This window comes from Halobacillus sp. K22, from assembly GCF_052246795.1.
Lineage (GTDB): Bacteria > Bacillota > Bacilli > Bacillales > Halobacillaceae > Halobacillus.
The window spans coordinates 57,672-105,527 of record NZ_JBQQCN010000015.1; the positions used below are offsets into that span (position 1 = coordinate 57,672).

Annotated in this window: 56 protein-coding genes, 1 pseudogene and 3 riboswitches (1 of these 60 cut by a window edge); of the genes and pseudogenes, 17 read left to right on the forward strand and 40 right to left on the reverse strand. The window is 40.4% G+C overall.

Going from position 1 to position 47,856, the window contains the following annotated elements; genetic code table 11:
• Together ACTWPM_RS12040 and ACTWPM_RS12045 are read right to left on the reverse strand one after the other, a co-directional pair.
• Positions 1 to 251: the start of a cation:proton antiporter gene (locus ACTWPM_RS12040; RefSeq protein ID WP_443133284.1), read on the reverse strand. The gene continues 928 nt to the left of window position 1, outside the view; the window shows 251 of its 1,179 coding nt (coding positions 1-251); it begins with the start codon at positions 249 to 251; the stop codon falls past the left edge of the window.
• Between the two features lie 6 nt (positions 252 to 257).
• Entirely contained in the window at positions 258 to 746 is a 489-nt protein-coding gene (locus ACTWPM_RS12045) for a cation:proton antiporter regulatory subunit (protein ID WP_443133285.1), read from the reverse strand.
• Positions 747 to 955: 209 nt separating this feature from the next.
• Here ACTWPM_RS12045 and deoD point away from each other — a divergent pair, with 209 nt between their 5' ends.
• Positions 956 to 1,666: a purine-nucleoside phosphorylase gene (gene deoD, locus ACTWPM_RS12050; RefSeq protein ID WP_443133286.1), complete on the forward strand. Its 711-nt coding sequence runs from the start codon at positions 956 to 958 to the stop codon at positions 1,664 to 1,666.
• A 31-nt stretch (positions 1,667 to 1,697) separates the two neighbouring features.
• On the opposite strand, the gene ACTWPM_RS12055 is transcribed toward deoD, so the two are convergent.
• Positions 1,698 to 1,919: a hypothetical protein gene (locus ACTWPM_RS12055; protein WP_443133287.1), complete on the reverse strand. Its 222-nt coding sequence runs from the start codon at positions 1,917 to 1,919 to the stop codon at positions 1,698 to 1,700.
• Between the two features lie 282 nt (positions 1,920 to 2,201).
• On the opposite strand from ACTWPM_RS12055, the gene ACTWPM_RS12060 reads away from it, so the two are divergent.
• Positions 2,202 to 2,684 carry a divergent PAP2 family protein gene (locus ACTWPM_RS12060; protein WP_443133288.1) on the forward strand — a complete coding sequence of 161 codons (483 nt, stop codon included), beginning with the start codon at positions 2,202 to 2,204 and terminating at the stop codon, positions 2,682 to 2,684.
• A gap of 122 nt (positions 2,685 to 2,806) precedes the next feature.
• Here the strand turns inward: ACTWPM_RS12060 and ACTWPM_RS12065 are convergent, their stop codons facing one another.
• From ACTWPM_RS12065 to ACTWPM_RS12075, 3 genes are all read right to left on the reverse strand, one after another.
• On the reverse strand, positions 2,807 to 3,448 hold the full coding sequence (locus ACTWPM_RS12065) for a 3D domain-containing protein (protein WP_443133289.1): 642 nt from the start codon (positions 3,446 to 3,448) through the stop codon (positions 2,807 to 2,809).
• 283 nt (positions 3,449 to 3,731) lie between these two features.
• Positions 3,732 to 4,049: a YuiB family protein gene (locus ACTWPM_RS12070; RefSeq protein WP_443133290.1), complete on the reverse strand. Its 318-nt coding sequence runs from the start codon at positions 4,047 to 4,049 to the stop codon at positions 3,732 to 3,734.
• Positions 4,050 to 4,195: 146 nt separating this feature from the next.
• Entirely contained in the window at positions 4,196 to 5,416 is a 1,221-nt protein-coding gene (locus ACTWPM_RS12075) for an NAD(P)/FAD-dependent oxidoreductase (RefSeq protein ID WP_443133291.1), read from the reverse strand.
• Between the two features lie 298 nt (positions 5,417 to 5,714).
• Here ACTWPM_RS12075 and ACTWPM_RS12080 point away from each other — a divergent pair, with 298 nt between their 5' ends.
• The gene (locus ACTWPM_RS12080; RefSeq protein WP_443133292.1) at positions 5,715 to 6,701 is read left to right on the forward strand and encodes an NAD(P)/FAD-dependent oxidoreductase; all 987 of its coding nucleotides are present in this window, start codon (positions 5,715 to 5,717) and stop codon (positions 6,699 to 6,701) included.
• Between the two features lie 36 nt (positions 6,702 to 6,737).
• On the opposite strand, the gene ACTWPM_RS12085 is transcribed toward ACTWPM_RS12080, so the two are convergent.
• Complete coding sequence (locus ACTWPM_RS12085) at positions 6,738 to 6,983, reverse strand: hypothetical protein (RefSeq protein WP_443133293.1); 246 nt, start codon at positions 6,981 to 6,983, stop codon at positions 6,738 to 6,740.
• Positions 6,984 to 7,255: 272 nt separating this feature from the next.
• Positions 7,256 to 7,618, reverse strand: a complete 363-nt coding sequence (locus ACTWPM_RS12090) for a HesB/IscA family protein (protein ID WP_443133294.1) — start codon at positions 7,616 to 7,618, stop codon at positions 7,256 to 7,258.
• 223 nt (positions 7,619 to 7,841) lie between these two features.
• Between ACTWPM_RS12090 and ACTWPM_RS12095 the strand changes: the two genes are divergently transcribed.
• Entirely contained in the window at positions 7,842 to 8,471 is a 630-nt protein-coding gene (locus tag ACTWPM_RS12095) for a hypothetical protein (protein ID WP_443133295.1), read from the forward strand.
• A gap of 869 nt (positions 8,472 to 9,340) precedes the next feature.
• Here ACTWPM_RS12095 and ACTWPM_RS12100 read toward each other — a convergent pair.
• Both ACTWPM_RS12100 and ACTWPM_RS12105 read right to left on the reverse strand, forming a co-directional pair.
• Positions 9,341 to 9,571, reverse strand: a complete 231-nt coding sequence (locus ACTWPM_RS12100) for a YuzB family protein (RefSeq protein ID WP_443133296.1) — start codon at positions 9,569 to 9,571, stop codon at positions 9,341 to 9,343.
• Between the two features lie 94 nt (positions 9,572 to 9,665).
• The gene (locus ACTWPM_RS12105; protein WP_443133297.1) at positions 9,666 to 9,989 is read right to left on the reverse strand and encodes a YuzD family protein; all 324 of its coding nucleotides are present in this window, start codon (positions 9,987 to 9,989) and stop codon (positions 9,666 to 9,668) included.
• A gap of 159 nt (positions 9,990 to 10,148) precedes the next feature.
• Here ACTWPM_RS12105 and ACTWPM_RS12110 point away from each other — a divergent pair, with 159 nt between their 5' ends.
• Positions 10,149 to 10,370, forward strand: a complete 222-nt coding sequence (locus tag ACTWPM_RS12110) for a NifU family protein (protein ID WP_014644140.1) — start codon at positions 10,149 to 10,151, stop codon at positions 10,368 to 10,370.
• A gap of 51 nt (positions 10,371 to 10,421) precedes the next feature.
• Here the strand turns inward: ACTWPM_RS12110 and ACTWPM_RS12115 are convergent, their stop codons facing one another.
• A complete protein-coding gene (locus ACTWPM_RS12115; RefSeq protein ID WP_443133298.1) occupies positions 10,422 to 11,387 on the reverse strand; it encodes a 2-hydroxyacid dehydrogenase in 966 nt (321 codons plus the stop codon).
• A gap of 181 nt (positions 11,388 to 11,568) precedes the next feature.
• Between ACTWPM_RS12115 and ACTWPM_RS12120 the strand changes: the two genes are divergently transcribed.
• Positions 11,569 to 12,084: a phosphatidylglycerophosphatase A family protein gene (locus ACTWPM_RS12120; RefSeq protein ID WP_443133299.1), complete on the forward strand. Its 516-nt coding sequence runs from the start codon at positions 11,569 to 11,571 to the stop codon at positions 12,082 to 12,084.
• A 123-nt stretch (positions 12,085 to 12,207) separates the two neighbouring features.
• A complete protein-coding gene (locus tag ACTWPM_RS12125) occupies positions 12,208 to 13,770 on the forward strand; it encodes a hypothetical protein (RefSeq protein ID WP_443133300.1) in 1,563 nt (520 codons plus the stop codon).
• A 29-nt stretch (positions 13,771 to 13,799) separates the two neighbouring features.
• On the opposite strand, the gene ACTWPM_RS12130 is transcribed toward ACTWPM_RS12125, so the two are convergent.
• On the reverse strand, positions 13,800 to 14,582 hold the full coding sequence (locus tag ACTWPM_RS12130; protein ID WP_443133301.1) for a TIGR01457 family HAD-type hydrolase: 783 nt from the start codon (positions 14,580 to 14,582) through the stop codon (positions 13,800 to 13,802).
• A 774-nt stretch (positions 14,583 to 15,356) separates the two neighbouring features.
• On the reverse strand, positions 15,357 to 15,800 hold the full coding sequence (gene hepT / locus ACTWPM_RS12135; RefSeq protein ID WP_443133302.1) for a type VII toxin-antitoxin system HepT family RNase toxin: 444 nt from the start codon (positions 15,798 to 15,800) through the stop codon (positions 15,357 to 15,359).
• A 146-nt stretch (positions 15,801 to 15,946) separates the two neighbouring features.
• Between hepT and glpX the strand changes: the two genes are divergently transcribed.
• Genes glpX through ACTWPM_RS12150 form a run of 3 tightly spaced genes read left to right on the forward strand, consistent with a single transcriptional unit; the run spans position 15,947 to position 17,543 of the window.
• Positions 15,947 to 16,921 carry a class II fructose-bisphosphatase gene (gene glpX / locus ACTWPM_RS12140; RefSeq protein WP_443133303.1) on the forward strand — a complete coding sequence of 325 codons (975 nt, stop codon included), beginning with the start codon at positions 15,947 to 15,949 and terminating at the stop codon, positions 16,919 to 16,921.
• Between the two features lie 13 nt (positions 16,922 to 16,934).
• Positions 16,935 to 17,201: a DUF3055 domain-containing protein gene (locus tag ACTWPM_RS12145; RefSeq protein ID WP_443133304.1), complete on the forward strand. Its 267-nt coding sequence runs from the start codon at positions 16,935 to 16,937 to the stop codon at positions 17,199 to 17,201.
• 48 nt (positions 17,202 to 17,249) lie between these two features.
• The gene (locus ACTWPM_RS12150) at positions 17,250 to 17,543 is read left to right on the forward strand and encodes a cytosolic protein (protein ID WP_443133305.1); all 294 of its coding nucleotides are present in this window, start codon (positions 17,250 to 17,252) and stop codon (positions 17,541 to 17,543) included.
• A gap of 53 nt (positions 17,544 to 17,596) precedes the next feature.
• Here ACTWPM_RS12150 and ACTWPM_RS12155 read toward each other — a convergent pair whose 3' ends face one another.
• On the reverse strand, positions 17,597 to 17,872 hold the full coding sequence (locus ACTWPM_RS12155) for a YutD family protein (protein ID WP_224894134.1): 276 nt from the start codon (positions 17,870 to 17,872) through the stop codon (positions 17,597 to 17,599).
• Positions 17,873 to 18,004: 132 nt separating this feature from the next.
• Here ACTWPM_RS12155 and ACTWPM_RS12160 point away from each other — a divergent pair, with 132 nt between their 5' ends.
• Positions 18,005 to 18,628 carry a YhcN/YlaJ family sporulation lipoprotein gene (locus tag ACTWPM_RS12160; RefSeq protein ID WP_443133306.1) on the forward strand — a complete coding sequence of 208 codons (624 nt, stop codon included), beginning with the start codon at positions 18,005 to 18,007 and terminating at the stop codon, positions 18,626 to 18,628.
• Between the two features lie 169 nt (positions 18,629 to 18,797).
• Positions 18,798 to 19,643 (forward strand): annotated as a pseudogene (locus tag ACTWPM_RS12165) (M23 family metallopeptidase); the annotation flags it as partial.
• A 46-nt stretch (positions 19,644 to 19,689) separates the two neighbouring features.
• Here ACTWPM_RS12165 and ACTWPM_RS12170 read toward each other — a convergent pair.
• From ACTWPM_RS12170 to ACTWPM_RS12245, 16 genes are all read right to left on the reverse strand, one after another.
• Positions 19,690 to 19,782, reverse strand: a complete 93-nt coding sequence (locus tag ACTWPM_RS12170; protein ID WP_443133307.1) for a MetS family NSS transporter small subunit — start codon at positions 19,780 to 19,782, stop codon at positions 19,690 to 19,692.
• Positions 19,782 to 21,311, reverse strand: a complete 1,530-nt coding sequence (locus tag ACTWPM_RS12175) for a sodium-dependent transporter (protein WP_443133308.1) — start codon at positions 21,309 to 21,311, stop codon at positions 19,782 to 19,784. The genes ACTWPM_RS12170 and ACTWPM_RS12175 overlap by 1 nt, the downstream gene beginning before the upstream one ends.
• A 223-nt stretch (positions 21,312 to 21,534) precedes the next feature.
• A complete protein-coding gene (locus ACTWPM_RS12180; protein WP_443133309.1) occupies positions 21,535 to 23,088 on the reverse strand; it encodes a Na+/H+ antiporter NhaC family protein in 1,554 nt (517 codons plus the stop codon).
• A 137-nt stretch (positions 23,089 to 23,225) separates the two neighbouring features.
• Positions 23,226 to 23,415: riboswitch (Lysine riboswitch) on the reverse strand.
• 54 nt (positions 23,416 to 23,469) lie between these two features.
• A complete protein-coding gene (yunB, locus tag ACTWPM_RS12185) occupies positions 23,470 to 24,246 on the reverse strand; it encodes a sporulation protein YunB (protein WP_443133310.1) in 777 nt (258 codons plus the stop codon).
• Between the two features lie 104 nt (positions 24,247 to 24,350).
• The gene (locus ACTWPM_RS12190; protein ID WP_443133311.1) at positions 24,351 to 25,742 is read right to left on the reverse strand and encodes a bifunctional metallophosphatase/5'-nucleotidase; all 1,392 of its coding nucleotides are present in this window, start codon (positions 25,740 to 25,742) and stop codon (positions 24,351 to 24,353) included.
• A gap of 11 nt (positions 25,743 to 25,753) precedes the next feature.
• Positions 25,754 to 26,566 carry a sulfite exporter TauE/SafE family protein gene (locus tag ACTWPM_RS12195; protein ID WP_443133312.1) on the reverse strand — a complete coding sequence of 271 codons (813 nt, stop codon included), beginning with the start codon at positions 26,564 to 26,566 and terminating at the stop codon, positions 25,754 to 25,756.
• A 180-nt stretch (positions 26,567 to 26,746) separates the two neighbouring features.
• Positions 26,747 to 28,144, reverse strand: coding sequence for a Fe-S cluster assembly protein SufB (gene sufB, locus ACTWPM_RS12200; RefSeq protein ID WP_443133313.1), 1,398 nt, complete (start codon positions 28,142 to 28,144; stop codon positions 26,747 to 26,749).
• 33 nt (positions 28,145 to 28,177) lie between these two features.
• On the reverse strand, positions 28,178 to 28,621 hold the full coding sequence (sufU, locus tag ACTWPM_RS12205) for a Fe-S cluster assembly sulfur transfer protein SufU (RefSeq protein WP_443133314.1): 444 nt from the start codon (positions 28,619 to 28,621) through the stop codon (positions 28,178 to 28,180).
• Entirely contained in the window at positions 28,611 to 29,831 is a 1,221-nt protein-coding gene (locus ACTWPM_RS12210) for a cysteine desulfurase (protein WP_443133315.1), read from the reverse strand. The genes sufU and ACTWPM_RS12210 overlap by 11 nt, the downstream gene beginning before the upstream one ends.
• Positions 29,831 to 31,138: a Fe-S cluster assembly protein SufD gene (gene sufD, locus ACTWPM_RS12215; RefSeq protein ID WP_443133316.1), complete on the reverse strand. Its 1,308-nt coding sequence runs from the start codon at positions 31,136 to 31,138 to the stop codon at positions 29,831 to 29,833. The genes ACTWPM_RS12210 and sufD overlap by 1 nt, the downstream gene beginning before the upstream one ends.
• Before the next feature lie 19 nt (positions 31,139 to 31,157).
• On the reverse strand, positions 31,158 to 31,943 hold the full coding sequence (gene sufC, locus ACTWPM_RS12220; RefSeq protein ID WP_089751755.1) for a Fe-S cluster assembly ATPase SufC: 786 nt from the start codon (positions 31,941 to 31,943) through the stop codon (positions 31,158 to 31,160).
• Between the two features lie 236 nt (positions 31,944 to 32,179).
• Positions 32,180 to 32,320 carry a hypothetical protein gene (locus ACTWPM_RS12225; RefSeq protein ID WP_173380435.1) on the reverse strand — a complete coding sequence of 47 codons (141 nt, stop codon included), beginning with the start codon at positions 32,318 to 32,320 and terminating at the stop codon, positions 32,180 to 32,182.
• Positions 32,321 to 32,547: 227 nt separating this feature from the next.
• Positions 32,548 to 32,913 (reverse strand): carboxymuconolactone decarboxylase family protein, encoded by a 366-nt coding sequence (locus ACTWPM_RS12230; protein WP_443133317.1) that lies wholly within the window; start codon positions 32,911 to 32,913, stop codon positions 32,548 to 32,550.
• Positions 32,914 to 32,982: 69 nt separating this feature from the next.
• Positions 32,983 to 33,855 carry a MetQ/NlpA family ABC transporter substrate-binding protein gene (locus ACTWPM_RS12235; RefSeq protein WP_443133318.1) on the reverse strand — a complete coding sequence of 291 codons (873 nt, stop codon included), beginning with the start codon at positions 33,853 to 33,855 and terminating at the stop codon, positions 32,983 to 32,985.
• Positions 33,856 to 33,889: 34 nt separating this feature from the next.
• On the reverse strand, positions 33,890 to 34,558 hold the full coding sequence (locus ACTWPM_RS12240; RefSeq protein ID WP_443133319.1) for a methionine ABC transporter permease: 669 nt from the start codon (positions 34,556 to 34,558) through the stop codon (positions 33,890 to 33,892).
• Entirely contained in the window at positions 34,551 to 35,576 is a 1,026-nt protein-coding gene (locus tag ACTWPM_RS12245; RefSeq protein WP_443133320.1) for a methionine ABC transporter ATP-binding protein, read from the reverse strand. Before ACTWPM_RS12245 ends, ACTWPM_RS12240 begins: the two co-directional genes overlap by 8 nt.
• A 72-nt stretch (positions 35,577 to 35,648) precedes the next feature.
• A riboswitch (SAM riboswitch) is annotated at positions 35,649 to 35,756 on the reverse strand.
• 148 nt (positions 35,757 to 35,904) lie between these two features.
• A riboswitch (SAM riboswitch) is annotated at positions 35,905 to 36,013 on the reverse strand.
• Positions 36,014 to 36,079: 66 nt separating this feature from the next.
• On the opposite strand from ACTWPM_RS12245, the gene ACTWPM_RS12250 reads away from it, so the two are divergent.
• Complete coding sequence (locus ACTWPM_RS12250; RefSeq protein ID WP_443133321.1) at positions 36,080 to 36,505, forward strand: TlpA family protein disulfide reductase; 426 nt, start codon at positions 36,080 to 36,082, stop codon at positions 36,503 to 36,505.
• Here the strand turns inward: ACTWPM_RS12250 and ACTWPM_RS12255 are convergent.
• The 9 genes from ACTWPM_RS12255 to ACTWPM_RS12295 form a co-directional block, all read right to left on the reverse strand.
• On the reverse strand, positions 36,498 to 36,824 hold the full coding sequence (locus ACTWPM_RS12255; protein WP_443133322.1) for a hypothetical protein: 327 nt from the start codon (positions 36,822 to 36,824) through the stop codon (positions 36,498 to 36,500). The two genes, ACTWPM_RS12250 and ACTWPM_RS12255, sit on opposite strands and share 8 nt — an antisense overlap.
• Before the next feature lie 99 nt (positions 36,825 to 36,923).
• Positions 36,924 to 37,238, reverse strand: coding sequence for a thioredoxin family protein (locus ACTWPM_RS12260; protein ID WP_443133323.1), 315 nt, complete (start codon positions 37,236 to 37,238; stop codon positions 36,924 to 36,926).
• 10 nt (positions 37,239 to 37,248) lie between these two features.
• Positions 37,249 to 37,596, reverse strand: a complete 348-nt coding sequence (locus tag ACTWPM_RS12265) for a toprim domain-containing protein (protein ID WP_443133324.1) — start codon at positions 37,594 to 37,596, stop codon at positions 37,249 to 37,251.
• A gap of 137 nt (positions 37,597 to 37,733) precedes the next feature.
• Positions 37,734 to 38,117 (reverse strand): glycine cleavage system protein GcvH, encoded by a 384-nt coding sequence (gcvH, locus tag ACTWPM_RS12270; protein WP_443133325.1) that lies wholly within the window; start codon positions 38,115 to 38,117, stop codon positions 37,734 to 37,736.
• An 81-nt stretch (positions 38,118 to 38,198) separates the two neighbouring features.
• Positions 38,199 to 38,558, reverse strand: a complete 360-nt coding sequence (locus ACTWPM_RS12275; protein ID WP_443133326.1) for an arsenate reductase family protein — start codon at positions 38,556 to 38,558, stop codon at positions 38,199 to 38,201.
• 147 nt (positions 38,559 to 38,705) lie between these two features.
• A complete protein-coding gene (locus ACTWPM_RS12280) occupies positions 38,706 to 40,487 on the reverse strand; it encodes an acyl-CoA dehydrogenase family protein (protein ID WP_443133327.1) in 1,782 nt (593 codons plus the stop codon).
• 15 nt (positions 40,488 to 40,502) lie between these two features.
• On the reverse strand, positions 40,503 to 41,678 hold the full coding sequence (locus ACTWPM_RS12285) for an acetyl-CoA C-acetyltransferase (RefSeq protein ID WP_443133328.1): 1,176 nt from the start codon (positions 41,676 to 41,678) through the stop codon (positions 40,503 to 40,505).
• Positions 41,679 to 41,698: 20 nt separating this feature from the next.
• On the reverse strand, positions 41,699 to 44,098 hold the full coding sequence (locus tag ACTWPM_RS12290; RefSeq protein ID WP_443133329.1) for a 3-hydroxyacyl-CoA dehydrogenase NAD-binding domain-containing protein: 2,400 nt from the start codon (positions 44,096 to 44,098) through the stop codon (positions 41,699 to 41,701).
• Positions 44,099 to 44,464: 366 nt separating this feature from the next.
• Positions 44,465 to 45,382, reverse strand: a complete 918-nt coding sequence (locus ACTWPM_RS12295) for a proline dehydrogenase family protein (RefSeq protein ID WP_443133330.1) — start codon at positions 45,380 to 45,382, stop codon at positions 44,465 to 44,467.
• A 231-nt stretch (positions 45,383 to 45,613) separates the two neighbouring features.
• On the opposite strand from ACTWPM_RS12295, the gene ACTWPM_RS12300 reads away from it, so the two are divergent.
• Both ACTWPM_RS12300 and ACTWPM_RS12305 read left to right on the forward strand, forming a co-directional pair.
• Positions 45,614 to 45,880, forward strand: coding sequence for a hypothetical protein (locus ACTWPM_RS12300; protein WP_443133331.1), 267 nt, complete (start codon positions 45,614 to 45,616; stop codon positions 45,878 to 45,880).
• 3 nt (positions 45,881 to 45,883) lie between these two features.
• Positions 45,884 to 46,231, forward strand: a complete 348-nt coding sequence (locus tag ACTWPM_RS12305) for a spore coat protein (RefSeq protein ID WP_443133332.1) — start codon at positions 45,884 to 45,886, stop codon at positions 46,229 to 46,231.
• Positions 46,232 to 46,429: 198 nt separating this feature from the next.
• Here ACTWPM_RS12305 and ACTWPM_RS12310 read toward each other — a convergent pair whose 3' ends face one another.
• Positions 46,430 to 46,636: a copper ion binding protein gene (locus ACTWPM_RS12310; RefSeq protein WP_443133333.1), complete on the reverse strand. Its 207-nt coding sequence runs from the start codon at positions 46,634 to 46,636 to the stop codon at positions 46,430 to 46,432.
• Positions 46,637 to 46,887: 251 nt separating this feature from the next.
• Between ACTWPM_RS12310 and ACTWPM_RS12315 the strand changes: the two genes are divergently transcribed.
• Together ACTWPM_RS12315 and crcB are read left to right on the forward strand one after the other, a co-directional pair.
• Complete coding sequence (locus ACTWPM_RS12315; RefSeq protein ID WP_443133334.1) at positions 46,888 to 47,265, forward strand: fluoride efflux transporter FluC; 378 nt, start codon at positions 46,888 to 46,890, stop codon at positions 47,263 to 47,265.
• Positions 47,262 to 47,612 (forward strand): fluoride efflux transporter CrcB, encoded by a 351-nt coding sequence (gene crcB / locus ACTWPM_RS12320; protein ID WP_443133335.1) that lies wholly within the window; start codon positions 47,262 to 47,264, stop codon positions 47,610 to 47,612. Before ACTWPM_RS12315 ends, crcB begins: the two co-directional genes overlap by 4 nt.
• The last annotated feature ends 244 nt before the right edge of the window (positions 47,613 to 47,856 follow it).

Below are 47,856 nucleotides of genomic sequence, written 5' to 3' on the forward strand. Positions count from 1 at the left end.
ACCTTTTTCGCAATACCGCCCAGACGATTCACATTAAACTCGAGTCCTAAAATGAAAAAAAGTAATACAATCCCGATTTCACTGGCAAAATGCAGCAATTCGCTGTCATGGAGGAAGTCAGCCAAAATAATTCCTAATAAAATGTATAAAATGACATTGGGTATTTTTATCTTCAAACTTAAAAACCCTAAGTAAAAGATGAAGAGTAAAATAAGCCCAGCCCCCAGTAAAGCCGGAAAATCAGTAGGCACCTAAAATCATTCCTCTCCTTTGCACAAATCTGACAACGTGTCGATTTGCTCCTGTTTACCAATCGTCATGATGACATCCCCTGGTACCAGTGTTGTATCAGCTTCTGGAATGGCGATGGTTTCATCTCCTTTGACAATGCCAATAATAGTAGCCCCTGTCTTATTTCTGATTTCTGATTCTTCTATCGTCTGATGAGCAATACTAGAACGCTTGGATAATTCAACCCAGTCAATAACAATCTGATTCTTGAAAATTTTCAATTTATCAGCATCTACCGGCTGGTAGGTTGCACCTAATAGTTGTGCTCCTAGTTCTCTTGTCTCATCAGATGTAAGATCCATTGCAAAATCTGCTTCTTCACTATCTGCATCTTCAAAGAAATAAAGTTCTCTTTTACCAGTGTGGTGGACAATTAATACAAGCATGCTGTCTTCACCTGTTTTTAAAGAGATTTTTTGTCCAATCCCAGGCAGCTGAGATATTGAAATGTTCATCTGACCAGCACTCCTTACTTTCTTCTTCCATTTAATTATAACAGAATGCTCCCGTTGGATAGGGGCTGATTCTCTTCAAAATGGAATTTCTTTTTGATTTGATTTTCCTTTTAATTTTTTCTTTCCTTTGAAAATTCACCGCATTTGTCATCTCAAATGGGGTATGGTAATTTAAAATAGGTAATACGATACCTGAGGAGGTTAAGATTATGACAACACATATTGGGGCTGAAAAAGGAGAAATAGCAGAAAAGATTCTTCTTCCTGGAGACCCATTACGAGCTAAATATATAGCAGAAAACTTTTTGGAAAATGCTGTTTGTTATAACGAAGTCCGCGGAATGTATGGATATACAGGGACCTATAAAGGAGAACGGATATCCGTACAAGGGACAGGCATGGGCGTTCCCTCTATTTCTATCTACGTAAATGAACTTATTGAAGGCTATGGTGTGAAACAATTAATACGTGTCGGGTCATGCGGAGCTTTACAGAGTGATGTGAAGGTCAGAGATGTTATCCTTGCTTCTACTTCGACCACGGATTCCCAAATGAACCGAATGGTCTTTGGCGGAATCGACTTCGCCCCTGCTGCAGATTTTAACTTATTAAAAAATGCTTATGACGCCGGAATTGATAAAGGACTAAAATTACGCGTTGGAAATGTATTTACGAGTGACAGTTTTTATCGTGACCACGCGATGGATTTATTCAAACAGCTGGCTGACTATAATGTATTAGCCGTTGAAATGGAAACCACAGCTCTTTATACATTAGCAGCCAAACATAATTGCCAAGCTTTATCCGTACTAACCGTGAGCGATCACATTCTTACAGGTGAAGAAACGACTTCCGAAGAACGCCAGACCACCTTCAACGAAATGATTGAGGTAGCTCTGGAGGCTGCCATTCAAGAGTAACCAAGGACACCCTCTGCTATAGAGGGTGTCTTTAATTTTGTTTAATGTCAATCAGGTCTTTTAGTTCCAGCTCATAAATGGTATCTCCTGCAATCACCAGGAAAAACTCGGGACGCATTTGTTCAAGCACCCCCCGAAAGGTGAGTTCCCTAGTGTAAACAATTACGCATTTACCTCGATTTATCCAGAGCTTCTTTTGTGGATCACTACTTAAAACAGACAGACGGGTGGAATCAGGTAATTGTAAGGCCATAGTAATTACTCCCTGCATGACAGCTTTCTTTATCTTATACAGTTTCTATTGTTACGTTTGGGCCAATACCTACGCAATTAGCGGTTAGTTCAAGTGTCTATTGTTAAGTATTCCTAAATCAGTTTAAAATTATAAGTAACCAGGCTCCTCCCTTATACACGCATGTTTTTTAGGACGGAGAAGCTTAAATTATGATATAATTACCATGTTCTAATTTAAACATAAGTTAGAAACGGCTATTATTTATACATACATCTCTTAATTTGTGGAAAGGATGTCAACATGTTGCTGGACCTACTGCATAATTTCCCTTTATGGGCATCAATTGCTTCGATTTTTTTTGCCCAACTAGTAAAAATTCCGATTCAATTTATTGCATCTAGAAATTTTAATCCCAGCCTGGCATTCAGCACCGGAGGAATGCCGAGCAGTCATTCGGCTGCCGTTACGGCGCTCGCTACTGGAGTCGGAATCCAGCAAGGGTTTAATTCATCGATTTTTGCCGTCGCTTGTGTGTTCACTATCATTGTTATGTTCGACTCCACAGGAGTTCGGAGACAAACGGGAGAACAGGCTATTATGCTGAACATATTAACGAATGACTTTAATCGGTTTGTAAATGAAGCAAGAGATTGGGGTAATAAAGAACAGTACCAGAAAAAAGAGGAGCTGAAAGAATTATTAGGCCATCAGCCCATTGAGGTTTTCTTTGGTGGACTAACAGGGATTTTATTAACCTTTTTACTGTACGCCTGGATTTACTAATCTACATTTTGGGCAAGTCTGATATAAATAGTCTCAAAAAAAGAAGGGTCCTCAGGAGGAACCCTTCTTTTTTTGCGGTATAGCAGGCTTGTAGAAAACTAACTGATTAATTTAAAACCAGACTACTGTTTTAAGATTTGTGATCGGAATACTTGTAATGACTCGTTTTCATTTAAAACTTTCAATCGTTTTTCTGAAAGGGTTCCATTACCTACTTCAATTACATAAACATCTATTGTTTTTTTACCCCATTGTTCATAAACCGCTTCTACAGTTGGAAAATATAGATCAAGTTCGTTCCCTTGAATAGCAGATCCTTTGTCAGCCACTACCCCATAACCGTAATCAGGAATGAAAAGCACGGTTCCTATAGGAAAGACATTCAGATCAGCAGCAATCGTTGAATATAAATCTCTTTTTACATTGACCCCTGAAAAAGTAATGCCATAACCAGGATGATCTGGGGTCTTCCCTGTCGACTCCGGACCCGCTGTGTATCCGGTAGCTGTGACCGTATGAGATTGGAATTGTGATAGGTCTAGTGTTTCGGAGAGCTTCCGTTCAGATTCTTCAGCAGCCCTTGAAAGAAGGACAGGCTGAGTAGCTGAAGCATCTAAAAAATGTTCAGAAGAATCCATTCTAAACTTAACAGAAAGCCACTCATCAAAATCTCCCATTGATAGATTGGACACATTGGCTACTGTGCTGTACACAGCCAAGGTAAACAATAGGATCAGCATCGTTTTTTTCAGGCGTTGGCTCATGAAAATCACCTCTAGGTGTAATCATGTCCAAGCACGTATATTTTATACAAGAGTGCTTTTAATGCGGGAGGTGAAATAGCAGACTCCTTTTCTCACCATAGGAAAGAGGATATACTCCTTCGCTATGACCGAAGCATACGAGGCCAAAGAAGCAGCTGCTTTGGCATAATTAGAATGGAAACTTTTACGGAGCAAATTATTTTAGCGCGAATATTAATATGTACATCTCTTACCAACGTCCTGCACAAAAACAGCCTCTTCTGTTAGGGAAGAGACTGTTTTATTAAAACATTTGATAACCATTTTTTCTTAACCAGCGAATGACAAGGCCTGCTACAATAGTGCCAGCTAAACCGCTCGCCAGAATTAATATATCGACTACTTGTAAATTCACCAACTTTTCAAACACAGTTGGGAAAGAGGTGGCTGGTTGTGAAATATACTCTGTCCATGGAAAGTCGTCCACGATAAACAAGACGATCACGGGATAAACGAATGACATGACCCACGAAGACCGTAAAAGCATGTTTAACAGGAAAGATATCCCAAAAAATAACACAAAAAACAATACCATAGAAACTAAAAACTGTATGATGTTCAATGAAGTTCCCCCTAAGCTTGCACTTGCCTAAATCTCTCCAAAACTCATTCTATAACTGATAATAGCAAAGCGCAAGCGCTCTATGTAAGCTAAGAAAAAAAGCAAAGGCACTGAGCTGCCTTTGCTTCTTACTTAAAAATTAAGGATTATTGGAAAAAGTTCAACTTACCTTTCTTCAAGACAAGACCAGGGCCGCCAAGTTTAAGAAGGTAGCGATTATCAATTACCTTCTTCATAGCAGAAGCAGACCAGCCGAAGAGTTTCTTGTCGTTAAACACAACACCAATAGCATCTTTATGACCTAGAGAAGCGACAGTACCTTTAAGGTCTGGAGTAAATGGCTCCAAATGCTTATCACCTTTTACAAGCTTCGTAAGGTTAGCCGCTGTCTGCTCAGCCATTTGAATGGCAATTTGGGCTGTAGGCGGGTAAGGACGTTCTGTTTCTTCGTTAATAAGCAACGCACAGTCACCTACAATAAATACATCGTCATATCCCGCAGGGCGCAAATCATCACTTACAGGAGTACGTCCCCTGTTAGACTCAAATCCAGCTTGTTCGACCAGGCTGTTACCACGTACGCCAGCTGCCCATACAACCGTGTTCGTAGGGATTTCTTCACGCTGTTCATCTTTTTCAAAAACCAGTTTATTCTCCGTAACTTCTTTAATCATGGCACCGATCTTGAATTCTACTCCGCGGCCCTCCAGGGAATTCATCGCATATTCAACCAGCTCAGGATCGAAACCTGGCAAGGCTGACGGCGCAGCTTCCACGTTAATAATACGAACCTTTTCACGAGGAATATCATATTCCCGGCATAGCTGTGGAATACGGTTGGCTAGCTCCCCAACAAATTCAATCCCTGTAAAGCCAGCTCCTCCAACAACAAGATTTAAACGCTCTTGTTTTTTATCAGCTTCATTATTATATTTAGCAAAGTTATACTCAATGTGCTGACGAATCAGGCGCGCACTGTTAATGCTTCCAATCGTGAAAGCGTGCTCTTTTAAGCCTGGGATTCCGAATGTAGCGGCTTCATAACCTAAACCAATCACTAGATAATCATACATTAAATCGCCATTTTCAAGCATTACACGTTTTTCTGATGGCTTAATTTCTGTTACCGTATCCTGTACAAAGTTAATCTTACTTGTGTTAATAACGTCTTTAATAGGAATACGTGTATGGTCATGGTGAAGTGTACCTGCAGCGTTTTCATGAAGCCATGTTGTTTGGTAATGATAGCTGTGCTTATTTACCAATGTAACATTTGCTTCATTTACACCTAAACTTTTTTGAAGTTTAACAGCTGTAATGATACCTCCATATCCTGCACCGAGGATGACTATGTTAGGATTTTTCATGAATAATCACTTCCATCTCGTAATATTTTATTTATCCGCTGAGTGTTCTTTGTGACTACTTTCACACATAATATTATAAAAAAACTGTCGTTATTCTTATATGTTTGTCACAAATTCGTTAAATAGTGTCTAGTCTCATATTAGACTTTTTTATTTTTATTTTCAACCCATAATCCCTTTATCAAAATAATGGAATTATTATGTCTTATTGTAAAGGGTTTCATAAGGCCGGTTTCCCATTCAAAAAAGTTTTGTGATAGAATGTACATTAGTGACATTTTTCAACAGGAGGTAAATTATGAGTGATAAGATATATGATATAACGGTCATTGGTGCTGGACCTGTAGGCTTATTCACCGCTTTTTACGGTGGTATGCGACAAGCTAGTGTTAAAATCATCGAGAGTCTTCCTCACCTCGGCGGCCAGCTCACTGCTTTATATCCTGAGAAATATATTTTCGATGTAGCGGGCTTTCCAAGAGTTCGGGCTCAGGAATTAGTAGATAATCTTGAAGAGCAGGCGATGGCGTTCGACCCGACGATTGCATTAGAACAATCGGTTGAACTAGTCGAACGTGTGGAAGATGATGTTCTGAAACTAACTACTAACAAGGAAGTACATTATACGAAAACCCTGATTATTACTGCAGGAAATGGGGCTTTCCAGCCGCGTAAACTTAAAATTGAAGGTACCGATAAATATGAAGATGCTAATTTGCATTATCATGTTAATGATATGAATAAATTTGCCGGTAAGAATGTTATGATCTGTGGAGGCGGTGACTCCGCTGTAGATTGGGCTCTTATGCTCGAACCCATTGCTAAGCAGGTGACACTGGTGCACAGAAGAGATAAATTCAGAGCTCACGAACATAGTGTAGCCCAATTAGAAAACTCTAATGTGAAACTAATGACTCCTTTCGCACCGGAAAAAATGATTGGGGAAGAAAGAATCGAACAAGTTGAATTACATGAAGTCAAAGGAGAGCGCGTAGAAACGATTGATGTTGACGATGTCATTGTCAACTACGGCTTCATATCCTCTCTGGGTCCAATTAAGGATTGGGAACTTGAAATTGATAAAAATAGTATTGTTGTGAATTCTAAAATGGAAACCAATATTAAAGGGATTTATGCAGCCGGTGATATTTGTACCTATCCAGGTAAAGTAAAATTAATTGCCTCCGGATTTGGAGAAGGACCTACAGCTGTCAATAATGCCAAAGCTTATATCGACCCAGGGGCACGCGTCCAGCCTAAACACTCTACAAGCATGTTTTCATAAGTAAAAAAAGGAGACCCTTTTCAGGATCTCCTTTTTTTATGATTCTTTTTGAACGGCTCTCTCTTCACGATTCTTGATTGCTATATCTTTGACGTGCTGAGATACCTGTATTCCTCCAATTACATAAATAAAGGTTAAGAGTAAGTTTTGAACATTCATATCTATAGTCCCGAGACGTACATACTGAAGCATGGTAACCCCAAGCGTTATAAAAAAGCCAACAATGATGGCACTAATCCTGTATTCATTCATCGACAAACAGTCTCGTAATGCCTGCTTCATTTGCAGATCTCCTCTCCAAGTAAAAGATTTACTTCATTTATATGGAGAGAGCAACAAACATTATTACATAAAAGAAACGTCCTTTAACGTGTTTTCCCCCGAAGTGATCACTTAGGAAAAGGCGTGGACTAAAATGGAATTGTACCGATGATAATGTTCGCGCATTCCTCCGCATTAAGCGAAATGACATACTCCTCTAAAGAGCATAAAAACAGCTTGCAGAGAAATTAGGGATTTTTCTGCAAGCTGTTTCTGTTCTTACTCTATATAACTTAACAGTTAGGATCAGGTGAGCCTGCGTTTGTCGCTGTCTTGAATGAAGACCCACAGCCACAGGATACAATGGCATTCGGATTATCAATTGTAAATCCTCCGCCCATCATGTTCTGTTTAAAATCGATAGTTGTTCCTTCTATAATAGCAGCATCTTGTCGGTTAATGACGACAGGGATCCCGTTTGATTCTTCTGTTAGATCTAGCTCTTCATTAATTTCATCCTCTAAGCCCATGGCATATGATAATCCACTACAGCCTCCACCTTTTACACCAAACCGGAGACGTACATCACTAGAACCTTCTTCTTTCAACATTTCTTTAATCTGGTGACTTGCCGCTTCTGTAATATTTAGAATCATCCTGAGCCACTCCTTTCTTTCTTACTGTAAGTATACTAACCACTGTCATAATTATCAAATGTATTACCTGTCAATCGTTCACTCTCCGAATAATGTTTGAACCTTGCTTACATGGAGAATAAGCATAGGAGACCATGCATTAGAAAGTAGGATTATATTGGTTTCCACCTTGATCACACATGTTCCATCTACAAGTTTACACCTTCTAGCCGGTGCTTTTATAATGTTTGCTTTTTTTGGAAAAAAAGAAGATACACTTAAGCAGCGTGCTTTAATTATGAGTCTGGGGTTTATAGTCCTAGTTCCGGATATACCTAAATTCTTTGGTACTACGGCTTTTCATTCACTGATCAGCCTGCCTTTTTTATCCTTATTTCTGGCTTTTCTTATTCAAAAATGCACTAAAACAAGTTACTGGTACGCGTTAGGAGCAACATTTACTACATTTATGGGTGGGGCACTGCTTATAGATTGGATCGGAAACGGTTCCCGCCTTTTTTCTCCCCTGTCTTATAAAAATTATTCATTCACATTGCTCAAACACGAGATGCTGTTGATTTTACTAATGGCCGCTGTTTTAGTCATCGTACTAAAAACAGGCAATAAATTAATTCTTACACTTGGGTTGTTGACTGCGCTGAGCTTCTTGTCCTTAAAAGCATATGGAAAATTAGAAGTACAAAGTTATTTGCGAAATCAGGTTCAAGCAGCTCCTATCGAATTAATCAACGTTAAACCACATGGGCTTTGGGGACACGAGTGGGAATTCGTAGTAATGGCTCATGACAATAAAATCCGCGGAACAGCGTCCTTGCTTGGAAGCGAAGTGAAAATTACGAGCCGAATGAAATGACCTAGCGCTTCCGGACAAAAAGGCTATGTTGTAACCAAAAAGTTCTGCTAAATATTGTCGTTAATTTTCATAAAAGACGTATTAAGCTATAGGGCCGGTTTGCGGAAGCCTCGAATTCGAGATACCTTGAGTCCGTTACGAGATGAGGAGCAGGATAGTGGGGAAATAACTCGCTTTCCTGTGGGGGAACCGGCAAGCTTCCTCGGGCTGCGCCCTGTGGGATCTCGCCTACTCCCTTGTCCCACGGGAGTCTCGCCATTTCCCCACCAACCCAGCCATATCTAATGAACGGACTCATTTATATGAGAATGGAGCTGACCGAGACAGCCATAAATACTTCTATAGCAAGTTTTAAATACCTGTACTTGCTAGAAATCCAGCCGTGCTTAAGGTTTATCTTTCCTTATAAAGCTAGGCCTAAAGCAGAGGATTGAATGATCTCAACTTTCGCAAGGTTCGAAGGGTTAAGCGTGCCTTCACTATCTGGTGATAGGCAAAAAATCACTCATTTTTTGATTAGCCGCCGTTGATTCCACGGTGAGCGGTCGGTGGTGACGCCTGCGGGAACAGCGCGAGCCGAAGATCCACTTGGTCAAGTGTTCTTCTTGACCAAGTTAGCTGAGGCCGTGTCCGCGGCAAGCATCCACCGACAAGCGATTCGTGAGAATCAACACCAATCGTTAACAGCTCTTTTAGATGGAAATGGGGTTAAAGCGAGTCGCTCCCCGCAGGACCAAACTCTCTCACTAGATATCTCGAAACTGAGTCTTTCAGTATCGGGATCTTTACTTTTAAATCAACACGGAAATTTAACAGAGCTAAACTTAAAGAAGGCATCTAAGCGATGCCTTCTTTTACGTAATTAAATCTTATAGGGTCTCTTCCAAGTGTTCATATATTTTATCCACAAGTTCTTTCGGTGTATCTGCAATGACCCTGTCTCCCTCAACAATTGCATAAAGGCTTTGAGAACAAAGTCCACAATTACTTAAACAGCCATATTCTATAATATCAAGATCTGGATCTTTCTCTAGAATCTCTCTTGCTTCCTGGGAACCACTGGCTAAATTATTAATACAAAATTCTATCAATGGATTCATCCACATTCACCTCTTTTTTTATACGGATGAAACCCTATACCGTTCACATTTTAACACAGGGCTTAAATAAACAACAGGCGTACTTCCTTTTACCTTAAGCTTCAATCCCTCTCGATTCCAGAGCCTGATAAATGGATTTTAATCTAGGGTTACCTTCTCCCACAATCTCATCTTCTACGAGCACAAGCGGGTAAAAAAGTTCCTCCTCACGTAACCGATCGACCAGCTGCTCATCCACGCCTGGCTGGTTTTCTTCATGGAGATCATAATAGTAATAAGAAACTTTATTTTCTCCATACTTCCTTGTTATAGCTGCTTGCAGCCATTCAAAGGTTTCTTTTGATCCAGGTGCATTCACACAGCTTGCACATTTCACTTCCGCTCCATAAACGGTCAGGTTAATTTTCTTTTCACTCATTACTCTCTCCACCTTCATCAAATTCATATATTTTCATTTTACAAAACTGAGAAAAAAAGATAAAATGAAAATGGTTCTCAATCCATAAACCATCAGACTACAATAGATTTTTTGTCGATTTCGTTTTATAATGGAATTATAGAAAGGGGAAGATTGAACATGAATGAACAAGTTCAAGAAGTACTGAATAAACTTCGCCCATTTTTACTCCGTGACGGTGGAGATGTGGAACTCGTAGATGTGGAAGATGGTATCGTGCGCCTGCGTCTTATGGGGGCTTGCGGTAACTGCCCTAGTTCTACAATCACACTAAAAGCCGGCATCGAACGTGCCCTGGCTCAGGAAGTACCTGGCATATATGAAGTAGAGCAAGTATTTTAATACATGGTTTTAAATAGCCGGCACCTTAACAGGTGCCGGCTTCTTTGTATTTTACTTAACGGGAGTTAATACGTTTTTACCATTAAAAAATCGGCATAGGTTATCTAAGCATAATTCCATCATGTTGATGCGAGTTTCTCTTGTAGCTGAACCTATATGAGGAAGACAAACAACTTGATTAAGTTGAAGAAGCGGATGGTCTGCTCCGATTGGTTCTTTTTCAAATACGTCCAGTCCAGCCCCCGCTATTTCCTTGTTGACCAGTGCTTCGTATAACGCCTCTTCATCAACTACTGCTCCTCTGGAAGCATTTATAAAGATGGCTTCCGAATTCATTCTTTGGAAAACAGCCTGATCAAACATATGATGCGTTTCAGGCGTAAACGGCACCATAGAAACGATAAAATCTGATTGCTCAATCAGTTCATGAAACTCTGCAAAGCTAGCATCTAATTCTTCTTCTGTTTTCTTCTTTCTGGAGCGGTTATGGTAAAGAATGTTCATATCAAACCCTTTCGCTCTCTTAGCTACTGCTTCTCCAATCCGTCCCATCCCTACAATGCCTATTGTCTTATGGTGAATGTCTGACCCAGCTAGAAGTAAAGGTGACCAAGGTCCCCATTCCCCTTTTTTAACAAATTCACTGGCTTCCACTATTCTTCTGGCTGAAGCCATTAGTAACCCAAAGGTAAGATCAGCTGTTGTATCCGTAAGTACATCTGGAGTGTTAGTAACAACTACCTGTTTTTCTTCTGCATAGGTAATATCAATATTGTCATAACCAACAGCCAGATTGGCTACAATATTCAGGTTATTGGTCTCCTCCAGCAGCTCTTGATTGATGTCATCTGTCAGCATCGTCAATAATCCGTCAGCTTGAGCACTCTTCTCTAACAAAACTTCACGCGGCACAGGTTCTTCTTCTTCCGGCCACATTTCAATGTTCAACTGGTTTCGGTATGGTGCAATAACAGACTCTGGTAATGCTCTCGTTATAAAAATGTATGGTTTTTGCAAGTCCTTCCCTCCATTTAATCTATTTTCAAGAACATTTTAACATATACTAATCCAACTCCACTCAAATGAAGAAGACGAATATCTGAAAGTTCTGATATAATTAGACATAAGCTATGGTGGTTTGTTAAGGAAGGCACGCGGGTATTGGTAGTGGGGAAAACCGGAGAAAGGGTGTGAGAAAGTGGCAAAAGATAAAAAAGTAACTGAACTTGAAACTACAGCTCGAGACTGGCTCGCTGAACGAGGTGTAACCATTGATGATATGGCTGAGCTTGTCCATTATTTACAATCTCAATATCACGATGAATTATCTATGGAAGAATGCAGGTTTAATGTGAATCGAGTTCTAAAAAAACGCGAGGTACAGAATGCGATCATCACCGGAATTCAAATGGATCGACTCGCTGAAAAGAAAATGCTCGAGGAACCTTTACAGTCCACTATAGAAATCGATGAAGGACTCTATGGAATAGACGAAATCATAGCCTTCTCTATCGTGAATGTCTATGGGTCAATCGGATTTACAAACTATGGATATATTGATAAACAAAAGCCTGGCATACTTAAGCAGTTAAATGATAAATCATCCGGAAAATGTCATACATTTTTAGATGACATTGTAGGTGCTATAGCAGCAGCAGCTTCCAGCCGCTTAGCACATAGCATGGCTGGCGACACTGATACAGAAGAAGATTAATACGATTTTAAGAATACCGCGATTTAAATCGCGGTATTCTTAATTTCCTGAAACCATATTCTCATGCCCAACGTAATACATATGAATAGATATTTATTACATATGGAAAGGTTGTGCATGAACTTGCTGAAGAAAAGCTTAGTGTGGGCAGCTCCTGTTATTATCTCAATCGCGGCAGTACTTCTATTATTCGCAGAAAATTATTCAGATGTTACAGAACCGCCTACAGAAGGTTGGAGTCAGGGAATTGAATTAGGTCTCACTCCTACTGTAACAGAGCCTAATGTGAAATTATTAGAAGAAGAAAAACTTGAAGTTTCTTATCTCACGGAAGAGGGTGTGAAAAAGGATACATTTGATCAGAACTTTGAACTTGTTTCAGAAGAAACCTTACCCATTCCAGTAGATAAGTTTACAAAGTTTTCGTGGAGCGGTGAGCACCTTATTTATTCGGATTATCAATCGATATTTTCAGGAGAAAGCGGAGAAAAGATATCGGATATTTCTGGGTTCTTCCCCTTGAAAAATCAAACTCTATACAGTAAAGACCAGGAGCTTTTCCAGTTAGATACCGATACTCTAGATTCAATTTCCCTAATGCAGCTCGAGAATAAAAATACTGAAATAGCTGTTACAGAAACTGATGAAGCCGCTTATATAATGACTAAGACTACTGATACGAATGGGAATCACTTAAAATTCTATGAACTAGATGATCAACAAGTTACTGAATTAGGAGTAGCTGATTTTCTCGTCCAAGGGACAGAAGAAATTAGTAACATTCAGTTCTCAGTCAAAGATCAGAATTATTCCCTTTTAGTCAGCACTCTTCAAAAGCAAAGTGCAGGGGGAGAGCGTACAAACTTCTATTACTTCTCCCAATCACCATTCGGAGAAAATCCACAACTTCAAAAAGTAAACTTTCCTGACCCTCACTCAAGTTCGGAATTAAAAGAAGTTTCTGATATTGAAATGTCTATGGAAGATAAGTCCGTCAATCTCTTATTTAAAGGTTTTGGAGCTACAAAAACAACGTATGCTGATACTCCAGAGTTTAACATCTATAGAGCAGCCTTATCCTCCGAGGGAGAAAACCAAGTCACTCGATTAAGTAATACTCCAAACCCCTCAGCTGAACCTGTGTGGTTGGAAGGAGCAAACACAGCGCTATGGGTCGATCAGGGCAGTGACAATAAAAATAAGCTTATGCTCTCCTCAGCAAAACCTTCGATCGTTGAGCAGGCGGATCAGATGACCCAGGAAGCATTCATTCAAAGTTTAGGCAAAACCGTCGGAATGCTTGCCACAGGAATGTTCTCTATTGTTATAGCTGGTTTATGGTTTATCTGGCCCCTCTTTTTTATTGTCGTGATCATGTTTGCAAATAGCCGCGCCATGGATCATAACCGCTCTTGGATATTTTACGCAGGGACGATGATTTACTTAGCAGCCGCTCTCCTCTTTAAAGATAGTATGTTCACGAACCGCCTAATGGCAAAAGCACCAGAATATTTAAGCTTTCAGGGAAGTTCAATTATTTTCCTGCTTGGATTTGCCGTACTTACTTATTTAATCCTCTCCTATGGTGTTAAAGAAAGAGACTGGTCTGTTTTTATCCGATTGACTTACTTTATAGGGATTCACATTCTCCTGGTTACCGTATTTTTTGGCCCTTACCTATTGTAAAAGTTTATACTAAAAGAAGCAGTTGGGCTTTAGCCCTTCTGCTTCTTTTTCATCATCCACTCGATTAAATTTTTATACTTATAAGTTGGTTGTTTCTCATAACCCTTAACCTCTTGAAATGAGCTGACTCCTGTTTCTACCATTAGTGTATCCATACCAGCATTAATGCCAGCAGAAATGTCAGTATGGTAATTGTCACCGATCATAAGAACCTGATCCCGCTCGTATCCAAGACGAGCCAGGGCCTGATCCATGATGATCGATTCTGGTTTTCCAATAAATAATGGTTCGATTCTTGTGCTTACACTGATGACAGAGGTTAATGCTCCGTTCCCAGGTACCATTCCCTGCTCTGTAGGAATCGCCCTATCTGCATTTGTACTGATAAAAGCCGATCCATTTCTTACATGCAGACATGCTTTTGTCAGTTTTTCGTAATTTATATGATGATCGATTCCTATTACTACAAAATCGGGATTGTCATCCACCAGTTCATGCCCTTCCTTAATCATGGCGTCCCTCAATCCTTGTTCTCCAATGACATAAACTTTGGAAGGTCCTTGTTGCTGACTAATATAAATAGCTGTCGCCATACTGCTTGTCATGATTTGTTCATGACGAGCTGGAATTCCCAGGTCATTCAGTTTATCAGTAACTTGAATGGCTGTTTTTGAGGAGTTGTTCGTTAAAAACATAAATGGAAGATGACTTGTTTCCAGGTATTTGACAAACTCCGAAGCTCCTTCCACTGGTTTAGCACCTCGATACATCGTTCCATCCAGATCAATTAAGTAAGCTTTATAATGGCTCATTCAAACACCTTCTTCCTATAAAAATTAGTTACATATATGACTGTTATTCCTTTGTCTATTAACGCAGTGGCTCTAATTAATTGATTTGACAGTAACGCTCCCTATACTGGAAGACTCAGTTTCGAGATACTCGGGGCCCATTACGTTAAATGGAGAAGGGTTGGTGGGGAAATAACTCGCTTTCCTATGGGGGAACGGTGAGCTTCCTCGCTCGTTTCACTCCCTGCGGGATCTCACCTAGTTCCTTCTCCCATGGGAGTCTCGCCATTTCCCCACCAACCCAACATGATTGAGAAAAAACGGACCCTTCCAGAAAAGAAAAATTCTTCTGCTTCATCTGAATTAATTCCTTTTTGGACAGGCTATTGCGGGTAATTCCATCCTGAAAATGGGTAGAAAACCACATGATCTAATTCCACATCCAGCAGATGAGGTTTGAAGCCGTTTCGATCTCCTGATTTAGCAAGGTCCGAAGGGGGACGATGATGACTCCTGTGGGATAAACATGATCGGTGAGACCCCGGAAGTCGAAGACTGAGGAGGCTCAGCACATGCCCACGGAAAGCGAATCGTCCCCCGCAGGACCTTCACTCTAACACAATATCTCGAAACTGAGTCTTCAACTATCCGGCCTTTTAGTTTAATAAGCCTCTTATTCCATGTTATCTACACTTTTTAATAGAGCCTGTCCTTTGACTCAATCGGCTAACAGTCATTCAAATAAAAAAATCGCGTTAGACACGCGACTATTTTATCATGAGTATTAACTTATGACTATTTATTGTCGTTAGAAAATGCCGACACAGGCCCAAGTTCGTAATTTAAGTAATAGCGAACACGTTCCGGGAATTTTTGGATAGTCTTTAATTGGAAACTCCATGTTTCTCTAATGGTGTCATGTTCAACTGCCGTATAATGCTGGACAATCATTTTTCTTAAACTTATTAATTGCTTGTACCCTTCCTCTTCTTCTTCTGGCAGAACTTTTTCATCAGTTAGAATATCAATAATATCCTCATAACTCCCTGGGTCCCGCATTATAAAGCCGTCAATCATCATGTTTCCTACATCGATAATAGCTTCAATACTAATATGTGTGAGACGTTCAAGCGCAAGCTGGTCTTTAAATGACTGAAACGAAGACGTTGAATATTCATCTAAAATTTTTTCCATATAAGTTAAAATCTCTTCGATCTTCTCACGATTGACAAAATACATCCTAATACCTCCGCACAAAAACTTTTTTCACATAAATCTCTTAAATATGATAACATAATTCATGGTTTTAAATAAAAAAAGGCGATATTACTTATACTGCCTATTATTAGTGTACACTAATTTTAACATGAATCGGAGGAGCATATATGGATAGAGAATTAGCACTGGAATTGGTGAGAGTAACGGAAGCCGCAGCCATTGCTTCAGCTCAATGGATGGGCAGAGGCGATAAAATGAGCGCTGATGATGCAGCGACTACTGCCATGAGAACAATGTTTGATTCCGTGTCAATGGAAGGGGTCGTTGTTATTGGTGAAGGTGAACTAGACGAAGCCCCAATGCTTTATATCGGCGAAGAATTGGGTAATAAGACCGGGCCTTCCGTGGATATTGCTGTTGATCCTTTAGAGGGTACTAATATTGTCTCAAAAGGGCATAATAATGCTGTTGCTGTTATAGCTGCCGCAGAACGTGGGGCTTTGCTTCATGCGCCCGATATGTATATGGACAAGATTGCTGTAGGAAAGTACGCCAAAGGTCTCATCCATATTGATGATCCTATTGAACGCACGATTGATATTGTGGCCCGCGCGAATAATAAACGTGTTCGGGATTTAACGGTTATCATTCAAGAACGTGATCGCCATCAGGATATTATTGATCGTGTTATCAAAAAGGGAGCCCGCGTAAAATTGTTTGGTGACGGAGATGTAGGAGCTTCCATTGCTACCTGCCTTCCAGAAACAGGGGTAGATCTTTTCGTAGGAAGAGGCGGTGCCCCTGAAGGTGTCATTTCAGCTGCAGCAATTAAAAGTTTAGGCGGAGATATGCAGGCCAGACTTGCTCCGCAAGATGAAGAAGAAATGGAACGTTGTCGCCAAATGGGACTAGAAGACCCATTACAACATTTGACTCTAGATCATCTGGTAAAAAGTGATGATGCTATCTTTGCTGCAACCGGTGTGACCGAAGGAGAACTGTTGGATGGAGTAAAATTCTTAGGTGGGGATCTGGCCCAAACAGATTCAATTGTCATGCGGGCTAAAACTAGAACCGTACGATTTATCAAAGCTCACCATCATTTGGATTACAAGCCCCATTTAGTAATGAATGAAGAATAGGAGTTGAGAATTCATGGCTGAAAGACCTCTCCTTGAGGACTTTACTCAGGAGACGAGCACCCGTTTCGTATGCTTTACAGCCGGGAGCCATCGTTTCGAGCTTGCTTTAATGAAAGCTGATCACTTTAATAACCAGACGATGGTTATTAATCTTCACAAAAACCGCCAGGCCTTGTTGGATCATGAAACCATTAGCAAAGATGGTCATCTGGAGCACTTGTTCCAATTAAGTGCTATTGAAGCCGAAGAGTTGAGAAACTATCTGCCCGATCTCCTCTGAATAAAGAAACCTCCCCTGGAAAAACTAAAAGCCAAGGGAGGTTTTTTTATGAGCAGAAAAGATAAAAAGCTTTATTCTGATTTCGCTAATGTAGAGGCGCAGCGTAATTATTTGACGCCTGAGCAGCTACCTGAGGGACCTTATGGTTCACCAAGAAACAAAGATAAACCCGTTTCCAATGAGAAGAGTGCTCCCTGGACAGAAAAACAGCGTTATTACAGCGCGTTCAACTACGAATATAAGGCCCTGCACCAGGATCTTCAGCGGCAAGAGGATGGTGCGCACCCTATTCACGACGAAAAAGACAGGGACATTAAGCCTTCGGAGGAAGAATCCGAATAAATTAATTTTCCTAACTATCAAAAACCGGCGGCTTTCCATAATGCCCGTCGGTTTTATTGATGTACACGTTTCAATACAAAATAGGCACAGCCAAAGTTGCAATATTCGTACAAATAGTCCTCAAGCGTACTGATCTTTGTATCGAATGTGGCTTTTGGGTTTTGATCATCAAAAAAACCTTTAAGACGAAGTTGACCGTATCCCCAATCTCCGACTATAAAATCATATTTACTTAATATATCGCTAAATCTTCCTTCCACATCTTCTTGTTGAAAGGCATCTCGATGGTTCTCTACGATTTCAAAGTTTTTACCTGAAATTTCTACCACGTCTATCACCTCTATCCTGACATAAGTGTATCATATTTCTCGAATAACGCGGAAACACAACTTTACAAAATAAGTATGATTCATTAAAAAAAGTTCAACCTAAGTGAAACCGACTAATAAGGAGGAAAAGAAGTGAAAAAACTAACCATTTTATCAGTTTTATTGGCTTGTCTATTTATGATAACCGGCTGTAACGAAACAACAGATCGAGAAGAAGAAACACGTGACGGTGATACTCTTAACGGGAACGCTATGGACAATTACAATGATCAGCCTCTTGAAGGACAAGTAGGATATGTAAGATTCAAGAAAGACCAATTGGACCAGGAATCTGAAAAAAAACGTGACATTAAAGTTAATCGTGAACAAATGGCTGATATGATCACAAGAATGATTCTACGATATGATGGGTTTGAAGATGTTGCTACTTTAGTTACAGACAACGAAATTCTTGTTGCGTACCAGCCTCCGGATAATCACGATCGAGAGCAGGCAGCGGATATGGTTCAAAAGACTGCATATTCACTAGTACCAAGCTTTTACCACGTGTTTGTATCCGATGACCCGGCTTCATTTGGAGATATCCAAAGTGTAAGTACTTCCACTGTATATGATGAACAATATACGGAAGTGATCGACAGTATTATTAAGAAAATGAAGAAGTCTCCGCAAGGTAAAGTACCTAAAAATGACAGTGACCAGCCAAATGAAGGGCCAAATATGGGTTCGGATGATAGACCTGGTACAGAGACCTGATAAGCTGGCTTTCATTTCCAAACATAACATTAAGCATGTAGTTCATGCTAAGAGTATCAAAGATCATCGTAGGTGAATATTAATGAAATGTTTAGGTATTTCGCTTATCTTTTTCGTATTGATGAGCTTAGGAAGTGAACATATATACGCAGATCAGGAAGGCCAAGCAAGAATGGCTTTGTATAAAAAAACAGCTGCTCTCACAAATATTCCTTGGGAGTATCTTGCGGCTGTTGATCAATACGAACGTCAAATCCACGATGATCCAAAAGAAGGTCGAGTCACAGCTATTAAACCCGACCCCTTCTTTTGGACAGGGAGCACGGGCGAGATGCCTGTAGATTTCTTTCCTAATGGATGGGGATCTGACGGAAATGGCGATAACAAAGCAGAAATAGAGAATGACGAAGATCTCCTATGGACCATGGGGCAATACATTCAGTCTTACGGCACCACAGAAGATGATATTAAAATCGCTTTATTTAACTACTATAAACGTGATTTAACCGTCCAAACCATTATGAATACAGCTCAGGTTTTTAAAAAGTTTCAGACGGTCTCTTTAACAAAAAGAGACTTCCCTGTACCCACAGAAGCCAATTACAGCTACCGTAGCACCTGGGGAGACGCCCGCGGTTTCGGTGGCCGGCGCATTCATGAAGGTACCGATATATTTGCTAATTACGGGGTGCCTGTTAAATCCACCACTTATGGAGTAATAGAAATGAAGGGGTGGAACAAATTCGGAGGCTGGCGAGTTGGTATTCGTGATATTTATAACATTTATCACTATTATGCACATCTCAACGGTTTTGCGGATAATATCGAAGTCGGAGATGTGGTACAGCCAGGAGATGTCATAGGCTCTGTCGGCGCTTCTGGTTACGGTCCTCCAGGGACTTCCGGAAAATTCCCTCCACACTTACACTACGGTATGTACCAGGATAACGGAAAAAATGAGTGGGCTTTTGATCCTTATCCATTTCTAAAAAAATGGGAACGCATGGTCCATTAAAAAACCGGAAAGGTGATTAAATTCACCATTCCGGTTTTTCATTGTTTTAACCTTTAGATTTACGAACTGCATTAGTGATACTGAGCGCAAGTCCGCCCCATATAATTGTTACGGTAATAATAAACATGATAATCGCCATTATCGAGCAGCCCCTTTCGAGTCTTCATCTTCGTTGAATTCTAACTCATTGTTCGGCCATTTCTTCATAGAGAAGAGAACACCAACAACGATAGCAGCAACAGCCACCAGCCAGCCCCCAACAACTAATAGAGTGACAGGGTAACCTTCATATGCAGAAGACAACTCAAGAATCAGGTTCTGTACCATCATGTATCCTAGGACAATCGGTGTAATAACCTGTAAACAAACCACCCACCAGTTGCCAAGCATAATGTCAGAGGTTTTGTTAGCATGTTCTTTCAAACCTTTAATACTGCGTGCCAGCCAAGCAAGGGCTACAATTTCAACGAGACCCGATAATGCAACACCAAACGTGTTGATGAAGTGGTCTACCGTATCCAAGATGCTTAATCCGCCTCTTGTAGCGTAGAGAAGAGAGATAACTGCTGCCAAACCGCCTCCCAAGAGTACGGCAGATATACGAGAGACATTAAATTTCTCCGATACAGCCGCTACATACGTTTCCGTAATGGAAATTAAAGAAGAAAGACCGGCAAGGACCAGGGAAGCAAAGAATAGGAATCCAAACAGTCCAGGTATTCCCGGGATTTGGCTTACAATTTCAGGGAAGACCATAAACGCTAGTCCAATACCCCCTACGCCGCGTTCAGCAGCCAGTTGACCTACTGTTGTATCGTATTGGAATGCCATAAATCCAACTGCTGCAAAAACACCAATTCCAGCTAAGATTTCAAATGATGAGTTAGCAAACCCGGTAATAAAGGCATTGTTCGTTATGTCTGACTTCTTAGGCAGATAAGAAGAATAAGTTACCATGATGGCAAAGGCTATTGATAAACTGAAGAAAATCTGTCCGTAGGCTGCCACCCATACGTTAGGATCTGCAATCCGGCTCCATTCCGGCGTAAAGAAAGCTGAAAGACCGTCAGCAGCCCCTTCAAGTGTCACTGCTCTGACCACTATGATTAGGAATAAGACGACAAGCAGCGGAATAAAGATTTTATTAGCTACTTCAATTCCTTTTTTAACTCCTCGCGCTAAAAACCCTAGAGTAATAACCCAAACAGCAAGCAACGGCAGCAGCACTTTCGGAACAAGTCCGCCAATTGCTCCAGCATCGGCCAACTCCAGGAAATCTCCTACGAAAAAAGCAGTTGGATCATCGCCCCATGTTAAATTAAAAGAATAAAAAGCATACATAATTGCCCAGGCAATAATAACCGCATAATAAGTAGAAATAACAAAGGATATGGCAACTTGCCACCATCCCAGCCATTCAAAGCCCTTTTTAATTCTGCCAAAAGACTTTGGTGCAGACCCCCGGTATTTATGACCGATGGTATATTCCATGATTAAAAGAGGAATACCTGCTGTAAGTAAAGCAAATAGATAAGGTACGATAAATGCTCCTCCGCCGCTGTCATATGCAGTGGCCGGAAAACGCCAGATGTTACCAAGTCCGATAGCTGACCCCATTGCAGCTAACAAGAACCCCACTCGCGTCCCCCATTGTGCACGATTTTCCATGTGAAAGGCCTCCTTTTATTTATATAATCCCTCACTTAACCCCTATTTTTAGGAGTGAGAGGATGTTTCAAAATTTTTATTTTTTTCTGATTATTTCTGCTTAAATTATAACCATCCCTTTTGGGGTTGTCAAAGTTATTTTAAAATATTTAGAATTTAACAAAAATAACAAAAAAAGGATAGAGACAATAAAAAGCCTCTATCCTTAGGATAATTTTATCGTTTATTTCTGCTCAATTGAGGGTGTAAAAAAATGAATCAATATACCTATAAGCGCCACAACAGCCAGAGTGGCTAATAACGGAATCCACACTTGGCCCGTCAGGCCGAGAAGGATATATCCAATTGAGGCCGCCACAGCCGCAATACCCGCATAAGGAAGCTGGGTGAGTACGTGGTCAATATGGTTAGCACCTGCCCCCGTAGAGGATAATATTGTGGTATCTGAAATAGGAGAACAATGGTCTCCAAACACCGAACCAGCCAGTACAGCTGATAAAGCAGGCAGAATCATAGCCGGCTCAGTGACAGCTGCTATTTCCCCAGCTATTGGAAGCATGATTCCAAATGTTCCCCAGGAAGTTCCCGTAGAAAGCGCCATGAAGCCGGAAATAATAAAGATAAGGAGTGGCAGATACGCGACATTAATATCCGCCTGGCGGAACTGCTGTGCTAAATATTCACCTGTCTGCAGCTGGCTGATAATATCTCCAATCATCCAGGCGAAAACTAATATATAAATAGCGGGCAGCATGGCTTTGATTCCTTCCCAGAATACGATAGGCGCTGCCGACTTTGGTCCAGCTTGTGCTGCATATAAAATACCTGCCGTAGCAACGGCTGCCAATCCACCTATAAATAAGGAAATATTTACATTAGTATTCGCAAAAATAGCTAGCAGACTTACGGCACCCTCTGTATTTCGAATACCTGTAATCACCATAGCCGCTATGGTTCCAGCTACAAGCGCTCCAATCGGAAGAATCAAATGAGCGATTTTTCCATTATTATGCTGCTTAAATTCATCATTTAAATCCCCTGGTACATCACCGTGAGGATTAGTTAGCTCCCCGGTATCTACTGCTCTCTTTTCATGAGTCCGCATGGCTCCAATATCGAGCTTTAGGAAGATTGTAAGAAACACTAGCAGTAAAGCAGCGAACACATAATAATTGGCAGGAATCATTAAAACAAAAGCTTCCAATGCCTGATAATTAGAAATTTCATTAGCAGCTAAAATACTTCCAATCGTGCCAATGATATAAGCTCCCCAGCTTGATATCGGAGAGATAACGGTAATAGGAGCAGAAGTAGAATCAATGTAATAGGCAAGCTTAGCCCTTGATATTCTGTAACGGTCTGTTACAGGTCTGGCCACCTGACCAACAGCTAGTGCATTAAAGTAGTCATCAATAAAAATGATAATACCTAAAACAGACGGCAGTAATTTTGCCCCTTTTCGTGTGCGGATTTTCTCAACTGCCCATTTTCCGAAAGCCTTACTTCCTCCAGAAGCTGTCATAAAGGCTGTGGTAATTCCCAATAAAAATAAGAATGATAACAGATAAAGATTTCCTGTATTGAGAGCTCCTTCACTCACGAAAATAGTGGAAAATAAAGACCAGATTAATACAAAACCTTCCTTGAGATCAATTCCCGTGAGCATAAACGCTCCGATAATAATCCCTATACCCAGTGATAGAATCACTCTTCTTGTAAGTAACACAAGGACCAGCATTAGAACTGCCGGAATTAAAGAATAAATCGTTCCTTCCATGATATTCCCTCCGTAAAGCTATTGATGTAAACGGGAGTAGGAAGGCTACTGCAAATAAAAATGAGGAATAAAAAAAGACAATGATAGTAGAAAATAACCTATCATTGCCTGTTTTAGCAACTTGATTATCCTCCATTTCGATCAGTAGCGCCCCATGCACCCAAAAGAGCATGCATGACAGTGTGTCTCTTCTTCAGATATACACCAGCATAGGATAGTCTGACATCACTATCGTACACTTCGGCAGAAACTCATCCCTTTCATCAATGATCCTAGCTTGCCTTGCTCCCATTAATTACTAATGACGTCTGCACCTCTACCTCACCGATCTGATAAGGTCACGCATATTTAATTCCATGTCATTTTATCAGTCAGATTACATTATTGCAAGGCATCCATTGGAAAGGAAAAAGATGGTGATTTGTCTGGTCCTTCTCCTTGTCCTCCATAGAAATCAGGAACTTCTCCTAGGATAGTTGCTGTGTCTATAGGAATATCTGTTGCGACAGTAGTGGTTTCAGTGGAAAATGGAATGACAATCCTTACGTTTACCTCAATATGAATAGATAGTTGAAATAATGCTGCGTTAATACCATACTCCGTAATTTCGCTTTGGAAATTTGATTGTACATCTCCAATTACTCGTAATTGAACTGGTACTTTAGGACCCAGGTTTGCGAGGAGCGAATTATTTGTCGCCTGTCCTACTGGAATTTCAATTAATGTGGCAGGCTGTTCGCCAAGTTCTTCCTGCGTCATATTAGGGTCAATATCTGGTTCAAGTGTTGTATCTTCCATCGGTAATTCGTTTAGTTCCATTCTCTTTAGAAAGTTTTGGACGCGATACGTTGTGTTTCTCAGCACCCTGTTAACAACCACCGAATTCCAACCCATATAAACGATATTTCCATTATCATCTTTTTCCATTTTAACTAAATCATTAAATTGTAAGTCTTCTGCTATTTGTTTATTTACGGCTTCATTGATCGCATCTCTTGCCAATTGCTGGGTCTTTGTTTCAGCTATACCGATGAGAGCCGGAGTAATACCACGGTTGATTAACCAGAGGCTTAAAGCGGTAAAGAGTAAAAAAAACATAAAAGTCAAAACAATTCTTTTCCCGATTGAGGGTCCATTTGTAACTTTACTTTTTCCCATTAAAACAACCCCTCCTGAACTAACTATATGTAGTCCAGAAGAGGTTTAGGCATATAAATAATGATATATTTGAACCTTACCTTCATATCTACTGATGAAGCTCTTTATTCATATGTTTTTAGAGCTTCCGATAGCAAATCGCGGAGTAATTCAGGCATATAATAAGCCTTATTAGGTGCGTAGGCAATTTCGGGAAACAGTCTTCCGAAGGTAAACGTATCGGCGGTTGAAAGAGTATAGGACTTCTCCAGATCAATCGGTACTCCATTTTTTGTAACCCTTACCACGCGTTCTTCCCCATCCTGCGACTCTTTTGTTTCAATTTCCACGCCGGCAAAAACCATTTTTCCAATTACTTCTCCACGAAAGCCAAAGCCTTTTAAGCGGATCTCCGTTAACTTTCTTGTATGAGCTACCCGAATGACTTCCAGCAATTCGTCCCCTTTCAACTCTACTTTACAAGGGTTCATGGGGTGAGGACAGATCCGATGCACATCTTGATAAGTTACTTCCCCTTCTCCTAAATGATCTAAAAGAATACCCGCATTCAGCATAGCTACATCTGAGTTTGTCCACTTTTTGAGCTCTATGGTCAGTCTGGACATTAAAGAAGTCTCTTGAAACCAGCCTATATATAAGGGCTTGGTTAACCTGGTTATGGGAGTTTGTAAAAGATCTACGGCTCTTTCTCTCATACCCTGTACATCTTGTGTAACTCTCTCATCCTTACGTAAATTTTCAGTGGGAATCGCATAAGCTTCTTTTTTCATTAATTTTCCTTGTTCAGTGTCCCATTCCAATATAATTTCTCCGAGATGCGTCCCATGCTTTCCGGCAGCTGTTAAAAGCGAATTCTCCGTGTATTCACCATTCTGGAATAAATGATGAGTATGGCCGCCAATAATGACATCAATCCCTTTGTATCGGCGTGCAATTTCTTCATCATCATTAATACCTAAATGAGAAAGCAGGATAACAATATCTGATTGTTCACGCACCACATTTATAATTTCATCTAATGAATCATAAGGGGATTCGACCTCCCAGCCAAGCTGTTTGTAAAATGTTTTAAAGGGAGCCGTCAAACCAATCAGGCCGATCTTTGTGCCCTTATTAGAGGTTAGAATCGTATGTGATTTCAGCCAAGCAGGCTGAGAGTCTCCACCATAACTGAGATTCGCACAAATCACTTCAAAATCAGCCTTATCATACAGGGTGTATAGGTCCTCACTGGAAAGCGTGATTCCTTCATTATTCCCTAAGTTAGCCAGATGGTAACCTGCCTGATTTAAAAGTTCCACGTTACCTTTTCCCATAAGCCCTTCGGCTATCGGATGAAATCGATCCACATGGTCTCCGTTGTCCATTAACCAGAAATTTTCACCTTTCCGATTATGTTGATCCTTCTTCCTTTTAAAGTAGCCGACGATTTGGGGCCAATTCTCAAAATGACTATGTAAATCACTTGTGTAATAAAAAAATAATTTTTCCTTCATCATCAGTCTCCTTATCCAATTCCTTGCCATATTAAACGGATACCGATTAAGATCAATAATACCCTTAGAAACCATTCTACTGCCTGTCCTTTAAGATGGCGGTTAACGCGAGCTCCGAGCATTCCTCCTAAGTATGCGCCTGGAATAAAATAGAGCGTGTAACCCCATTCTACGTGTCCGAGGAAGATATGAGTAGCTGAGCTTGAGATGCTCGCAAAAAAGATCGTGAACATCGAGGTGGCCGTAGCAATGTGTGCGGGTATATTGAATAATAAAATCATGGCAGGCACCATGAGGGAACCTCCGCCAATGCCAAGCAGTCCTGACAGCAATCCTACTGCTATCGATAAAATCAGACCGAGAACTATTGGCACCTGATACGTATAGGTTGTTCCTCCAATAGCTTTTTCCCTTTTAAGTCCATTATTAAATATGTAGGTACCCGGTGTTTTCCTCGGTAAAAAAAACAGGAAAGAAACTACAATCATAATACAGCCAAATAATAAAGAAAACATATCGGTTTTAAAAAATTGATTTAACCATGAACCTATAATCCCCCCAGGGACACTACCTATCAGAAAAATATAACCGATCTTCTTATCTACCCGGTCATACTTCATATAAGAAAGAGCAGAGGACATCCCTGTAAATATCATGACTACCAGCGAAATTCCGACAATTGACTGAGGTGATACCCAGTCAAAAGAACTTAGCCGATCTCCTAAAAATAGTAAAACTGGTACTAAAATAACACCGCCGCCCAATCCGGCGATGCTTCCAACCAATGCTGTTACTAATCCGATCATAAACATGAGGATGACCATTTTAAAACATCCTTTATCTCTATAGATAATATTATAGTATCATGTTTTCTATTCTTAAAACATCCAGCCTATATTAAGAAACATAAATATTAGTCAAAGTTGACCAAAGAAATACTTATACTACATAAAAAAGTACAGGTGGGATAACCACCTGTACCATCAGTGTAAATAACAATTAGATTAACCGATAGAACCTTCCATTTCAAATTTGATTAGACGGTTCATCTCTACGGCATATTCCATTGGCAGTTCTTTCGTGAATGGTTCAATGAAGCCCATTACAATCATTTCAGTGGCTTCTTCTTCAGAAATACCGCGGCTCATAAGATAGAATAATTGTTCTTCAGACACTTTAGAAACTTTGGCTTCATGTTCCAAAGAGATATTTTCGTTCATAATCTCGTTATAAGGAATTGTATCTGAAGTAGATTCGTTATCCATAATTAAGGTGTCACATTCTACGTTCGAACGTGCTCCTTCGGCTTTACGGCCAAATTGCACAATGCCGCGATACGTAACTTTACCTCCATGTTTCGAAATGGATTTCGAAACGATCGTCGAGGACGTATTAGGTGCCAGATGGTGCATTTTCGCACCTGCATCCTGGTGTTGTCCTTTTCCGGCAAGAGCGATGGAAAGAGTCATTCCACGTGCGCCTTCACCTTTAAGGATAACAGATGGGTATTTCATGGTCAGTTTAGAACCAAGGTTTCCGTCTACCCATTCCATAGTTGCATTGGAATCAGCCACCGCACGTTTAGTAACCAGATTATAGACGTTATTCGCCCAGTTTTGAATCGTTGTATAACGGCAGTAAGCATTATCCTTAACAAAGATCTCAACCACCGCACTGTGAAGTGAGCTGGATGAATAGGTAGGTGCTGTACATCCCTCCACATAGTGTACAGAAGAACCTTCATCAGCGATAATCAATGTCCGTTCGAATTGTCCCATGTTTTCTGAGTTAATTCGAAAATAAGCTTGCAGTGGTGTTTCTACTTTAGTGTCTTTAGGAACATAAATGAATGATCCCCCAGACCAAACAGCAGAGTTTAAGGCTGAGAATTTATTATCAGAAGGCGGAATAACTTTACCGAAATATTCTCTGAAAAGATCTTCATTTTCTTTAAGAGCTGAATCCGTGTCTTTAAACACGACACCTAGATCTTCAAGATCTTTTTCCATATTGTGATAAACAACTTCAGATTCATACTGAGCCGATACACCTGCAAGATATTTCTGTTCAGCTTCTGGAATACCTAAACGATCAAACGTATTCTTAATTTCTTCTGGAACTTCATCCCAAGAACGTTCAGAACGCTCGGAAGGTTTCACATAGTAAGTGATATCATCGAAGTTCAGTTCTGACAGATCTCCACCCCATTGCGGCATCGGCATTTTATAAAACTGCTCTAAAGCTTTCAGGCGGAAGTCAAGCATCCACTGCGGCTCTTCTTTATAATTGGAGATTTGTTCCACGACTTCCTTCGTTAAACCTTTTTGGGTACGGAAAATCGAAATGTCTTTTTCATGGAATCCATATTGATACTCTCCAACTTCTGGTGCTTCTTTAGCCATGATTATATACCTCCTTTTGGTATTGACAAAAGCTTAATCCTGCTTTTCTTCATCTACGCCTTTCTCCATAGCCTTCCAGGCTAATGTGGCGCACTTAATTCGTGCTGGGAACTTAGAAACTCCCTGTAATGCTTCTATATCTCCAAGATCGAGCTCGTCAGTGTCCACTTCATTTCCTTGCATGAGCTCGGAAAATACTTCAGACATCTTGAGCGCTTTTTCTACTGGTTTTCCTTTGATTGCCTGAGTCATCATGGAAGCGGAGGACATGCTGATGGAGCAGCCTTCCCCATCAAACTTGGCATCTTTGACAAGATCATCCTCTACTTGCAATTGAAGTTGTATGCGATCACCACAGGTTGGATTGTTCATATCCACTGTCATGTGATCTCCTTCAATCGCCCCTCGATTACGAGGGTTTTTATAGTGATCCATAATAACCTGGCGATAAAGTGTATCTAAATTGTTAAAAGACATCGCCAAAATACTCCTTTGTTGTTTGTAATCCTTCAACAAGTTTATCAATTTCTTCTTCAGTGTTATATAGATAAAAGCTGGCGCGAGCCGTCGCTGATACTTCCAGCCATCTCATTAACGGCTGAGCACAGTGGTGACCAGCACGAACGGCAATCCCTTCAGCATCTAAAACGGTTGCTAAATCATGAGGGTGAACATCAGACAAATTGAACGTAATTAGTCCTGCTCGTTCTTCCGGCCCATAAATAGTCATGCCTTCCACTTGCTGCATTCTATCTTGAGCATAAGCAGCTAATTTTTGCTCATGATTTTTGATTTCGTCCAGACCGACTTCATTTAAGAAATCGATAGCAGCACCTAAACCAATAGCTCCCCCAATAATCGGAGTGCCCGCCTCAAATTTCCAAGGCAAGTCTTTCCACGTAGAATCGTACCAGTTTACGAAATCAATCATTTCTCCTCCGAATTCAGCTGGTTCCATGTTTTTAAGAAGAGATTTTTTTCCATAAAGGACACCAATTCCTGTTGGTCCACACATTTTGTGACCAGAGAAAGCGTAGAAATCTGCATCCAGATCCTGCACATCAATCTTCATGTGCGGAGCACTCTGTGCGCCATCTACTAGCATGACTGCGTCATTCTCATGAGCAATTCCCGCTAGTTCCTTTATAGGATTTATTGTACCAAGAACATTGGAAACATGCATAGTGGCTACAATTTTTGTGCTCTTAGTAATTGTTTCCCGTGCATCTTCCAAGTTAATCGTTCCATTAGCCTGAAGAGGCATATATTTCAACACAGCCCCTGTTTCTTTCGCCACTTGCTGCCATGGAATGATATTACTGTGATGTTCCATCGGGGTGATGACAATCTCATCCCCCTCTTTAAGATTAGCTCTTCCATAGCTTGATGCAACTGTGTTAATTGCTGTTGTTGTACCGCGAGTGAAGATTACTTCCTGCGTACTGGAAGCATTAATAAATCTTCTGACCTTTTCACGCGCGCCTTCATACTCATCCGTAGCCTTTGTACCCAGCGTGTGAACGCCTCTGTGAACATTTGAATTATATCCACGATAGTATTCATCGAGTTTTTCAATGACCTTAATCGGCTTTTGAGATGTTGCAGATGAATCCAAATATACAAGCGGATGGCCATTTACTTCCTGATGAAGAATCGGGAATTCATTGCGTACCGCATTGATATCCATTAATATACTTTCCTTTCAATTACCTGCGTCAACTGACGTTTAACGGCTTCGACAGGAAGCTGCTTAACAACTGGCGCAAGGAATCCGTGAATAATAAGGCGTTCTGCTTCAAACTTGGAAATACCGCGACTCATTAGATAGTACAGCTGTACTGGATCCACTCGTCCTACAGAAGCAGCGTGCCCAGCTGTTACATCATCTTCATCTATTAGAAGAATTGGGTTAGCATCTCCGCGTGCATCCTTACTTAGCATTAGTACCCGGGATTCTTGCTCCGCATTAGACTTGGAAGCCCCATGCTCTATTTTACCAATTCCATTAAAGATTGCGGAAGCTTTGTCCTTCATAACACCATGCTGAAGGATATAACCATCTGAACCTTGACCGAAGTGGGTGATATTTGCAGTGAAATTCTGCTTTTGGGTACCTCGGCCGATAGCTACTGTTTTCGCATTGGAATGAGAATTATCACCAATTAAATGAGTGATATTTTCAGATACAGTATCGCCTTCATTCATTTGACCAAGAGCCCACTCAATCACAGCATCACGGTAAGCAACACCGCGGCGGTTGGTATAAACCGTGGTTCCGGAATCAAAATTATCAACAGCACCAAATGAAACCTTGGCTCCATCTTTAGCAATTACTTCTGTGATATTGTTAGCTGATGTTTTCTCTTCTTTATTATGAGAGATATAATTCTCCACATACGTTACTGAGCTATTTTCTTCTGCTACCACGAGAATGTGGTTAATCAGAGAAGCTTCTGGATCTTCCTGCCAGAAAATAGCTTGAAGCGGTTCTTCAATTTGTACATTTTTAGGAACGTACAAGAAAATTCCGCCGTTCATAAGGGCTGCGTGCAGAGCTGTAAGACGGTGCTCATCTACGTGTACAGCGTCGTTCATATAATACTTCTGCACCAAGTCGCTATGCTCTCTAAGAGCAGTAGCCATATCCGTAAAGATAACACCCTCATCCTTTAATTGTTGATCAATTGCCGCGTATGCAGGAGTGTGATTTCTTTGGATTACTAAGTTCTGTTGTTCTTTTTCTTTATCTAAAAAGTCTTGAATTTCAGCTGGCAGATCTTCAAGTGAGTTAATTACCTCACCTGAAACATTGTGTTTAAACTCAGTGAAATTCCACTTACTTATATTCGTTTTATCAGGCTTAGGTAGTTGAAGTGATTCTGATTTTTCCAAGGCGTCCAGTCGAAGGTTTTTCATCCATTCAGGCTCTTGTAAACCTTTGGAAAATTGTGTGACATACTCTTTATCGTATGGTAGTGAGACGTCTACTGTCATGTTAACCCTCCTATCTTAGTTACGCTTTTTGACCGATTGTTTCGTCTTCGATTCCCAATTCTTGTTTGATCCAGTCGTAACCTTCTTCTTCAAGACGCTGGGAAAGTTCAGGTCCGCCAGATTTAACTACGCGGCCTTGCATCATTACGTGTACTTTATCAGGAGTAATGTAGTTTAAAAGACGCTGATAGTGAGTAATGATTAAGCAGCCAAACGCATCGTTACGCATTTCGTTGATTCCTTTAGCTACAACTTTAAGAGCATCGATGTCCAAACCAGAGTCGATTTCATCAAGGATTGCAATAGCTGGCTGTATCATCATCAGCTGAAGGATTTCGTTACGCTTTTTCTCACCACCGGAGAAACCTTCGTTCAGATAGCGCTGAGCCATGTTTTTGTCCATATCCAATGTTTCCATCTTAGAGTCCATATCTTTAATGAACTTCATAAGGGAAATTTCGTCGCCTTCCTCACGCTGAGCATTAATAGAAGAACGCAAGAAGTCGGAGTTTGTTACACCGCTGATTTCACTAGGATACTGCATAGCAAGGAAAAGACCTGCCTGCGCTCGCTCATCTACTTCCATTTCCAGGACATTTTCACCATCTAATAAAATTTCGCCCTGAGTTACTTCATATTTAGGGTGGCCCATAATAGCGGAGGCTAGAGTAGATTTACCTGTTCCGTTTGGTCCCATAACAGCGTGGAATTCACCGCCGTTAATTGTAAGATTTACACCTTTAAGGATTTCTAGACCTTCGATTTCCACGTGAAGATCTTTAATTTCTAAAGTTGATCCTGCCATAATTAATACCTCCAGTATCTATAGTAATGGAATGGATTTATTTGTTGTAGTTAGTAGAACCATTCTCAATTTATTCTCATTATAATCTTATATCATTTAGAAAGTGATATCAACTTTTTCCTTCCAGTGGAAATGAGCCGATTTTTCTACAAATTATAAGTGAAATTTTTCTGTTTCTACATTATTATAACACGAAAAAATCAGGTGACTAAAGATCACCTGATTCCCTGTTTAAATTATCTATGCAATTGACGATCTAGTTGAGCAAACATCTTCTGGCCTTGTTCAAATTCTTTCTGGCGCTTTTCTTCTACTTTCAAACGTGTATCCAACTTGCTGCTGTACTCGGCATAACTCAAATTATGAGCCTGATGCATGGCTTTTTCCATCTCAGCAGTGTAATTTAAATTCAGTTGGTCACTAATAACGAATCAACCCTTTCAGATTATTTACACTATTCAGAGTACCATAAATCTTTACCCCTGCACAAACAGGTATAACCCCTGAAATATCTGATTCTACTTGATTCATTTCGATGAAAGCGCTTGATTCGACCAGTACATATGAATACATCAGTTTTCCTTTAATTTTCTAACTATTCAAACTAATTGACACTGGAATTTAAATCCATATATGCATCCTGAACTAACGTTACAGCCTGACTTAAAGCCGCGCCTCCACCAAAGGCAGCTGCTACCCCACAAGCCTCCAGAATTTCCTTTTCTGTTGCACCCTGATCCACACAACCTTTTGTGTGGTAAATCATACAATATTCATCTTGAGCTACTATGCTTATTCCAAGTGCCATCAATTGTTTCTGCTTTTTAGAAAGCTCGCCTTCTTTGAAACACGCTTCTGTGAATTCACTGAATTGATGAGCGACTTCTGGCATTTTCTCAGTAAAATCACCCAAACCTTCTTTATAATCATGTAAATACGTCTGTGTCCAATTCATTTGTTGTTCTTGCATCGCATTCTAACCTCCCAATAAAAATAAGTGACTGCAGTTAGTATAAACCGCAGTCACTTATCTTATCCGTTATTCAGAGCTGCCATCTACAGGCACTACAGCTCCATTATATTCTTCCTTCATGAACGTTTGAATTTCTTCTGAACGTAATACTTCTACTAATGTTTGCAGTGCTTCTGAATCTTCATCTTTACTCTGGGCCGCGATCACATTTACATAAGGGGATTCAGAGCCTTCAAGGATCAATGAATCTTCACTTGGGTTCAAGTCAGCTTCAATAGCGTAGTTTGTATTAATCGCTACTAGAGCATCTTCTTCTCGTTTGTAGATCTCCGGTAATGTCGCTGCATCTACTCCGGAGTCAAATTGAAGATTTTTTGGGTTTTCAACAATATCGTCTACAGTAGCATCCACTTTATCTACGCTTTCATCTAATTTTACCAGACCTTCACGTTCAAGAAGCGAAAGAATTCTTCCATGGTCAGCTACTGAACGGCTCATCACCAGGGTAGTACCTTCTGGAACTTCATCAACGCTTGAGATGTTTTGAGAGTAGATACCCATAGGTTCAATGTGAATCCCGCCAAGATTTACAAAGTCATAATCATTTTCTTGCATTTGTGTTTCTAAATAAGGAATATGCTGGAAATAGTTTGCATCAATTCTTCCCTCTGCTAAGTCCTGGTTAGGAAGTACATAATCTTGATATTCTTCAATGGTCAGTGTAATTCCTTGCTCTTCAAGCAATGGTTTAGCTTCTTGAAGTACTTCTGCGTGTGGGACACTTGTAGCACCAACAGCTATTTCAGTAGTTCCTTCTTCAGAACTGCCGTCACCGCTGCTGCTATCTTCCGAACCTGAGTTTCCTTCATCAGATGAACCACATGCTGATAAAAGGATAATAAATAATAAAGTAAAAATACCGAATGTAATTTTTTTCATGAGTACTCTCTCCCTTTAATTTTATTTAGGATTTTTATCTTTTATCCAATTTTCTCGAAACGAAGTCCCCGATAAATTGGAAAATGAAAACAATAATCACAATGAGAATCGTGCAAATAAAGACAACATCAAAGTCGCTTCGCTGAAAGCCGTAGAAATAGGCAAAGTCACCTAATCCACCGGCACCGATTGCCCCCGCCACTGCAGTATATCCGATTAAAGCAATAGCTGTAACGGTAATCCCTGAAACCAGGGCTGGCATTGACTCTGGAAGCAGCACCTTAAAAATCAAAGTAGAAGATTTAGACCCCATCGATTTAGCAGCTTCGATGACACCTTTATCTACTTCTTTCAATGCAATCTCTACAAGTCGTGCATAGAACGGTGCCCCACCTATAATTAGCGCGGGCAGTGCCGCTTTAGGGCCCCGAATAGTGCCTATGAGAAAATCAGTAAATGGGAATAATAACAGAATTAAAATGATAAAAGGTATAGCTCTGAATATGTTAACAACTGAAGCAGTAATCCAGTTTAATATCTTGTTCTGCCACAGACCCCCAGGACCTGACAAGTAAAGAAGTAAACCTAACAGTAAACCTAAAACAAACGTTCCAGCTACAGAGATAAGCGTCATGTAGAGCGTTTCGTTGGTAGCTGTTATTAAATCATCCATAGTGACGTTTGGGAAAAATTGATTAATCATCCGGGCTCACCTCCACTTCCACAGAGGTGGATTGAATATATTCAATCGCACGCGTAATTTCTTCTTTATCACCCAGGAATTGCACAAACATCGTTCCATACGCACCCTTTTGGGTTTGAGTGATCTTTCCGTGCAATATGTTTACATCTAACACAAACTTCCTGGAAACTTCACTGATTAAAGCCTGATTGGTGCTCTCACCTACGAAGTGCAGACGAAGAATCTCTCCAGTCTTATACGTATCTTTTATAAGTTGAAGTGAATGTTCCCGCTCAGGGTCTCCCATTACCTGATCGACAAATTTCTTAGTAACCTGTTCTTTTGGATAAAGGAAAACATCAAGTACGTCTCCCTGTTCCACAATTTTACCTTGTTCCATAACTGCTACCTGATGGCAGATCTTTCGGATTACATGCATTTCGTGGGTAATGAGTACAATTGTCAGTCCAAGCTTCTCATTAATATCTACTAATAGATCAAGAATGGAATCTGTCGTTTCTGGGTCAAGAGCAGAAGTAGCTTCATCACAAAGAAGAACTTTAGGTTTATTCGCTAGCGCACGAGCTATTCCTACTCTTTGTTTCTGACCGCCGCTTAACTGAGATGGATAAGAATTGCCTCGTCCACTAAGGCCTACCAGGTCTATTAATTCATTAACACGTTTGGTTCTTTCGCTTTTAGGTACACCAGCTATTTCAAGTGGAAAAGCGATATTATCGTGAACAGTTCGAGACCACAAAAGATTAAAATGCTGAAAAATCATCCCAATCTCCTGCCGGGCCTCTCGCAGTTTCCCTTTGTTTAAAGAAGTCAAATCTTGCTCATCAATGGTGACCTTGCCGTCCGTTGGATCTTCCAGGCGGTTTAACAACCTTATGAAAGTACTTTTTCCAGCACCGCTGTAACCGATAACCCCGTATATTTCTCCCTTTTTTATCTGTAAACTTAGGTCGTCGACGGCACGGACCTCCTGATGTTTCGTTCGAAAGACTTTAGATAAGCCTTTAATTGAAATCATGTCGTCTTCCCTCCAATAAAAAAACCTCTCTGCTTGAGAACAGAAAGGTTAGCGTAACAATCTTTATCTGTTCTCTCATCTTCACAAGGATTACCTTGCAGGAATTGGCACCTTACCAAGTCTTAGCTTGCCGGTTGCCGGGCATCAACGGGCCAGTCCCTCCGCCTCTCTGGATAAGAGATTTTAATTTTTTATCACTTTAATACGTGTACGTACCATAAAGAGGATTCTAGCATTGTTAGAATTTCGTGTCAACTTGATAATATTCCTATAAATTCGACAAAATAAAAACTCTTCCTTAAATTAGAAGAGTTCATTTAGAACACTCTTCTCATCTACCAAAGTAAAATACTTTGCAGGAATTAGCACCGTGTTCATCTGCATAAACCGGTTGCCGGGCATCAATGGGCCAGTCCCTCCGCCTCTCTGGATAAGTGAAGATGTCGCTATTAAATTAATGATTATGTTAGCATGGGGCTATAAATTAAGTCAACAATTAAGGAGTGGTCACGTTGAGGAATGCGCCAAGTTTCGAACTTCCTTATTTAAATAAGGAAGGCTCTTATAATACTACAGAGGATCTGGGAAAAGTAATTGTTCTTACATTTTGGACCTCATGGTGCCCCGACAGCGGGAAGGATTTACCTAAGAAAGAGCAGTTATATAAAACAATGGACCATCAGAAAGTCAAGATGGTTACTATAAATGTATCTGGCCGTGAACGGAGCGAAGCTGAGGCAGAGGAATATGCAGAAAAGTTTTTATCTCAGCCTGCTCTTAAAGACCATGGTCGAACGATCTATGACTTGTTCAACAGTGAAGGTGTACCTACTACTGTGATTATCAACAAGGATGGTTTTATCCATTCACAATTCGGTGATCAAGCAGATTTCTTATCCATTGTAGAATCTCTGGGCGAACTCATTTAGCCAATAACAGGAGTGATTCGATAAACAAAATATTCCGGTATGCCCCTTGAACTTTAATCGTCGCCTGGGGAAGAGAAGTTAATTTTTGTTCACCCATAAACAAAGTTTTCATAATGGTACTGGAAGATTGCAGGTGAATGAGATTTAGTCCGTTTTCCTGTTGATCTGTTTTGAGATGCACCCCTGACTGGTCTATATACATGTAAATTCTATGATTGCCAACCTGGAGAATTACGTTAAGTCTTCTTTCCCGCCAACTGGGCAAAAGATCTGTTCTCTGATTCACTTGTTTAACCCAATCTTGTATGAATTCCACCATTGTTAACTCCTCCTTTGTTTGTTAAATAAATTCTTGATAAGGAGGAGTCAACCCTTTTAAAATAACGAAAAATCGTTCGTCATTTCCCGGGTAATTCATTTATTTTTTTACATATTCAGAAAGTTTATCGTACATAAAAGGAACAGAATGAAAGGCATAAACTTTCTCTATTATTTCCCCGTGATGTGTAATTAATAGACAAGGTACACTTTTTATTTGATAAGTTTTCATTAAGTCAGGATGCAGAGAAGCATTGCATTCCCTGAATAATTCTTTATTATAAGTGGCCTCTATAGCCGTAAGCATTTTTCTGGCCAAGTGGCAGGTCCCACAAAAAGGAGTATGGATGAATGTCAATCCAGTTTTTTGTTCTTCTAACTCGTGACCTGCTGACTTGTTATCTATTTCCTGCACAATGATCCTCCTAAATGAGATAGATGGGCTTTACGTGGAAATGCCTGTTTAATAAGGCTCTGGCTAATTCTGGTTCTGGCGTGGCTGCCACTTCACGAAATGCTTTATCAATATAGATGTGTACGGCATGAGGGAGCTCTGCTGTCAGCTGTTTTCTTAATTTGTAGCCAGAATCGTCTTCATCTACAAGAATATACACCCTGCGCCCATCAAGATTGTAATCATAGATTAGTTCCTCCATCCGTTCAATACCAAGGGTTCCATGTGTACAAATGATCTCTATATCTTCATCAAGAATTTTCTTGATTTTTCGCTTATCTGTTATTCCCTCAACGATTACAATTCTTTCTCCATCCATTTTCTATCACCCACTATATAGAAACAGACCATGCCAAAGGGGCATGGTCTGAACATGATTAATATGATACACCATCATGTCAGACAAGGAATATATGTAGCCCTGCCTGTACAATTGCTCATGGTAAATGCTTGACTTTAGTCTTCATTAATCATTTCTTCATATTGATCGGATGTCATTAGTTCATCCATTTCAGAAGAAGCACTTGGTTCGACAATAACCATCCACGCTTTATCATACGGGGATTCATTTACGAATTCCGGGCTGTCTTCAAGTTCTTCATTGACTTCAACAACTTTACCGCTTAAGGGAGCGTATAATTCGGATACAGTTTTTACAGATTCTACGCTTCCAAATGGCTCATCTGCTTCAAGCTCATCCCCTACTTCAGGAAGCTCTACAAACACAATGTCGCCCAGTTCAGATTGAGCGAACTCTGTAATTCCGATACGGACTTTCCCGCCTTCTTCTTTAACCCATTCGTGTTCTTCAGAGTAACGCAGATCTTTTGGTACACTCATTGAAATCCCTCCATTAAATAAAATATACTTTATAACAATTACAAACATAAAAGCTAGCTGCTTTTATTTCCAATGTTTTGCTCACTGTACCCAGACTTCTTGAAAAGTTTCAGGTTTGAAACCCACAGTGACTTTGTTCCCATCAGTGACGATCGGCCTTTTAATTAACATCCCATCTGAAGCCAGCCACTCAACCATTTCTTCCTGGGTAGCATCCTTCAGTTTTTCTTTCATATTCAATTCTCGATACTTTTTACCACTCGTATTAAAAAACTTACGAGCAGGTTGAGCACTTTGCTGGATTAGTTTTTCCAACTCGTCAGCATTCGGGGGATCTTCCACGATATGTACAGAGGTATAATTTATACCTTGCTCATCCAGCCATTGTTTAGCTTTTTTGCAAGTCCCACATTTGGGGTACCAATAAAAGGTTACCGACATAACTGTCACTCCTTACCTTTGATATTTTATATTTTACCATAATGAAGATATTTATTTCATCGGTTAACCTAATTTAATGGCGAGTTCTACTTCGAAAAAACAAAAATCCCTGCTTTGAACGTCCAAAGCAGGGATATAATAAATGAATTAGACTACAAACTTCTCTGCTTGAATTAATGCGGCAGCTATTTCGCGTTTCTTCGCAATCACATTAATTGGAGTATGTCGAGTAAGCTTACGCAGTGCACCAAGCATCATTCGCAGGGAGTCTCCTGATTCAGCAGCGATCAATGTCTCCTTCGCGTGGGCTTCAATTCGGTTAAATGCTTCTTGAGTGTAAACTTGCGTGTAAAGCAGCTTCAATTCGTTTTTGCTTTCACCGGTTTTCTGTAATGCTTTATCCGTTCGTAGAATAGCTGACTCCATGTTATATATTTCACCAGTAATATCGGCAATATTAACAAGAACCTCTTGCTCATTTTCAATTTTCTCACCATATTTTTGAGCAGCTAAACCGGCTGCAAGTAAAGCAATTTTCTTAGCGTTCTTTAATAAATATTTCTCTTGCTCCAGAGGTTCGATGCCTGGTTCTTCTGGCATAAGCGTCATAATCTCTTCCTGAAGAGCCTGCGCTTTTTGAAGCAATGGCAGTTCGCCCTTCATCGCTTTTTTAAGAAGCGTTCCCGGGACGATCATCCGGTTAATTTCGTTTGTTCCTTCAAATATACGATTAATCCGGGAATCCCTATACAATCTTTCGACTTCATATTCAGCCATAAATCCATATCCACCGTGGATTTGCACAGCTTCATCGACAGCGAAATCCAGTAACTCTGTTCCAAACACCTTGTTTAGTGAACATTCGATTGCGTACTCAGCAATGACTTTAGCCACAGCTGCACCATCTTTAAGTTCTTCTTCAGACAGCTTACCCATGCTTTGCTCAAACAAGCCTACAGTTCGATATACTGCGCTCTCATTGGCATAGGTATTTGAAGCCACTGAAGCAATTTTCTCTTGAATAAGTGGGAAACTCGCGATCGGAGTCTTAAACTGTTTGCGCTCTTTCGCATACTTAACAGAAAGTTCTACAGCTCGCTTCGCTCCTCCGACTCCTCCGATAGCCAATTTGTATCGACCCACGTTTAAAATGTTAAAAGCAATAACATGCCCGCGTCCAATCTCTCCAAGAACGTTTTCAACAGGAACTTCGGCGTCTTCAAGAACGAGCGTACGTGTAGAGGAACTTTTAATTCCCATTTTTTTCTCTTCAGGTCCTGTAGAAACACCTGGATACTCTCTTTCTACGATAAAGGCCGTGAATTTATCTCCATCTATTTTAGCGTAAACGACAAACACGTCAGCAAATGCAGAGTTGGTAATCCATTGTTTTTCGCCGTTCAAGACATAGTGAGTACCTGCTTCATTAAGTTTCGCAGTCGTTTTTGCCCCCAGGGCATCTGATCCTGAACCCGGTTCTGTCAAAGCATAGGCTGCAATTTTTTCACCTGTGGCCAGCACAGGGAGGTATTTTTGCTTTTGGTCTTCATTGCCGAAAAATACAATAGGTAATGATCCAATCCCTACATGTGCTCCATGAGTAACAGAAAAACCTCCTCCCCGGGAAAATTTTTCTGTAATTAAAGAGGAACTGATTTTGTCTAGCTGGAGTCCACCATACTCCTCCGGTACATCCGCTCCCAGCAATCCAAGATCGCCCGCTTGCTTCAGCAATTTAACAGAGTGCTCAAATTCATGGTTCTCCAGATTATCAATTTTAGGAACGACCTCGCCTAACACAAAATCCTCAGCGGTTTTAGCAATCATCAAATGTTCGTCTGTGAAATCTTCGGGGGTAATAACATCCTCAGCCGATAAATCCTCCACCATGAATCCGCCGCCCTTAATCATTTCTTTTAATTCACTCATTTGTTTTTCCTCCTCTTATAGTAACTCAAAAACTCCGGCTGCACCCATACCGCCGCCAATACACATCGTTACGACACCGAATTGCTCGTTACGCCTTTTCATCTCATGAATTAATCCTAATGTAAGCTTAGTACCCGTACATCCCAGTGGATGGCCTAGAGCAATCGCTCCCCCATTAACATTCACTTTGTTCACATCAAGTCCAAGTTCACGTATAACGCGGAGGGATTGTGAGGCAAACGCTTCATTCAATTCGAATAAGCCAATATCCTGAATACTCAGCCCTGCCATTTTCAGTGCTTTCGGTACAGCTTCAATTGGTCCTACCCCCATGATTTCAGGTTCCACTCCTGCTACAGCAAAGGAACGGAACTTTACTAGAGGCTTTAAGCCATCTGCTTCTGCTTTTTCACGATCCATAACTAGAACGGAAGCTGCTCCATCACTCATTTGCGAAGAATTCCCTGCGGTGACCGAACCTTTTACCGAGAAGGCAGGCTTCAGCTTAGCAAGGACTTCTTTTGTAGTGCCAGGACGCACCCCTTCATCCATGGAAACCATCTTTTTACTATCGATTACCTTATTGTCTTCGCCCAGTACACGATCTTCTACTTCTACCGGTACGATTTCATCGTTAAACTTGCCTTCTTGAATCGCTTTGGCTGCACGCTCATGACTTTGGACAGCGAAGGCGTCCTGGTCGTCTCTTGATATCTCGAAACGCCTTGCTACTTCCTCTGCCGTATGCCCCATAGACATATAATATTCAGGAGCATTCTTGACCAATTCAATATTCGGTTTGATCACATGTCCTCCCATAGGAATTAAGCTCATAGACTCTGCACCGCCGGCAATAGCGGTATCGTTGTGCCCGAGCATAATTTTCTCGGCAGCGTACGCGATACTTTGAAGCCCTGAAGAACAATAGCGGTTAATAGTAATGGCCGGGACCTTATGATGGAGACCAGCGAGCCCCGCAATGTTTCGTGCCATATTCATACCTTGCTCTGCTTCAGGCATGGCACATCCAATAATTACATCATCAATACTTCCTTCGTAGTTACCAGCTCTTTTTAATGTTTCTTTTATGGTTAATGCGGCAAGATCATCAGGACGTGTGTGGGCAAACGCTCCTTTTTTGGCGCGGCCCACAGGCGTCCGTGCTCCTGCAACAATGACTGCTTCCTTCACGGTTCTTCCCCCTTTAGTAATTAGTTACGAAGCGGCTTCCCTTTCATCAGCATGTGCTGCATCCGTTCTTGTGATTTTGGTTCACCGATTAAACTTAGGAATGCTTCGCGTTCCAGGTCTAATAAGTATTGTTCATCTACAAGCGTACCTTCTTTTAACCTGCCGCCTGCGAGTACGAATGCAAGTTTTTCAGCGATTTTCAAGTCATGTTCACTTGCATATCCACTTAGCAATAGTGATTTGGCACCTAACAGCATGGTGGCATATCCCTGTTCTCCAACCACCGGGACTTTTGTTCTTTTAGGTGCTGTGTAACCCGAATCAGCCAGACCGATCACCTTCTGTTTTGCATCATGCAGCAAGTGATCACCATTTGCACTAATAGCATCCAGCTGATCCAGAAAACCATTTTCTCGGGCTTCTTCAGCCGAAGTAGAAACCTTAGCCATCGCAATTTTCTCAAACACATTGTTGGCTACTTTTTGAAGATCAAAGTCGACCCCTTCAGGAATATTTCTAAGATGCTTGATGTAAAGCTCTTTATTTCCTCCGCCTCCCGGAATCAGTCCGACTCCCGGTTCTACCAGCCCCATATAAGTTTCAGGTGATGCCTGCACAGCATCAGATGGAAGACAGACTTCTGCACCTCCGCCAAGCGTCATACCAAAAGGTGCTGCTACAACTGGTTTGTCAGAGTACTTCACTTTCATAAGTGCATCCTGGAAGTTTTTAACGACCATTTCAATTTCGAAAAAGTTATAATCCTGAGCTTCCATAAGCATCATCCCAAGATTTGCACCCACGCAGAAGTTTTTACCTTGGTTTCCTATGACGAGCCCTTTGTAGTGCTGATCAACATGATCTATCGAAAAGTTAATCATTTGGATAATATCCAGCCCGATAGCATTACTTTGGGAATGGAATTCTAGACAGGCCACATCGTCTCCTATATCTATTAAGCTTGCTCCCGCATTCTTTTTGATCACATCTTTAGTTTCTTTAACTCTTTTTAAATTGATATTTTTCTTATTGAAAACCTGCTGTTTATAATCACTATTGTGGTAAAAGTAAACGTTTCCATTTTCAGCTTTATAAAACGAACCAAAACCTTCATTAAGCATATCTTCTATCCAGGCAGGGATGTTTTCACCATCCTCTTTCATCCGGTTCACGGAAGCTTGAACTCCGATAGCATCCCACATTTCAAATGGTCCCATTTCCCATCCGAAGCCCCAGCGCATCGCTTCGTCGATAGATGGAACATCATCGGCTATTTCTCCATACAATTCAGCGGAATAGAGAAGCACAGGTTTGACAATAGACCAAATTAAATCTCCAGCCGGATCGCCTTTAGCATTAACTAATGATTTAAGTTTGCGTCCGGGGCCTTTTTCTTGTTTAGCCATTTCTGTCGCTTTTGTTTTTAGTTTCCCACGAGATTCGTATTCCATGGTTTCAGGATTTAACTGCAGAATTTCACTGCCATTTTTACTCCTTTGTTTCAGGAAGAAACCTTGACCGCTTTTTGAACCCAACCAGCCTTTTTCCAGCATATGGTTCATAAATTCAGGAATTTCAAAAGCTTTTTTCTCTTCTCCTTCTACTTGATCGTGAACATTATTGGCTACATGAATAAAGGTATCCAGGCCAACTACATCCAATGTTCGGAAAGTCGCACTTTTTGGCCGGCCGATCATAGGGCCGGTGACAGAATCAACTTCCCCGACGCTATATCCTTTCTCAAGCATTTTCTGTACGGTAACGAGTAAACCATACGTACCAATTCGGTTGGCAATAAAATTAGGTGTATCTTTAGCTTCCACTACGCCTTTGCCAAGTACGTCTTCTCCGAAAGTTTTTATAAATTCAAGAACTTCAGGATCCGTATCTTTAGTAGGTATCACTTCCAGCAGCTTCAAATAACGCGGCGGATTAAAGAAATGAGTCCCTAGGAAATGCTTTCGAAAATCTTCACTGCAATCAGCTGACATGGCTTCAATGGATATTCCTGAGGTATTGGAACTAACAATAGCTCCCTGCTTTCTATACTGATCCACGCTAGCTAACACTTTCTTTTTAATTTCTAAATTTTCCACAACTACCTCGATAACCCAGTCGACTTCACTAAGTCTTTCCATATCATCACTCATGTTACCGGTTTCAATTAAATTCAAGCTTTCTTTACTGGTAAGCGGAGAAGGATTTTGTTTCTTTAAGGCCTCTTTATTCATCGAAGATATTCGGTTTCTCACCGCTTTATCATCAAGTGTTAATCCCTGCTTTTTCTCACGATCGTTCAGTTCGCGAGGAGTAACGTCGAGCATAAGTACTGGAATTCCGATATTTGCTAAGTGTGCTGCTATCCCGGCCCCCATGACACCAGACCCCAAAACAGCTGCACGCTTTATTTTACGATTCATACTATGTCCCCCTATCCATTTGAATGAATACTCATTCATTTTATAATCAAAAAAATAAATGTTGCTAAGTTCGTATCTATTACTAATATAAATTATTTTCTGACATTTCGCAATCCTTTTTTCTACATTATCTTGGAAATAATTCCTTCAAAATAAGATGCTTTATTTTAATCTTAGTATCCATTATATAGCATATGCCCTAAAAAAGTTCACCAGGTAAAGAGCAGATTGTTCCTCTTACTTTCAGTATCATTCATTCCGATAATAGTAAAACTCTTATGAAAAGCTCAGATAGTGTTTATCATAAGCAAAAAGAATAGCCGTTTCATAACAGAGTTATTGTTATGAAACGGCTTTCGGAGTTGTTTATTTTCCAAACACACCTTTTAAAACAAAGGCTACGTTAGCTGGACGTTCAGCTAAGCGACGCATGAAATAACCATACCAATCATTTCCGTAAGGTACGTAAACTCTCATTTTGTAACCCTCTTTCACAAGCTCCTCTTGTCTTTCTACTCGGATACCATAAAGCATTTGAAATTCAAACTGGTCATTCGATATATTTTCCTCTCCCACTAATCGTTTTGTATATTCGATAATAGCATCGTCGTGGGTCGCAACAGCTGTATAGTTTCCATTTAGAAGGTGCATTTTTATAATTTTTTTATAGTTCTCATCCACATCTTTCTTTTCGGGAAATGCAACTTTAGGAGACTCTTTATAAGCTCCCTTCACTAAACGGAGGTTTGGGTCATACTGATTGAGATCCTCTACATCTTCCGCCACTCGATAAAGATATGCTTGAAGGACGGTACCAATGTGATCATAGTCAGCACACAGTTTCTTAAAAATCTCAAGCGTTTTATCACATCGCTCATGGTCTTCCATATCAATTGTTACAAAAACATCTTCTTTCTCTGCCACATCCAGAATACGGCGCATATTCTCCATTACGAGATCTTCTGAGATATCCAGCCCCATGGACGTAAGCTTTAATGAAAGTTGTGAATCCAGACGGTGCTCGCCTATTGCTTTAATAGCTTCGATACATCCATCAGCAGCTTCACGAGCCTCTTTTTTACTGTCAATAAACTCACCCAGGTGATCGATTGTCACTGACATACCCTTATTATTGAGTTTTTGAATCGTATCCACGGCATTTGGAATCGTTTCACCCGCTACAAATCGACCTGCGCCAAATCGAAGACCGTATTTTTTAGCTAACTTTGTAAAGAAACGATTTTTGGAGAGAAACAAAAAGAAATTTCGTAATATTTGTTCCATCACACATCCCCCTACTACCAATTTTATCTCTTTGGTCCTTCAATAAATGTAAGAAAATTAAGACTTGTAAACGAAAACACACTTTTATTTTATCATCTTTTAAGAAAAATGGGTATAAATTCAAAGAACGGCAGTCGGTTTTTGCAGGTTTTTCCATAAATATGGATTTATATATAATAGAAAATAATCTTTTTGGAATACTACAAATGACTTTATAAGGAGGTAGAGATAATGCAACACCAGCAAAACCAACCATCGTCTATGCAGCAGGCTCAGCCAATGGCGCAAGTCCCAGAAGTCGTAAGTACGAAAGACCAGCTTTACATTACGGATATGCTTTCTTGGAATTTGAACGCCTGTAAAAAAGCTCATTTCTTTGCGCAAAACTGTCAAACTCCTGAAATCCAAGCAGCATTAGAAGAAGCCGGGCAGATGCATCAACGCCATTACAATAAGATCCTGACGCATCTGGAAACTCAACCCCAAAAATCTAATTAACGAATGGAGGTCCATTTAGTGAATCAAACATCAAGCAAAATACAAAACCCTGAAACATCCGTCCCTAAAACACCGCAGATGAATGAGCGTGATTTCTTAAATGATCAATTAACCACAGAAAAATACATGACCGCTTCTTATAACATTGCCTTAAATGAAGCAAGTAATCAGGCGCTTTACCAGGACCTAGCGACGATTTTTAAAGAAACTCAAGATTGTCAGAGAAACCTTTACAATCTAATGTTTAAAAACGGCTGGTACGCTGTTGAACAGGAGCAGCAGCAAAAGGTTCAGCAGTCGTATCAGCAGTTCACAGGCTATAAATCTCAGCTTCCTTACACCGTGCAATAACCTTATTATTAGAAATGGTAAATCTTTTAAAGGATAAGCCTCTTGGGGCAGGTTATGCTGGGGACGCTTCCCTTCACAAGGCAGAGCCAAAACTGTGTGTTAAACAATCTAACGCTTATCTTTAATAATCAGCACAAAAATTTACCAGGGTCTTTTATAAATAAAAAACACCCGGCTTTTACAGCCGGGTGTACAAGTTTATCCTACCGCTTCATATCCTTGTGCTTCAATTGCTTCCTTCATCATTCCCTTAGAAACATAAGCCTCATCATACATAACATCGACTTTACCACTGCTTAAGTGTACCTCTACGCCGTGAACCCCTTCTAATTTCTCAAGAGAATCCTTTACTGTTTTTTCACAGTGTTCACAACTCATTCCATTCACTTCTAATGTTAAATCCATTATTACACAACCTTTCTATTTTATTTGCTGATTGAAATATATTCTGAGTAGTGAGTTAAATCTTCATGCTTACGCGTTTAACTCCTCTTAGAATTACTATTCCACAATTTACTGATGGAATAACATCTCAGGACTTATTTTTTGGACCTCTATTATAAAGGCTGACAATAAGCGTATTAAATTATAAACTGAAAGAGCCTAGAACTCATTTTGTATTGAGATTTATCCTTGTATAGTTAGGAGATTTTATTTTGAGAAAATACATATACTTAGGTATCTCCTTTGGAGGGGGAGCGGGTGCGAGCTTACGTTATATGATTTCAATTCTATTTCCCTCCTATGGAAGTTTTCCTTACGGTACCTTCATAGCAAATATGCTCGGCTGCTTTCTTTTAAGCTTTATGTATCAATTTTTCTTTAGATTCTTTACAAATGCCCGGGTCCTGCAGAAGGCTGTAACGACCGGTTTTATTGGCTCTCTTACTACCTTCTCAGCCTTTTCTACTGAGTTTGTGCAATTACTGTCATTGAACACTTATTTAGCATTATTCTACATAGTGGCGACATTCCTGCTTGGTGTAAGCTTGACCCTACTTGGTTCCCTGTGGGGAAAGAAGTGGTTTATATGAGTATTTTTCTCGTATTTATTGGCGGAATGGCTGGTGCCGTGGCTCGTTTTGAAGTAAGTAATCTTTTGAATAACAAAAGCGATTACCCTTTAGGTACAGCAGTTTCTAATATTTCAGGTGGAGTACTCCTGGGGATTCTTATTCGCCTTCAGGAATTAGTGGGGCTTGAAGAGTGGTTGTGGCTGCTGCTGGCTACTGGATTCTGCGGAGGTTATACTACCTATTCTACTTTCAGTTACGAAATCTTTCATTTATTGGAACAGGGTCAGTGGAAGAAAGGATTATTATATGCAGGGAGCTCTCTTATATTAACTGTAGCTGGCCTCTTTTTCATTCTCTTTGTTTGAGTACAAATATAATGCCCTGTAAAAGAGGATTTGCCTTACAAAGGCCACCATAATGCTACTAGGAGAAATTACTTTCAATGTCAATTTTAGGAATCCGCACCAATGATCGTAAAACCAATCGAGTAGGAGGAGGTGACTAACCTCCGTCCTCTCACACCACCGTACGTACGGTTCCGTATACGGCGGTTTCATAAAATTCAACGTGCATTCAATGATTTCAAACCCATACGTTGCCAATAGTGAT

Coding starts and splice junctions, on each gene's coding strand:
- ACTWPM_RS12045 (WP_443133285.1), bottom strand. CDS start 746: ATGAACATTTCAATATCTCAGCTGCCTGGGATTGGACAAAAAATCTCT.
- deoD (WP_443133286.1), top strand. CDS start 956: ATGACAACACATATTGGGGCTGAAAAAGGAGAAATAGCAGAAAAGATT.
- ACTWPM_RS12055 (WP_443133287.1), bottom strand. CDS start 1,919: ATGGCCTTACAATTACCTGATTCCACCCGTCTGTCTGTTTTAAGTAGT.
- ACTWPM_RS12060 (WP_443133288.1), top strand. CDS start 2,202: ATGTTGCTGGACCTACTGCATAATTTCCCTTTATGGGCATCAATTGCT.
- ACTWPM_RS12065 (WP_443133289.1), bottom strand. CDS start 3,448: ATGAGCCAACGCCTGAAAAAAACGATGCTGATCCTATTGTTTACCTTG.
- ACTWPM_RS12075 (WP_443133291.1), bottom strand. CDS start 5,416: ATGAAAAATCCTAACATAGTCATCCTCGGTGCAGGATATGGAGGTATC.
- ACTWPM_RS12080 (WP_443133292.1), top strand. CDS start 5,715: ATGAGTGATAAGATATATGATATAACGGTCATTGGTGCTGGACCTGTA.
- ACTWPM_RS12085 (WP_443133293.1), bottom strand. CDS start 6,983: ATGAAGCAGGCATTACGAGACTGTTTGTCGATGAATGAATACAGGATT.
- ACTWPM_RS12090 (WP_443133294.1), bottom strand. CDS start 7,618: ATGATTCTAAATATTACAGAAGCGGCAAGTCACCAGATTAAAGAAATG.
- ACTWPM_RS12095 (WP_443133295.1), top strand. CDS start 7,842: ATGTTTGCTTTTTTTGGAAAAAAAGAAGATACACTTAAGCAGCGTGCT.
- ACTWPM_RS12100 (WP_443133296.1), bottom strand. CDS start 9,571: ATGAATCCATTGATAGAATTTTGTATTAATAATTTAGCCAGTGGTTCC.
- ACTWPM_RS12105 (WP_443133297.1), bottom strand. CDS start 9,989: ATGAGTGAAAAGAAAATTAACCTGACCGTTTATGGAGCGGAAGTGAAA.
- ACTWPM_RS12110 (WP_014644140.1), top strand. CDS start 10,149: ATGAATGAACAAGTTCAAGAAGTACTGAATAAACTTCGCCCATTTTTA.
- ACTWPM_RS12130 (WP_443133301.1), bottom strand. CDS start 14,582: ATGAGCCATTATAAAGCTTACTTAATTGATCTGGATGGAACGATGTAT.
- hepT (WP_443133302.1), bottom strand. CDS start 15,800: ATGTATTTTGTCAATCGTGAGAAGATCGAAGAGATTTTAACTTATATG.
- glpX (WP_443133303.1), top strand. CDS start 15,947: ATGGATAGAGAATTAGCACTGGAATTGGTGAGAGTAACGGAAGCCGCA.
- ACTWPM_RS12145 (WP_443133304.1), top strand. CDS start 16,935: ATGGCTGAAAGACCTCTCCTTGAGGACTTTACTCAGGAGACGAGCACC.
- ACTWPM_RS12150 (WP_443133305.1), top strand. CDS start 17,250: ATGAGCAGAAAAGATAAAAAGCTTTATTCTGATTTCGCTAATGTAGAG.
- ACTWPM_RS12170 (WP_443133307.1), bottom strand. CDS start 19,782: ATGGCGATTATCATGTTTATTATTACCGTAACAATTATATGGGGCGGA.
- ACTWPM_RS12175 (WP_443133308.1), bottom strand. CDS start 21,311: ATGGAAAATCGTGCACAATGGGGGACGCGAGTGGGGTTCTTGTTAGCT.
- ACTWPM_RS12180 (WP_443133309.1), bottom strand. CDS start 23,088: ATGGAAGGAACGATTTATTCTTTAATTCCGGCAGTTCTAATGCTGGTC.
- yunB (WP_443133310.1), bottom strand. CDS start 24,246: ATGGGAAAAAGTAAAGTTACAAATGGACCCTCAATCGGGAAAAGAATT.
- ACTWPM_RS12190 (WP_443133311.1), bottom strand. CDS start 25,742: ATGAAGGAAAAATTATTTTTTTATTACACAAGTGATTTACATAGTCAT.
- ACTWPM_RS12195 (WP_443133312.1), bottom strand. CDS start 26,566: ATGGTCATCCTCATGTTTATGATCGGATTAGTAACAGCATTGGTTGGA.
- sufB (WP_443133313.1), bottom strand. CDS start 28,144: ATGGCTAAAGAAGCACCAGAAGTTGGAGAGTATCAATATGGATTCCAT.
- sufU (WP_443133314.1), bottom strand. CDS start 28,621: ATGTCTTTTAACAATTTAGATACACTTTATCGCCAGGTTATTATGGAT.
- ACTWPM_RS12210 (WP_443133315.1), bottom strand. CDS start 29,831: ATGGATATCAATGCGGTACGCAATGAATTCCCGATTCTTCATCAGGAA.
- sufD (WP_443133316.1), bottom strand. CDS start 31,138: ATGACAGTAGACGTCTCACTACCATACGATAAAGAGTATGTCACACAA.
- sufC (WP_089751755.1), bottom strand. CDS start 31,943: ATGGCAGGATCAACTTTAGAAATTAAAGATCTTCACGTGGAAATCGAA.
- ACTWPM_RS12225 (WP_173380435.1), bottom strand. CDS start 32,320: ATGCATCAGGCTCATAATTTGAGTTATGCCGAGTACAGCAGCAAGTTG.
- ACTWPM_RS12230 (WP_443133317.1), bottom strand. CDS start 32,913: ATGCAAGAACAACAAATGAATTGGACACAGACGTATTTACATGATTAT.
- ACTWPM_RS12235 (WP_443133318.1), bottom strand. CDS start 33,855: ATGAAAAAAATTACATTCGGTATTTTTACTTTATTATTTATTATCCTT.
- ACTWPM_RS12240 (WP_443133319.1), bottom strand. CDS start 34,558: ATGATTAATCAATTTTTCCCAAACGTCACTATGGATGATTTAATAACA.
- ACTWPM_RS12245 (WP_443133320.1), bottom strand. CDS start 35,576: ATGATTTCAATTAAAGGCTTATCTAAAGTCTTTCGAACGAAACATCAG.
- ACTWPM_RS12255 (WP_443133322.1), bottom strand. CDS start 36,824: ATGGTGGAATTCATACAAGATTGGGTTAAACAAGTGAATCAGAGAACA.
- ACTWPM_RS12265 (WP_443133324.1), bottom strand. CDS start 37,596: ATGGATGGAGAAAGAATTGTAATCGTTGAGGGAATAACAGATAAGCGA.
- gcvH (WP_443133325.1), bottom strand. CDS start 38,117: ATGAGTGTACCAAAAGATCTGCGTTACTCTGAAGAACACGAATGGGTT.
- ACTWPM_RS12275 (WP_443133326.1), bottom strand. CDS start 38,558: ATGTCGGTAACCTTTTATTGGTACCCCAAATGTGGGACTTGCAAAAAA.
- ACTWPM_RS12280 (WP_443133327.1), bottom strand. CDS start 40,487: ATGAGTGAATTAAAAGAAATGATTAAGGGCGGCGGATTCATGGTGGAG.
- ACTWPM_RS12290 (WP_443133329.1), bottom strand. CDS start 44,098: ATGAATCGTAAAATAAAGCGTGCAGCTGTTTTGGGGTCTGGTGTCATG.
- ACTWPM_RS12295 (WP_443133330.1), bottom strand. CDS start 45,382: ATGGAACAAATATTACGAAATTTCTTTTTGTTTCTCTCCAAAAATCGT.
- ACTWPM_RS12300 (WP_443133331.1), top strand. CDS start 45,614: ATGCAACACCAGCAAAACCAACCATCGTCTATGCAGCAGGCTCAGCCA.
- ACTWPM_RS12305 (WP_443133332.1), top strand. CDS start 45,884: ATGGAGGTCCATTTAGTGAATCAAACATCAAGCAAAATACAAAACCCT.
- ACTWPM_RS12310 (WP_443133333.1), bottom strand. CDS start 46,636: ATGGATTTAACATTAGAAGTGAATGGAATGAGTTGTGAACACTGTGAA.
- crcB (WP_443133335.1), top strand. CDS start 47,262: ATGAGTATTTTTCTCGTATTTATTGGCGGAATGGCTGGTGCCGTGGCT.